Genomic DNA, 41,601 nt, shown 5'->3' with positions numbered 1-41,601 from the left:
TCCGTTCAATTTCAATGATGCCGTTCTGAATGGAAGCGTCCATCTTAGGACCAAACTCTGTGTTCTGGCGGGCTTTCCCGCGTTTGATTGGCCGCACATAAGGCTGTGACAGACTAACGATGCGATTTTTAACTCGATGAGTCTTATTTTGATACATGAAATTCTGTTGCTCAAACAGTTGTTGAATCGTTGCCAGCTTAACCAATTGACGTTCCGACAGCTGACCGCCTTGTTCACGGAGCTCGTGGACGTAACGTAAATCACGTCGCACATACTGCAGCTGCGCTTTAACCTGGTATCGAGTTTCTTTAGCTGAACGTCGCGGCTTCTTGGTGAAACAAACATAAACTTTGTGGGCTTCTCGCTTGTAGGTTCGGGGAATCTGAGTGTTTAACTGGTGAGCCAACTCAGTAATGAACTTTTCAAGCGTTGTGCGTCCTGATTGAGTAGTGAATAATCTTGTGGAAAGCGAATGTTTACTGGCACAACCGTCGCATCCACGATGATTGTTTGATCATCAGTCGAAGAATGTTTCAGCTCTTGTTTGGCCCAGTCGCCAATGATCGTTCGCAACTCAGGGCTAATGGGTGCAATTCGCTTGCGAAAGACTGTCATGGCAGAAGGACTGAAAGGTAACTCAATTTGATATTTGGGAAGCCCAATGAAGTACTGATAAGCTGGTGTATCGCGAATCGCATTAACCAGTTCAACATCTGATAGGTTAGTTGCTTGTTTGATTAATTGAGCACCGAAAAACAGCCGAAAAGGTTTCCTAGCTCGACCAACTTTTGACGGGAAAACGGTGGTATAAACGGCTTCCAGCTTAGGCCAGGGCAACTGATTGGCCAACTGAACCCACTTATTTGGGGGACTCAAAGCAACACCTAACTCTTGTCCAAAAGAATCAATTGAAAGTTAAACTGCTTTAATCCGATAAACCATTTTTTGCACCCCGTTTTCTAAAAAATGCATGGGAAACGACGAATTAGCGCCATATCACATGCATTTATTATACAACAAATATGATCTATCAACTATTAAATTAGTTATTGCAGAATTATTCAGTATCCACTAGTTAGTTCAATGCTGTTTGGTTTGTTTTTTGGAGCGGGAAATTTAATTTTTCCATTGCATCTGGGACAGCTAGCCGGCAGTCATTGGTTGTTAGCAGCATTAGGCTTTTTAATCACTGCGGTTTTATTGCCATTATTTTCAGTTTTAGCAATTTCAGTGACTCGTTCCGAAGGAGTTTACGATATTGGTAAGCCTTTAGGAGCAGCCTTTGCCTTAGTTTTTATGGTTTTGATTCATGCAACGATTGGGCCGCTTTTTGGGACTCCGCGTACAGCAACTGTTTCATTTACAGTTGGAGTAGCACCGTTTTTGCCGAAACAATTTGATCAAATCGGCCTGTTTGTTTTTTCGTTACTATTCTTTGGCCTGGCATTTATTTTGTCATATAAAGAAAATAATATTGTCAAAAATGTTGGTAAAGTATTAAATCCGTTATTTTTGCTTCTATTATTTGTTGTTTTTCTAGTTGCGTTCACTAATCCATTAGGAAGTACCACAACGGCATCAGTCACCAAAGCATACTTGAGTGATCCATTTACTAATGGCTTTTTGCAAGGCTATAATACGATGGATGCATTAGCTGGCTTGGCATTTGGAGTAACAGTTGTCACAGCTGTTAAACAATTAGGAAAGAAAAAGCCAAGGTCGATTGCGCTAACTACTGCTCGTGCAGGTATCTTGACGATGGCAGCGATTGGTCTAATCTATCTGCTATTAATTTTAGTAGGTGCCATGTCACTTGGAAAATTTAAAGTTTCAGCAGATGGCGGGGTAGCTTTTACCCAAATTGTTAATTACTATGCTGGACGTATTGGACAAGCATTTTTAGCAACTTTATTGACTTTAAATTGCTTGACCACCGCGGTTGGTTTGGTTGCAGCTTTTGCGCAAGACTTTCATAAGCATTTTCCCAAAGTCAGTTATCATGTTTGGTTGGCTTTTAGCTGCTTGGCGTCTTTTTTAACTGCTAATTTTGGCTTAGATCAAATTATTACTTGGTCGGTTCCGCTGCTAATGTTCTTATATCCATTAGCAATGGCATTAATTGTGCTGTCGATTACTTCACCATGGTTCAAACGTGACTCACGGGTTTACTTGACAACGGTTGTTTTAACAGTCGTGCCAGCTTTCTTTGATATGGTAGTCTCATTCCCAGCAGTTGTTAGTCAAAGTTCTTTTGGTTTAGTCGTTGCCAATTTTCAACAAAAGTTTCTGCCATTAGCTAATGTTGGTTTAGATTGGTTAGTCCCAGCAGTTGTTGGCTTTGCTTTAGGACTGGTTTGGCATTTTGCTCAAGGACAGGCTGCCGTTGGTGTGGTTGGAAAATCGCAGGTAAAATAGAATAATTTATTCTTTAAAATCACTTGCATGAATTTAATTTTGGAAAACTTTAATCTTGGCTAACAAGCCGGGATTTTTTATGCTCAAATTAAAGGGTTGAATTTAAGCAAAATGCTAATTGACGAGCAGAGAGCAACGATAGTATGATTGCAGGTAAAAGATGATGATTAAATAGCTTTTAGGAGGCAGTTTGATGACAGCAAATAAATTTCGAATTGAAGCTGATACATTAGGTGAAGTACGAATCCCGGCTCAGGCATTGTGGGGGCCTCAAACTGAGCGGAGCCGTCATAATTTTCCAACGGGTAAAACAATGCCACTCTCCATGATTAGAGCCTTGCTACAGATTAAAAAAGCAGCTGCCCAAGTCAATTGCCAACTTGAAAATTTGGAGCAAGCCAAAGCAACGTTGATCATTCAAGCAGTTGATCAGTTATTAAATTTACCTGCTGAAAAGCTACAACAGGATTTCCCTTTACATGTTTATCAGACGGGTTCAGGGACTCAGACAAATATGAATGTCAATGAAGTTGTTGCCCATCAAGCTGCCCAGCTTGACTCGCAAATTACTATTTTACCAAATGATGATGTTAATCGCGGTCAAAGCTCGAATGATGTTTTTCCGACTGCTATGAACATTACGGCAGCTTTAGCGACTCAAAAGTTAACAACTGAACTAAAGCATTTAATTGTTGAGCTGAAAGTCAAACAAACTAAGTATTGGCAAGTAGTCAAAATCGGCCGCACGCATTTGCAAGATGCAACACCATTAACTTTCGGTCAGGAAGTCAGTGGCTGGATCAGCATGTTGGAACATGATTTAAATTATTTGCACCAATTAACTCCAACTTTACTGGAATTAGCAATTGGCGGGACAGCAGTTGGCACTGGTTTGAATGCAGTGCCGGGCTTTGCGGTTGGAGTTGCTGAAAAATTAAGCCAAATTTATCAATTAAATTTTACAGCTGAGACTAATAAATTTTACGGCTTAGCGGCCCACTCGGGGTTAAATGTTGTTCATGGCAGTTTGAAGACGTTGGCAGCTGATTTAATGAAAATTGCGAATGATGTGCGTTTCTTAGCCAGTGGTCCCCGGGCTGGCTATGGTGAATTAAATATTCCGGCGAACGAACCAGGGTCATCGATCATGCCAGGCAAAGTTAATCCAACACAGGCGGAAGCCTTGACCATGGCGGCTGTTCGTGTGATCGGCAATGATGTCGTGGTGAGTCTGGCTGCTTCACAGGGGAATTTTGAAATGAATGTTTATAAACCAGTTTTGATCGATGCCTTCTTAGAGTCAGCCGAATTACTAACTGGCACGATCAAAGGCTTTGCTGATAAACTAATCCATGGTTTGACAGTTAATGCTCAACGGATGGAAGAATTGGTTGATAATTCATTGATGACAGTCACTGCCTTATCCCCGCATATCGGTTACCATGCCAGTGCTCAAATCGCCCAATTGGCTGATCGAAAGCAGTTAACTTTGCGCCAGGCAGCTTTAAAGTCCGGCAAAGTTACCGCTGAACAATTTGATCAATGGGTCGATCCGTTAACAATGACCAATATTCAGGAAAAGGGGACTTTATAATGGATAAAAAATATGTTTTTCAGCCAACGGATTTAACTGAGTTAAAAACTAGTTATGATTTGATTGTTGTTGGTTCTGGTGGAATGGGACTGACAGCTGCATTGCAGGCCAGTGAACTTGGCTTGCAGGTAGCAGTTTTTGAAAAAATGACCAAATTAGGCGGCAATACCAATCGCGCATCATCAGGCATGAATGCGGCTGAAACTAGCGTCCAGTTGAAACATGGAATCATTGATAGTTACCAGGAATTTTACCGAGATACTTTTCTAGGCGGTGGTCAAAGAAATGATCCGCAGCTGTTGAATTATTTCACTTCTCATGCAGCTTTAGCCGTTGATTGGCTAGCCGATCATGGAATTATTTTAGATGATGTAACAATCACTGGTGGCATGAAAATCAAGCGAACACATCGCCCAAGCAGTACAGCACCAATTGGGGGGTTCTTGATTACTAACCTCTTAAAGCAAATTGAAAAACACCAAGTCCCAGTCTTTGCCGGTGTTCAGGTGGAACATTTATTGCAAGATCAAACGGCTAGCATTTCTGGGGTGAGCCTTAAGCTGCCAACTGGGACAAGTCGGAAACTAGCTGCGTCAACGGTCATTCTTGCAACTGGCGGTTTTGGAGCCAATCGAGAATTGATTAAGCAAGTTCGGCCAGACCTATCAGGCTATCAAACAACTAATCAAGCAGGAGCAACAGGTGATGGTTTAAAATTAGCCCAGGAAGTTGGAGCAGCTTTTGTTGATTTAGACCAGATTCAAGTGCATCCAACGGTTCAACAAGATACAGAGCATGCTTATTTGATTGGTGAGGCTGTTCGTGGTGAAGGAGCAATTTTAGTTGACCAGCAAGGACAGCGTTTTGTTAATGAATTGGATACGCGGAAAAATGTGACGGCAGCAATTAACCGATTACCTGAAAAAGCTGCTTATCTGATATTTGATGGTGGAATCCGCCAGCACGCTAAAGCAATTGATTTTTATGACTATATTGGTTTAGTGATCCATGGCCAAAATTTGTCCGAGTTAGCTGATAAAATTAAAGTTCCGGAGGCTAATTTGACGGCCACGCTGACTGACTGGAATCAAGCTGTTAATCAGCAGGCAGATCCTCAATTTGCCCGTGCAACTGGAATGGACCGGGGCATTACTCAGGCACCGTATTTTGCAATCCACATTGCACCGGCAGTTCATTATACGATGGGTGGAGTTAAAATTAATTATCGAACCCAAGTACTTGATCAAGAGGGTCAGCCGATCAAGGGATTGTTTGCTGGTGGTGAAGTCGCTGGCGGTCTGCATGGCAATAACCGGATTGGCGGTAATTCGATTGCTGAAACGGTCGTTTTCGGCCGCCAAGCAGGACAACAGGCATTTAAGTATTTGCAAAAAGCTAAAAACTAGGAAAGATTTTTATTATTTCGAAAAATGCTCTAAAGTTTTAGCAGACAAGCAATGATTTTTTGCTTGTTTTTTTTTGTACTTTTTGCATTGAATTTATAGCAAGGAAAAACGTTTTGTGTACAATTAAGTAGAGAGTGTGCTGAAAATTTTAGTACTGATCGATTTATTGTTTATCATTTAAAGCTGGATGGTATAGTTAGGGATTCTTTGGGGACCTAAATTGGGCAATGAGAAGCAAGCTAAATGAAGGTTTTTAAGACCAGCATGAATTTTTATCTGCCAGCGAACATGTTATGATAAAATTATAAATTAATAGAAAGAAGTTTAAACTTTGTCATTAACTGAATCAACCTTTATTTTGCCTAAGGAGGCTCAACTGACTCAAAAGCAGCAACAAATCACGCAGCAGATTCTGCAATTTGCCAGTCAGCATCTAAACGCCAAAACCGCGGCTGTTTTTGTTTTAAGCGGAGATGCTGGTGCGGGGAAAAGCGTTGTTTTGAGTACAGTATTCAATGAATTGCAGAAAAGAACACAAAGTCGAGACTCAGTTTTTTATCAAACCGACAATCATTTATTGGTCAATCATAATGAAATGTTGAAAATTTATTGGGAAATAGCCGGTCAGACTGACTATTTGAAAAAGAAAAGTTTTGAAAAGCCGACCCCTTTTATTAATCGAATGAATAAACGACAAAAGCAGGCAGATATTGTCTTTGTTGATGAAGCGCAGTTATTGTTAAGTCAAGCTGATCCGTTTAATCATTTCAAAGCGGCTAATCAGTTAGATGAAATCATGAGACTGACACATGTTTTAGTAATAGTTGCTGATTTCAACCAGGTGGTTAAACTCAAAAGTTACTGGTCTAAGTCATTATTGCAGCAGCATTTAGCTGGTCATCCAGTTGAACAAGCCGATTTGAATCAGCAATTAAGAATCCAGGATGATAAATTGGCCGCTTGGATTAATTCTTTGATTGAGGGTAAATTAAGACCATTGCCGGCAGCTGCAGATTATGAATTAAGAATTTTCGCTGATGGTCAGCCATTGTTTGCCTGGGTCAAAGCGCATGATCAAGTCAGTGGCTTATCAAGAATCTTGGCGACCACGGATTTTCCATTTCGCGTCTTTAGCCGTGAACCATGGTATGTCACAGCCGGATCACTCAAGCTGCCATGGGATCGCTTCAATTATCAAGATCGTCCGTGGGCTAGTCAGCCGGAGACGATCAATGAAGTTGGTTCAATTTATACGATTCAAGGCTTTGATTTGAATTACGCGGGGGTAATTTTGGGACCGAGTGTCACTTATGAGCCTAAAACAGATCAAGTAATTTTTCATCCTGAAAAGTTCGAAGACCAAACGGCACTGCAAAAACGTCATCAAGCCGATCTGCCGGATGAAAAAGCAGCGCAAATTAAAATCTTGAAAAATGTTGTCAATATTTTATTGAAACGCGGCCGTTATGGCTTAGGAATTTACGCAGTTGATCCAGCATTACGGCAAAAACTTTTAATGTTAGCTAAAAAGTAAGTAAAAAGAGGGTAACATAAAGATGGATAAAATTTTTCACAGGGGTTTATTGCAATCAAAGATGCCACGCAAAATAATTTGCAGCACGTTGATTTGAAAATTCCTAAATACCAAACCACGGTTTTTACTGGGTTATCTGGTGCCGGTAAGTCTTCGTTAGTTTTTGATACTTTGGCAGCAACTTCGCGGCGAGAATTAAATGAAACTTTTCCGAGTTTTACTCAACAATATTTACCAAAGTTTGGCCAGCCACATGTTGAAAAAATTGAACATTTACCGGTAGCGATTGTTGTTGAGCAAAAGCCAATCGGTAAAAACGCTCGCTCAACCTTAGCGACTTATACGGGAATTTATTCTTTGTTAAGATTGTTATTTTCACGCATTGGGCAGCCGTGGATTGGCTATTCTGACAGCTTTTCCTTTAATTTGCCACAAGGAATGTGTCCCAAATGTCAAGGACTGGGTTATGTTGATCAATTAGCTGAAGACCGACTGATCGACCGCAAAAAATCGTTAAATGAAGGAGCAATTACCTTTGTCAGCTTTGGTCCGGGAACATGGCGTTGGAAGCGCTATGCTAAAACGGGTTTGTTTGATCCAGATAAAAAAATTCAGGATTATTCACCACGCGAGTATGAATTATTAATGCATGCTCCACAGCAAAAATTGAAAAATCCGCCGCAGTGGTGGGGAAAAACTCAGCTTTATGAGGGCTTGGTTCCGCGAATTATGCGTTCAATCGTTCATAGTGCTGAGGGCAAGCATCATCAAGCTGCAATCCAGGCGGTTGTTCAAAGAAAGCTTTGTCCACTGTGTCATGGGACAAAACTTCAGGCTAAAGTTTTGACTAATAAGATTAATGGCTTGAATATCGCCCAAGTCAGCAGCTTAGATTTAATTAAAATTGCTGAGTTTTTGAAAAAAATCACTAATCCTTTAGCTGCTTCAGTGATTCGCGAATTATTGACTAAAATTCAAGCACTGATTGATATTGGCTTAGGCTACTTGTCACTTGACCGCAGTACTGATACTTTATCTGGCGGAGAAACGCAGCGAATTAAAATTGCAAAGTACTTAACAAGTTCGTTGTCAGATTTGGTTTATATTTTAGATGAGCCAAGCGTAGGGCTTCATCCTCATGATATTCAATTAATCAAAAAAGCCTTGATTCGCTTGAAAAATCAAGGCAATACAATTATTTTGGTTGATCATAATCCAGCTATCATTTCAATGGCTGATTGGATCATTGAAATTGGTCCGCAAGCAGGCAAATCAGGCGGTCAAGTAACTTTTGCTGGAACTTATCAGCAGTTATTGCAATCAGCGACGATTACCGGTCAGATGCTGCGGCAACCGCTACAGTTTAAGCAAGTTCGGCAACCAGTTGGCTGGCTGGCAGTAAAAAAAGCTCAACAGCATAATTTAAAGAATGTTAATGTTAAGCTGCCCACTGGAGTTTTAACCGTTATTTCCGGTCCAGCTGGTTCAGGCAAAAGTACTTTAGTTACGGCAATTAAGCAACAAATAACCGCAGATTATGTTGATTTAACTCAAGAGACAGCTGGTATCAATATTCGGTCAACTCCGGCGACTTATCTGCAGATTTTGGATCCAATCCGCAAGTTATTTGCTAAAACTAATCAGGCTTCAACTCAGCTTTTCAGTTATAATGGTCGCGGTGCTTGTCCACGCTGCAAAGGTAAGGGAGTTACTATCACCAATATGGCTTTTATGGATCCGGTAGTACAAACTTGTGAGCTTTGTCAGGGAAAACGTTACTGCCAGGAAACTTTAACTTATCATTATCACGAAAAAGACATTGATCAAGTCTTATCATTGCCAGTTAAGTCCGCTTTGGAATTTTTTTCCGATCAGCCAAAAATCAGTCAAAAATTACAATTGCTAATGCAAGTCGGATTAGGCTATTTAACTTTGAATCAGTCAATGACAACTTTGTCCGGCGGAGAATTGCAACGGATCCGCTTAGCTTTAGAATTAAATCATCAAGGAGAATTCTACTTTCTTGATGAGCCAACAACTGGATTGCATTTAGCTGATACTGATCAATTGCTGAAGTTGTTCAATCAGCTTGTTGATCAAGGAAATACCTTGATTTTAATCGAACATAATCTGCGCGTGATTGCCCAAGCAGATTATTTGATTGATTTAGGGCCTGATGCTGGCCAATACGGTGGTCAAATCTGTTTTGCCGGGATTCCAGCAGCTTCCCTCAAGCAACCGCAATCGCGCACGGGGATGGCTTTAAAACAAGTTTTAGCAGCTCAAAGCTGAAATTTATTTGAATTCGCCACTAGAAATTTGATTTAAAAGATCATAGGAAGGAATAAAGAATAATTGTCCGCTAATAATCGTTGAGAAACTCAACAGAAAATCTGACGTAGCCAGCATTTGTTCCAACATCTTTTTGGTAACCTTCCAATGGCGGGCATATCCAATGAAATAGGTACCAGTTTTTCCGGCTGCTGGATCAGAAAAAGGCACATTCATTCGAACAATTTTTTGCTCTTGCCCATTGATTTCAATTTTAGAGCTGATATTATGAGCATTGTGATATTTATCTTGTTCATCAAGTTCATAATCGCTGAACTTTTTTCGACCAATTCCTTTTTCCTGCTGTTCAGTTTTTAAATGATCCCAAAATTCCATGTTATGCAGCCATTTTTGGGCAAAAGCATAGGAACCGTTTGCAAAAACTGGATCTTCATCGCCAATCAAAGCATATTCGGCTGCATCTTTAGCTTCAGGAGCTTCGGTACCATCGATGAAACCGATGATTGCTCGGCCTTCAAAATAGCGGAAGCCCTTAGTTTCATCGACAACAGTGGTAATCTCCTTGAGAAAATGGCGAAATTGGCTTTGAGCTTCGTAGACAATGGCTTCGTTGTCAGCCCGAATATGGAAAAACAAATCACCATCAGTGGCCGGCATCGTAAAGCGATCGCTGGTAAGGGTCTGATAAGTTTCAAGTTCTTTGGGCCAAGCAGCATTTGGAAACAGGTAAGTCCAAGCTTGAAAACTGAAGCCAAAGGTGACTTTTAAACTAGATTGTTGATTTAAATCAGCCGATCTGATTCGCAATGAGCGGATGATGGCTTGATAACGATCGGCAAATTCCCGAATTTTTTGGCGTTCTTTTTCTGGATCTTGGCGCTTGAGTTTCAAAACCGTAAACTGAACTTGCTGACCGACGTCTTTCCAAACATCTTGAGCTTGGTTAATTTTAAGTACCATTAAAATTCCTCCTAGTTTGAGATAGAATCTTTATTACTTTTTAATTTTTTTAAATAACTCCAATTAAAATTTAACACAGCTGGTCATCGTGATTCAAGTCACAAGCTGTTTAATTTTGAAAACTGCGAAAAATTAGGGAGGAAAAAATGACTAAACAAATTACAGGACAAAATTTTCGTTTTACCTTATTGACGGATCGCTTGTTAAGAATTGAATATCAAGTCGACGGTCAGTTTACAGATGAAGTGACGCAAACGGTGATTAACCGCGATTTTGCCCAGCCTGAATGGCAGGTAATGACTAATCAAGCCGGCTTTGCCTTACAAATTGAAACGGCGGCCTTTCATCTGTATTATCGGGGTGGGGAGTTCAATGGGGTCAATTTATTTATTGATACAAAATATAATTATCAGACACATTTTAGTCGCTGGCATTTTGGCGACTCTGATCCCGAAAATCTTGGTGGCACTGTTCGGACTCTTGACAATGCTGATGGAGCGGTACCAGTTGGTCAAGGAATTTTATCCAAAAACGGGTTGGCGGTTTTAGATGACTCAGCTAGTTTATTGCAGCATAATGGCCAGTTAACTGCTCGAAAAGCTTGGGAAACCGATCAGTACTTATTTATTTATGGTCATGATTATTTGGCAGCACTGAATGACTACTTTCAGCTGACGGGCTTTCCGCCATTGATTCCGCGCTATGCACTTGGCAATTGGTGGAGTCGTTATTATTCGTATACACAAGTTGAATATTTAAAGCTTATGGACAAGTTTCGTGAAAAACAGATTCCTCTGTCGGTCGCAGTCTTGGATATGAATTGGCATACGACTAAAATCCCTGTTAAGTATGGTAGTGGCTGGACGGGTTTTACCTGGGACAAACAGCTGTTTTCTAATCCTGAAAAAATGATTTCCCAGTTACATGCGCAAGGTAAGCATGTGACTTTGAATTTGCATCCGGCTGCCGGCATTCGACCTTCAGAAGCCAAATACCCGCAAGTTGCGAGAGAAAATGACATTGATCCAAAGACTCACCAAACGATCCCTTTTAATTTGACCGATCCAAAATTTGTTCATTCTTATTTTGAAACCGTTTTACATCCGCTCGAACAGCAGGGAGTGGATTTTTGGTGGATCGATTGGCAGCAAGGAACCGCCTTAACTAAAGACCAGCCTGACCCGCTGTGGCTTTTGAATGATCTGCATTATCATGATCAGCTCCAGCGTAAAAGTACGGATGCGTTAATTTTATCACGCTATGCTGGGCCTGGTAGTCACCGCTATCCAATTGGCTTTTCAGGTGATACAGTGGCAAGTTGGAAATCTCTAGACTTTCAACCATATTTTACAGCAACTGCCAGCAATATCGGCTATACCTGGTGGAGTCATGATATTGGTGGTCATATGCGTGGTCAATATGACCCAGAATTATCATTAAGGTGGCTTCAACTTGGGGTCTTTAGCCCAATTTTACGTCTGCATAGTACTGACAATCCATTCATGAGCAAAGAGCCATGGAATTATGAATTAACGATTCAACAAGCAATGATCAAGTTCTTGCAACTGCGTGCCAAACTATTGCCATACTTAGAGTCGGCCAATCTTGTCACTCATCAACAGGGGATTCCTTTAATTCAACCGCTTTATTATCAAGAACCAGAACAGGAACTCGCTTATCATTTCAAAAATGAATACTTTTTTGGTTCAGAAATGTTGATTGTACCGATTACCCAGCCAGGCAGTCAGATAACGGGGCTAGGGACGACGAAAGCTTACTTGCCAGCAGGAACTTGGACAGATTGGCTTACAGGTCAAAGGTATCAAGGACCAGGGATCGTTACCTTGAACCGCCAGCTGGATCAATATCCGATTTTAATCAAGAATGCCGGAATTATTGTTACTCAGCCTGATTTTCTAAAAGCAGCTGATCAGTTGCCCGTAAATTTGGTAGTTGAATTATTCCCCGGGGAAACTAATCATTATGTTTTAGCCGAACATCAACAGCAAAAAATTGCACAAACAATTTTTGATTGGAATCAGCAAAGCGGTGATTTGACGATTCAGCTCAGGGATCCACAGCGAATTACCCCTTTGTATCGCTGTTTAGAAATCAAATTAGTTAATTTAAGGGCCGCTCAAACGACGTTCATTTTGAGAAACATTCAGCCTGGCAAAACTTATTGTCTCCATTTTGGTCCTTGTCAGTTGCAGGAACCTGATTGGCAAAAAAGAATGTTTGAGATCCTTCAACATTCTAAGATTAGTTTTGATTTAAAGGAAGTTTTATGGCAAATGATCCAAACCTTGCCACCCAAAAACTTATTAGCAACTTTGACCAGTATCGCACCAGCCGATTTACTAGCAGCTTTAAGCGAAATTTTGTTAGCAAAATAAGTAAAAGCGAGTAACTAAAGTATAACTGACCAAATCAACTTTGGCAGGTCTACTTTAAAGTTACTCGCTTTTGTTGTAGCTTGTTTTTACCGGCAATCAATTGCCAAAAATTAGATAAATTGTAAAATCCCCATCAAAACTGGGACAACGATAATAAAAGCGACAGTGCTGATTGTGACGATATTGGTAGCATAGTTGACATCACCATGAGCTTCATTTGCTAAGATCGGCAAGACTGCCAGCATTGGTGTCGCTGATTGGACAACCAAAGTTTGACTCATTAAGGTTGGCAACTCAATCCCGCTGGCTGCTCCAAGTTTAATCAAAATAATCAAAACAACCGGTGATAGGACAAATCTTCCTAAAAGGGCAAGGGTTGAATCGCGATCCAGTTTCATATTGTTTAAACCGGCATCAGCTAAGACGATCCCAATATAAATTAAAGACAACGGCGTAACTAGCGCGCCAACGTAACTGAGAGTTTCACCAGCAAAGTTGGGTACTGGTAATTTCAATAACATCCAAACAATTGCTACAAGAAAGCCAACCAGCGGCATTGGTAGAATTTTCTTCCAATTGATTTGATGAGTTTGATGAGTTTTCAAATTAGTTGGATCATCGTTGGAAATTAAAAAGACACCAAAAGCCCAGGTTGAAACAGTGTTTACGATGTAATAAATCAAAAAATATGTTGTAGCTCGATCACCAAACAATGCTTGATTTAATGGCATGCCAATAAAAATTGTATTAGCATTGACCACCCCATTCATAAAGATCCCCCGGCGACCAGGACGAATCTTTAAAACTTTGACTGTCAACCAGGCAATTAAATAGCCGATCACGACGCCTAAAATTGGAAAAACAATGCCAGTTGATAAACCGAGTAATTTCTCCCGGGTTAAATTATTCATTACGGCCATAAAAATTGATGCTGGTAAAGCAATCTTAGTAATCAGCGACGAAATATTTTTACCAAAACTATCAGAAAACCATTTTTTCTTGCGTAAAACATAGCCGAGTGCCATGATTAAAACAATCACGGTCACACTTGAAACCGAAGTTAAAAAGACATGCATCTTAATTTTTCTCCTTTAGTTAGTTATCGTTAAAAAGTTATTAATATTTTGCTTCCCATTTTGCTTGGGCAACGGCAGCTTTAGCATCAGTCAGTTTTTCTTTGCTCAAGCCTTGGTCGATAACGCTTTGTGCAACGACTTCTGCAATCGTTTGTGAGAACTCCTGTAGCTTGGCAACTGGAGGCAAAACAGCAGCTCCGGGCTGATCTGGATCGACAATCCCGCCTAAAGCATGGCTGGCTGCCGACAAGGTTTCACCGTTGATGACTTTCGCCGCCGCGGCAATAGCTCCAAAACCAACTCCAGGATAAACGAGAGCATTATTGGCCTGACCAATTTGGTAAGTAACACCTTGATATTCGACATCGCCAGCTGGGATCCCAGTGGCAACTAAAGCTCGGCCGTTAGTCCATTTGATCAAGTCAGCAGCCTTAGCTTCGGCAAGTCGGGTTGGATTTGAAAGTGGGAAGATAACCGGTCGTTTAGTATGAGCAGCCATTTCCTTAACGATGGCTTCGGTAAAGGTGCCAGGCTGGGTCGATGTGCCAATCATAACTGTTGGGTGGATGGCCTTAACAACTGCAGCTAAGTTAGTTAGTTCATTGGAATTAGCAAATTCATCTCGTGAACGGACGAAGAGCTTTTGACCGGGTGTCAAATCTGGTGTGTCTTCAAATAGCAGCCCTTGTTTATCAACTAGATAAAAATGCTTGCGGGCCTCAGCGGCACTTAAACCTTGTCGCATTAATTTATCCATTAGTTGCTGGGTGATTCCAACGCCTGCAGTCCCAGCACCAAAGGTCAAGAATCTTTGCTCGGTAATCTTTTCTTTTGAAATGTTCAACGCCCCTAAGACGCCAGCTAAAACGACAATTCCAGTACCTTGAATATCATCGTTAAAAGTTAAGATCTGATCTTGATATTTTTCTAAAATTTTGGCAGCATTGGAACGGCCAAAGTCTTCAAAGTGCAGTAAGCTTTCTGGAAAGAGTTTTTGAACAGCAGCAATGAATTTGTCAATCAATTTGTCATAACGTTCACCGTAAATCCGTTGATGACGATTTCCTAAATAAAGCGGATTATTTAATAATTTTTGATTATTAGTGCCAGCATCAATGGAAACTGGTAAAACTTGGGCTGGATCGATTCCTGCTGCTGCGGTGTAGACCATCAGTTTTCCGACAGCAATGTCAACTCCATTCACGCCCCAGTCGCCCATACCAAGAATTCCCTCAGCATCGGTTACTACGACTAAGCGAATATTCCTGCCGCTGGCAGCATTGTTTAAAGCATTTTCAATTTGCTCAGGATCATCAATTGAGATAAAAGCAGCTTCTTGCGGTTGTAAAAAAAGTTCATTATATTGCTCAATTGATTCAGCTACGACCGGATCATAAACGATTGGCATAAACTCAACAATATGCTGACCCATCAAATAATAAAATAAAGTCCGATTGGTATTAAACAAATTCATTAAAAAAATCCGTTTTTCGAGTAATTTATCTTTACTTTGAAATTGGGCATAAGCCTGCGTTGCCTGTTCAGCAAGTGTTTGAATTCGACTAGGCAGAGCACCGATTAAATTCAACTGTTTTCTTTCTTCATAGGTAAAAGCGGTTCCCTTATTCAAAAAAGGGTTCTTCAAAATTTCTTGTGCTGATTTCATAATTTGCCAACCTCCTGAGTATTTGCAATTAAGTTATGTTAGGTATAACATTGATTAAAAATTATAGTCAAAGACTAGCAACACTATAAATTTTATTTATATGGGCAAAGTAAATTATCAGGAGGCTATTTGATGAACATCAAGGATTTAAAGTATTTTCATCAGCTAGTTAAAAACAAAAATTTCTCACAAACAGCTGATTATTTCGGTGTCAGTCAACCAGCAATTACGTTAGCGATTAAAAGGGTTGAAATCCAATTTGGTAGTAAACTGTTTATTCGTGATCGCTCACATCATGAATTGCAGGTCACGACTGGCGGTTACCAGTTGGATCAACATATTGAACAAATTTTAAATGAATTGATGCTGGCTCAAAAAGAGCTTGAACGTGCAGATGGTGAAAAAATTTTGTTTGGTTTACCGCCGATCATTGGCACTTATTACTTCCCAGCATTAACGCCACAGCTGTTGCATCAAGGTTTGATGGACACATTAGAAACTTTTGAAACTGGTTCGCAAGATATGTTGCAGCTGCTGCAAAAAGGCGAACTGGATTCAGCTTTGATTGGCTCACTAACTTCAATTGCTAACCATCAAATTAAGGCAATTCTTTTAAAATCAGCAGCATTTAAGATCATTGTCAGTTCAAAAAATCCCTTAGCAGATCAAAAACAAATTTTTTTTAAACAATTAAAGGATCAATCATTTATTACGCTAAATGAGGGCTTTGTTCATGCCAATGCTTTTAAGTTGATGTGTGAACGGAATGATTTTAAACCGAAAATTATTTATCAAACTGATGATGTTCATATTTTAAAAGCTCTCGTTAAAGAAAATGTTGGGATTGCTTTTTTAACTGATTTAGCTGTTCCTGAAACAGAAGGCTTGACCAAAATTGACTTGTTGGATGCTCAGCAACCAAGCTTTTTAGTGTCAGTTGCGTATCGTGCGAATTATCTTTTGAATCCGAAACAAAGAAAATTAATGAAGGTTTTATTAGCAGATTTACCAACAAAATTCCTATAGCCAAGAATGGATAATTGTGACTTTACAATCTAGAGTGATCAGGTTAAGATAAAGTGTAAATTTAGAATAATTTAGGAGTTTAATGATGCGTATTAATTTGAAAAATCCAGCAACTAATCAGTTTAAACAGTGTAAAATCGGCTTTTCTTAGACCGTTTTTTTCTTTGGCTTTTTTCCGGCGCTATTTCGTGGAGATTGGAAATGGACAGTCATTATCTTGTTGATTGATCTTTTAACTGGAGCCTGGTCGTATGGAATTTTATCCGGGGTGACCAATATTGTTTTTGCTTTTGTTTATAATAAACTTTATGTAAATGATTTGTTAACAGCAGGTTATCAGCCAGCTGACAGTGCTTCGAAGGATGCGCTGTTAGCCAAGGAATTTACAGTCCAAGGTTAGAATATTAATTGGACCGTTTTTAATTTAGCAGCCGGTTTGCTGGCTGCTATTCTTTTGGATTGAAAAAAAGATGTAATTAGCTTGAATTAAAAAAATTGAAAGATTACCTGTTAAGACAATGGTATGGGGAATAAAGAAGTTTTAGAGAAATGTACTTGGAGGAACGAGATTGAAGATGTTAAAGTTTCAAAGCTTTGTTCTAGTGTTAACATCGTTTATCTTAGGATTTAGCGAATTTATCATTGTTGGAATTTTAAATAATATTGCAACCGATTTTCATATCTCAGTTGCGACAGTTGGTTTGTTAGTTACAATTTTTGCCATTATTTATGCCATTGCTACACCACTGGTTAGTATGTCAGTTGGGCATCATCGCTTATATTGGAGCTATTTGGTGTTAATGTTAATTTTTGCTGCCAGTAATTTATTGACAGCACTGGCGAATAATTACTTTCTCTTAATCGCTGGTCGAATTTTGACAGCGGTTGTGTCAGGCACTTTAGTTTCTGTTTCAATTACGTTTGTTTCGTTTTTGGCTCCTTTGACTAAACGAGCTGGCATCGTAGCTTGGATTTTTTCCGGGTTTAGTATCGCTTCAGTTTTTGGTGTTCCAATGGGGACTTGGTTAAGCAATTATACTAGCTGGCGCTACGTTTTTATAATTATTAGTATTTTAGCAGTAATTACTTTGTTGTTGGCAATGTTTTGTTTACCTTATGATTTGCGCCAGCAGCATGTTAATAGTTTCTTTAAGCAGTTGAGCATTTTTCTTGATCATCAGATTCAACTTGGTATTTTATTACCTTTATTGAATTTAGCCGGAATTTATGTTTTTTACACTTATTTGCGGCCAATTTTTTCACAAGGAATGGGTTTTAACAATAATGCGCTGACCTTCTTGTTGTTTGTCTATGGCTTTATGTCCCTAGTTGGTAATTTATATAGTGGTCGGATTGCAGCAAATCATGGATTGAAAACCATGCCGATTGTATTTTTAGTACAATTTATGCTATTGGGAAGTTTGTCATTTGCCATTTCAAATCGCATCTTAGGTTTAACAGTGGTGATGCTGTTAGGTGTTTCTATGTATTTACTTAATTCGCCCAGTGCGATGTTTTATTTGAAGGTGGCGGAGGAAAAATATCCGCAGTCTTTGGTGTTGGCTTCTTCATTCAATTCGATTTTTGCTAATTTTGGGATTGCACTTGGTTCGGGAATTGGCAGTCTATTGTATGTTAAAACCGGTTTAGCTGGTATTGGTCCAGGTGGTGCGATTTTTGCATTCTTGGCGATGTTGGTCAATTTTTGGTTGAATCAATTGCGAAAACGGCAAAAACTTCAGAAAAAAACTGCTGGTTGATTAAACCAACAGTTGGAATCAATTTTGTGGGGAAAGGCCATTAATAATATAAGTTATCAAACGGTCAATTTCTTCGTTTTCATTCCACAGGTTTTGTGGAAAAAGAACATAGTGATCAAGTGCGTAGCCAAACAAAGTCGAAAATAAGAAACGAAATATTTCTCGATTAGGCCAGTCAATAATTTGCTGGCGGGATTTCAGTGAATTTAATTGATTATTAAATCCATTAATAAATTGTTTTGGCAAACCATTAAGGACATCTTGACGTAGCTGACTGCTATACAAGATCTCATTCAAGAAAATTTTTAGTACAATCAGATTATCCTTAATAAATTTAATGCGATTCATAATAATTGTGCGAACAAAGCTATCCAAATTAAGGTAATTGCGATTTAAAGTTTCGGCAGAAAATTGCAGTAACTTATCTGGTAATATCAATTTGACTAATGGATCCAAGATGAACTTCAGTAGTTACCGTTTGTTTTTAAAACGTCGAAAGATGCTTCCTTCAGAAACACCTGCATAGGCAGCAATTTCGCTGGTACTGGTGTTGGCATAACCTTTTTTGGCAAAAAGTTCAATCGCAGCTGAGAGAATCATAAGCTGTTTGGTAGTTAGATTTTTTGTTTCTGGGACGTTAGCGTAGAGATCTAAAATTAGATTCTGCAAAAAATAAACCTCCTCATTAAAATTCAACTTGTATTTAAAAAGTAGTAGCACGTCTAAAAATATGCTACTACTTTTTAAATTATTAGAAAAGCACTAAAAATGGCCAAGTATTATTATTAAATGCATATTATTTATTTGTCTAATTTGCGGTAACCGAAGTAAAACTGCAATAAAGCAACTATGATATTAACATAGTTTATTACATTAAACCAAGTAGCAATTCCACCGACCCGGACGCTGCTGTTATAAGCCCAGAATCCCCAAATAAGGGCTACAACATTAATCCATGCAAAAGTCTTTTGTAATTTCTGATCGCTTAACTTGAACCACATCCAAATAACGTTAATAACAAACCAAATCGCTAAAACCCAAAAACTAAATGTAAACATAATTAACAGCTTCCTTTCTATACCAAAGCAGACATCATATAGTGAGTGGTCACTATCTTTTAACACCGTTATTTTAATTCCTTTTTGCAATTAAATCAAGAATATAATATTTAAAACAAACTAAATTTTTGCAGACCAAGTATGGTATGCTATTAATTAAGTTTATTCAGTGAAGAAAATAATTACGATCAAGTCGGTGAAGAAGGAGCAATCTGTTGGTTATTGGCTACATAGTAATTGATGGAGAAGTTTTTTTATTTGCTTTATTTACGAAGTTTGCGATGCATTCAGTCAACATTGACGAGCACGCAAATATTAATGAAATGGCTGTCGTTTCGAACTTCACTAACTTGTTTATTTAGTTTTGTTAAGGGGAATTGATATTTTTGCGGCAACTAAGAATCTTAAAAATCTTACTTTTAGCAAACTGTTTATTGGCTGCCGGCCTGCTGACTGGGTGCAGTTTGGTGAGCAAGCAAAAAACTAAGCAAGGTCAAAACCAGCGGACGATCAGGGTAGTTACATCGTTAAACTTTTATGGCGAAGCGGCGCAAGCTGTTTTAGGCAAGTATGGTCAAGTAACAGCGATTGTGGATAATGCCAGCATTGATCCACATGATTTCCAGCCGACCACTGACACTGCTAAAAAGGTTGCCCAAGCAGATGTGATTATTTTTAATGGCTTGAATTATGATACTTGGATGAGTAAATTGGCTGTTAATAATCAGCGGGCTAAACAGATCGACGTGGCCAGTATCGTTAAGCTGCCCGGTAAGGCGAATCCGCATCTTTGGTATCGAACGCAAACGATGCCGTTTTTGGTAAAGTCACTCGTCAAAACCTATAGTCAGCTGGAGCCGCAACATCAAAAATATTTTGAACACCAGGCAACTGTATATTTGCAAAAGCTGTCCGTTATTCAAAAAAAGATTCAGCAGCTTAAAGCCAAGCGGCAAAAGCAAACAGTTGCGGTCAGTGAACCGGTTTTTAATTACACGTTAAATGAGTTAGGTTATCAAATTGATGATGCCGGTTTGGCTAAGGCAGTTGAAAATGGCACTGATCCAACGCCTGCGCAAATCAAAAAAATTCAGCTTGCTTTAAAAGAACACCGATTAGCCTTTTTGGTGCAAAATATCCAAGCCTCGGATCAAACCGTTCTGAATTTGGCCAAGGAGGCTCAAAAAAATCGAGTACCAATTTTAAAGGTCACGGAAACTATGCCGAACAAGCTAAACTATCGGCAATGGATGCTAGGTCAGCTTAAACAGCTAGAAAAAATTCAACAGCAAGAAAATAAATAGCGATTAACGAGTCCTGCCTAAAATTTGGCTGGACTTTTTTTAATCATTATTTGAGGGGAATTTTGGCTGGATATGCGTAACCCAAAATAAAAAAATAGAGCATTAATGAACAAAATCGCCTTTTGCCAAAGATAAAAGGTCGATGATAAAGCAATGTTTTGTTGCTGCAAGGTTAGAATGACAATTCGATTGACAGTAAAAACAACTGTTAGCCAAGCCCAAGCATGAGAAATTAAGTTTCGGCAATAGCAATTAAACTAATCATAATCATGATTGTTAGTCCAAGACTAATCATGAATGGCAAAGTCACGTTTAATTGCAGAAACTTCAAGTTGCCTAATAAGTAAAATGAACTTCCTAAAGTAGCAAATAAAAGACCAAGCAAAACGATATTGATCCAATGGGAACTTTTTGGTTGATAAAACTGATTTTTGATCAACTTGAAAATGATTACGACGAACAGGTTGAAAAAAAACGCCAAGAGCAAATATTGCAGCAAGTTTAAGGTAATTGTTCCCTTCACAGGATTTTCCCTGAAAAACTGAATGATCCAAGTTATGCCAGCAACTAAAAAGTAGAGTTTAAAGCGCTCAAACCATTTGATCGGCGGCAACGTTATTAGAATCTCATCGGCCATTTGTTTAGGTTGCTTGCCAAACAAGTTGACGGCGCTGATCTCTTGCTGGTTTGCATCAATCAAATCTTGCAGCATACCGAATAAAATTTGATTGAGACGCGTTTCGTCATAGTTAAGACCAGCAAAAGATAAACAGCCTCGCAATTCATCAAAGTACTGATAATCGGCTGAGTTTAATTGCTTTTCTAACCGATTGAGTCGCTCGCGATACCATTTGGCGGAATATCTTGGCTGTTTCACTTGGTGAATCTCCTTAGAATTTCAGTAGTTTGTTTTGAAAAGTCGAACCAGTGTTTCTTAAAATCAGTTAACTGCTCGAAACCTGTTGGCGTAAGGTGAAAATATTTACGGTCGGGTCCATCTGGTGAAGGAGCAATATAACTAGTCAAAGCACCATTTTTTTCCAATTTGGCTAAGAGCGGATATAAGGTTCCGCCATTAATTGATTTCAAGTCGCTTTGATGCAGTTGTTGGATCAATTGATAGCCATAGAAGTCCTGTTCAGAAATGATTGCTAGGACACAGCCTTCAAGGGCACCCTTTAATAATGGAGCTTGTTTCATCAGTTGTCATCTCGCTCCACTAAATTGGATTACAACCTAGACGATAAACTTTCCCAGCTAAGTTGTAAAGCATAATAGCTAAGCTTGATTTTGAATTGTAAATTTAACGATACATTTGTTTTACATAAAGAATACGTAAATGAGATTGAGTCCTTACATTAGCTGCATATACTGAGAGGTGTTTTAGGGAAGAGGAGTGATTGAATGTCAATTGAATTACAAAAAATTACGAAAAGCTATGATACCAACTTAGTTTTGGAAGATGTCTCAGTTCGCATCGCAACTGGTGAGTTCTTTGCGATTGTCGGACCATCAGGCTGTGGTAAAAGTACTTTATTGCGAATGATCGCCGGTTTAATTCCAATTTCAGCCGGGATTTTGAAAATTGATGAACAAGTTGTTAATCAATTGCCGCCACAGGATCGTAAATTGACCATGGTTTTTCAAAATTATGCCTTATTTCCATTTTTGAATGTTGCAGAAAATGTAGCTTTTGGATTAAAAGCTCGCCGACTCGCTAAAGATGAAGTTGCTCAGCGCGTCAAGCAAGCCTTAGAACTGGTTAATCTTAGTGATTTCGCTGAACGAAAGCCGCGGGAACTTTCTGGAGGTCAGCGGCAAAGGGTCGCTTTAGCTAGAGCGATTGCTAGTGATGCAAAAATCTGTCTGATGGATGAACCACTGTCTAACTTGGATGCGCAGCTGCGTGGTAAAATGCGTTCAGAAATTCGTGAACTCCAGCAGCAATTGGGCTTGACGTTGATTTATGTTACTCATGATCAAGTTGAAGCGATGACAATGGCAGATCGGATTATGGTTTTGCACGATCAGCATGTCCAACAAATCGGCAGTCCGGCTCAAATCTATCAGCAGCCGCAAAATACTTTTGTGGCTAACTTTTTTGGCACTCCGCAGATCAATCTCTTAACGGTTCAGCATGCAGTTTCCGACCAGTTAGCACTTGATTCATTTTTAAAGTTTGAATTGCCAACTAAATTAACTGCTGGAACTTATCAAGTTGGAATACGTCCTGGAGATTTGCTAGTGGATTTCAATCAATCGCAAACTAATGCAGCAGTTCGCAATCTTGAGTATTTAGGGAACCAGTCAGTGATTCATGCCAAATTAGATCATGGTGAGGAAATTCGAATCACGGTTGCTAATCATCTAGCAGTTGGAATTAATCAACGTTTGCTGGTAACGGCCAAACCAAACTTTATTGTTTTTGATCAACAACAGCGGGCAGTTTTATTTGTACGAGGGGGTAAACAAGATGGAACAGATCAAATCCAACAATTCCAACAAGCTTAAACAGATTTCACCTGCAAGCAAGTTTTTGGCTAAAAGCTACGATGTCAATGCGCGTGACAAGTATTACGCCCTCTGGTTCTTAGGGCCATCACTGTTAGTACTAGCAATTTTTGTCTTTTATCCAATGCTTAAGACTTTATATCTAAGCTTTTTCTTAACAAATAATTTAGGCCAACCAACCGTTTTCGTCGGTTGGCAAAATTATTTAAGTTTATTGACTTCGAGTTCTTATCTGGCCAGTTTGCAAGCAACCTTGATTTATGTTTTCGCAGTTTCACTATTGACCTTGGGCTTGGGATTATTATTAGCTCAGACAGCTTCTTTTCAAGTCAAAGGCAGTGCCTTTTTCCGAACCGTTTTTTCTGGAACAATGGGGGTTTCGGTTTCGGTAGCGGCAATCTTTTGGCTATTTATGTTTAATCCTTCCGTCGGGCTTTTGGATCAGCTGGCAACGATTTTGCATTTGCCGGTGATCAATTGGCTAACCCAACCTGGTTGGGCGATGACAGCAGTGGTGATTTCAACTGTTTGGATGAATCTGGGTTTTACTTTTCTGATCTTCTTTGGAACTTTACAGTCGGTTCCAATAACTTTTTATGAAGCAGCGCAGATTGAAGGCCTTAGCAAAACTCGGCAATTCTTTAAAGTCACCTTGCCATTGATTTCACCAACTATTTTCTTTGTCTCGATCATTACTTTAATTGAAGCATTTAAAAGCTTTGGCTTAATTGATCTGATGACCGCCGGAGGGCCAAACAATGCCACTAACTTATTGGTATATCGAATTTATCAAGATGCTTTTTTAAGTGGAAACTATGGCTTAGCCAGTACTGAATCAGTAATCTTGGCAGTAATTATTGCCTTCTTTACTTTTTTGCAATTTAAGATTTTAGAAAAGCGGGTGACCTATAAATGATGGAAAATCAAGTTGCCAAGCAAAATCATTTTTGGCAGTATCTGATTTTGATCTTACTAACAATTTTTATTTTGATTCCGTTTGTCCTCGGTTTTTGGACCAGCTTTTTACCAACGGCGGAAATTTCAAAGGGTGCCTTGTGGAGCAGCCATCTTTCATTTGATAATTATCGGGCAGCAATTACACAAACACCGATCCTGAGATATTTATTTAATAGCCTGGTGATTTCAGTTTTGACGATGCTGGCTCAGTTGGTGTTTTGTTCAATGAGTGCTTATGCTTTTGTATTCTTAAAATTTAAAGGCCGAGATTTATTATTTTATGTCGTTTTAGCTACAATGATGCTGCCGTTTGAAGCTGAAGTAATTCCCAATTTTGCGACCGTCCGCAGTCTGAACTTATTAAACCATTACGCGGTCATGGTCGTTCCCTTTTTAACTTCGGCATTTGGGATTTTTATGCTGCGGCAGGCATTTTTGCAGCTTCCAGAAGAATTGAAAGAAGCAGCTGATGTTGAAGGACTCTCACATTGGCAATTTTATGGCCGGGTAGTCTTGCCTTATGCCAAAATCAGTTTATTGACGTTGGCAGCATATAGCTTTTTAGCAAGCTGGAATCAATACTTGTGGCCGATGCTGACGACTTTTAGTGATGACTTTCGGCCAGTTCAGGATGGATTGCGGCAGCTGCAATCACAGGAATCTTTCAACAATTGGGGAATGATTCAGGCGAGCGCAGCAATCGTAGTTATCCCCACGCTGATTGTTTTATTTTTTGGCCAGCATTATTTTAAATCTGGTTTGAATGAAGGAGCCGTTAAATGATGAAAAAAAAATCATTGATTCAACAAAAGTTATTGAAAATAATGGCTGCTTTGTTAGTAATTTGGGGCTTAAATCTAATATTTCCCAACGTAGCGTTAGCTCAATCCAATCGAACTAAGATTGTTTTTTGGAACGAGATGACTGGCCCAGCTCAAACCCAGTTGAATGAGTTTGTTAAGGAATTTAATCAGTCACAAAGTAAATATCAAGTAGTTTCACAATTTGAGGGAAATTATAACGAAGCGGTGCAAAAGATTTTAAATACGCATGGGACGGATGCTTCACCGGCAGTTTTTCAATCGATGGATATTTCAACTAGTCAAATTTATCATAGCGGCTACACCACACCAGTCCAAAAATTTATTGATGAGGATAACTATGATATCAGTAAAATTTTCTCTGTCGCCCGAGCTTTTTATTCCCAAAATGGTAAATTATTATCAATGCCATTTAATACGTCACAACCAGTTTTGTATTATAATGCGACTTTACTGAAAAAGTATCATATTACGCCACCGCCGACTGATCCGAGCTATAGCAATATCACGCGAGTGGCAACACAATTGTATCAGCGTTCGCATAAAGAAGTTAAAGGAATCAGTGTTGAAATATATGGCTGGTTGTTTGAACAATTTTTGGCGAATGCCGGTGAATCAATGGCTAATAATGATGATGGACATTCCGGGACACCAACAAAAGTTAATTTTGACTCAAAAGGTGCAGTAACAACGATGGAATGGATACAGAAACTGATCAAAAGTGGAGCATTTATGAATTTCGGTTCAGGCTCAAATGCTTCTGCTAACGAAATGGCTGCTTTTTTAGCTGGCAAGTTAGGGATGTTTTTGCAGTCATCAGCTGATATCAGCCAATTAACAGCCGGAACGAAAGACAAATTAGGAATCACTTATTATCCTCATCCTGATGGGCAAAAAGCAAATGGGGTGGCAATCGGTGGGGCCTCACTGTGGATTTCTAATGATAAATCAGCAACGGTTCAACGTGGATCATGGGAATTTATCAAGTTTTTGATGGAAGCCAAAAACCAAGCTAAATGGCAGGTTGCTACTGGGTATTTAGCTTTGAATCAAGATTCTCAAAAGGAGAAGGTTTTACAAAAGCTATATGCGAAAACGCCAGCCGCCAAAGTGCCAGGCGAACAATTAAGGAAGACAACAGCTAATAAGACAAATTCTGGGGTCTTCTTGCAAGGCTTGATCCAAGAACGAACCCTAGTTCAAACGGCAATGGATCAAATTTATAATGGATCGAATATTAAAAAATCACTTCAAGAAGCTGAAAATTCCATGAATAGCTATATCAAATCAAATAATTTAGCAAATGGAGTTAAATAAGCTAGCCTGAGACTTATCAGCAAAAAACATTGTTATTTTTATAGTTAAAACGATCTCGAAAAGATTGATATTTGCATCGATCAAACGGGATCTTTTTTTGTGACTTGAATTGTCAAATTAAAGCAATATCAATGATAATCAAGTATACTTAAAGTGAATAGAAAAATAAAAAAAGGAAGGATTTACCAAGATGAAAAGAGATGACTATCCACTGCTCGCTCAAAGCCGCTGCTTTTGGCCCATAAATATTTTTACGCGCTGCTGCTATTTTGTGGCGTGACGCTTTGGTGCTTGGGTAAGACGTTTTATCAATGGCTGTTTTTTAAATACCGTTTTGAACAAGAACAATTGGTAATCAAAACGGGGGCTCTTCATCAAAAAACAGTTGCTCGTGCCTTATAATCGGATCCAGGCAATTCAGCGCCGAGCATGGTTTTTGTTTAAGCCCTTCGGCATCATCGGCTTGATTGTTGAAACTGCCGGCACCACCGCTGAAAATGTTAAATTATTAGCAGTTAAAAAAATAGTTTATGATCATCTAGCAAGGCTGCGGCAAGCAGAAAACAGTCAGGCTCAGTCAACTGACCAACCGTCATACCAACCGCAATTTAAAGTCGCAACTCGCGATATTTGGCGCTTTTCGTTGACTGATCAAAGCGCTTTTATGATGCTGTTGGCTTTGGTGGCTTTTTTCGATTCATTTAAAGGCTGGCTACCTAAAAATTGGCTGGCTAGTCGATTGGAAGCTGTAATTTTAAGTGGCTTCGTCAGTCTGCTGCTTGGTGGTCTGTGTTTAGGAGGATTGGTTATTTTAGCGGCCTTATTAAAAAATTACGCCTGCTACTATCATTTTACAGTTCGGCGTCAAAATGATGATCTATTAGTAGAACGGGGATTATTTACTCGCAACACGTTAACGATTCCGCTTCGGCGAATTCAAGCCATTCAAATTAAACAAAACTTCTTGCGGGCTTGGTTAAAATTAACTAGTGTTGAGTTGATTTTAGCAGCTGGGATGATTGGCGGACAGCTGCTTTATTTAAAAAAAGTTAGCCGGTTTAGTTTGAAAACATTGATTGTTCCTCAAAATAAAGTTCAATGTCAGCAGGTTAGAACAACTTGGTGGCTGATGACACGGCGACTAGGACATATTGGCTGGCAGATCAAAAAGGGAATGGAGATGGATGAGATTCAGTTGAAGTATCTCAGTTTAGCAGCTTGCCGCTCTTTAAAAAATATTTACGGTAAGCAGAGCTAAGCAGAATATTTGAGGCAACTTATCAGCAATGATAAAATTAATTCATAGTTATTAATAAGGAGGAAATTATCAATGAGTAAAATTGCTGCAATTGTGACCGATTTGGTTGAAGATGTTGAGTATACTTCTCCCATTGCTGCTTTAAAGGAAGCTGGCCATCAAGTGGTTACGATTAGTTTTGCTGGTAAAAAAGTTGTGACTGGTAAGCATGGGACTAAAATTAAGATTGATCAAGCAATCAACGATGTTAAGCCAGCTGACTTTGACGCTATTTTGATACCAGGTGGTTTTTCTCCTGACCAATTACGGGCAGACGAAAAATTTGTTGATTTTGTCAAAGAATTTTTATTAGCAGACAAACCAACTTTTGCTATTTGTCATGGACCACAGCTCTTTATTCAAACTGGCTTGGTTAAAGGCCGGACGATGACAGCCTTTAAGACGGTTAAACCAGATTTATATTACGCAGGGGCAAAAGTTAAAGATCAGCCGGTGGTAATTGATGATCAGTTGATTACGAGCCGAACGCCAGCTGATTTGCCGAAATTTAATCAAGCAATTCTGGCAGCTTTATAATTTAGTGCAGTTGTCATAGATTAGTAATTTAAAGTAAAAAAACCAGGCTGAGAAAATCGATTTTCTCAGCCTGACTTAATATTTAGAAGTAAAGTCTATTCGGTTAATGCTTTTTGAGCTAAAGCAAAATCCCCAATTGTTGCGGAACCATTATTCGCAACGATTGGCATAACAATATATTGTTTTAAATCACCAACTGAAACGTAGTCATTTAACAGCTGCTTGAATTGGAGCCGAACTTTCTCTAGAAATGTTTCACTGGCAACCCCACCACCAATTACGATTTTTTCAGGACGAAAAGCTAAAGTGGTTTGAATGGCTGCTTGAGCAACATAATAAGCAATAATGTCCCAGACGTGGTTGCTCAAGGGAACATCTTGACCAGCGATCCCTAAGCGCGCTTTAAAAGTTGGACCGGATGCCAAGCCTTCTAGGCAATCGCCATGAAAAGGGCAAATTCCGGAAAAGTCCCGGTCATCTGGATGACGCTTAAGATAGACATGGCCTAATTCAGGATGGCCGATACTGCCAATAAACTTGCCATCATTAACGATCCCAGCTCCTATCCCAGTCCCAATCGTATAATAAACTAGCGAATTTAACGGTTGCTGTTGCTGTTGATAAGCGAACCATTCACCATAAGCTGAGCCGTTAACATCAGTTGTCCAGTAAATTGGCAGATTAAGTGATTTTTTAATATAACCAACAAAATCGGTGTTTGACCAGCCGGGTTTAGGCGTATTGGTTACATAACCATAATTATTCGAATTTTTGCGAATTTCAATTGGACCAAATGAAGCAATTCCAATCGCTTTCAAATCAGGAAACTGTTGAAAAAAATTAATTGCTTGATCTAAGGTCGCTTGGGGTTGGGTCGTTGGAAAAGTTGTTGATTCCTTAATTTGATAATTTTCATTACCAACAGCACAAACAAATTTGGTGCCGCCAGCTTCAATACTGCCAAAAAGCATAAAAATCCTCCTTAATTATTCTGCCAGGTTGAATGTTGATTGACTGCGCAGTAATTTAATTGGTAAAATATATTGCATTTGTTCCAACGGCTGCTCAGGATATTCAATTCGTTTGAGTAGCAAATTGACTAATAAAGCTGCAATATCATGAATCGGTTGTACGATTGTTGAAAGCTCAGGGTGATATTCTTGTATAAAAGCTGTTCCATCAAACCCAATGACTTTTAATTCAGCTGGGATCTTGATCTTTAATTGGCGAGCAGCTTGTAAGACCAAAATAGCGGTCAAATCATCAGTACAAACAATCCCATCGGCATGATGCTGAGTCAATAATTTTTTGATTGACAAAGATTTCAGATTGGGTGATTCACTGAAATTAACGCTATGAATATGAGCGGTCAATTTCAGTTCATTGATAGCTTTTTGATAACCTTGTAGGCGTAAATCAGTTGGGTTGCCAATTTGGTGCGGATTGCCGAGAAAATAGATATGGCGCGAACCGGCTTGATATAATTCTTGAGTTGCTAAAAAGGTTCCTTTAAGATTGTCACTGCTGACGATGGGAATCTTATCGGACAAGCTTCGGTCAAAAGAAATGATCGGCAAACCAACCTTATTGTATTCTTCAATGCCAAGATTATGAGCACCAGCGATGATCCCGTCAACTTGATTAGCAATCAGCATGCGTAAGTAATCGCGTTCTTTTTCTTTATTATCCGCACTATTGCAAAGAATAATTTTAAAACCGCGATTAAACAACTTATTTTCAATTTGTTCAACTAATTCAGCAAAAAAAGGGTTAGTAATTGAAGGAAAAATTACTCCAATCAACTGAGTCTTTTTGCCATGTAAAGAACGAGCCAATGAATTTGGCTGATAATTTAAATCTTTCATTGCCCGAAAGACTTTTTCCTTCGTTGTTTTGCTTAAATAACCGTAATTATTGATCACCCGTGAAACAGTTGTTGCCGAAACACCTGCCTTAGCTGCAACATCGGTTAACTTTGGCCGCATGGTAAAGTCCCCTTTAAAAACAAGATTTGGCTAAATCCCACCATGAACCATTATAATTGATTTGTCGCTTTCCAGCTAGTGAAATTTTGTTTGCCAAAGAACTGGAAAAGACTCGCAAACTAAAAACAGCTTCTCCTTGGTTGACGAAAATTTCGCAAACTGAATGATCGACAAAAATATCAAGCTGCAACGGTTGATTGTCATTCAGAGCAACCCGACGAGTTTGACCGTAATCTTTGGCAAATGGTTGACTAGTTTGAGAACGGTCAATCAGTAATTTGGCAGCTTGACCAGTTGCAAATTCGATCTTTAAGCCTTCAGCTTTTTGGGGATCGCGGAAAAGCCACAAAGTTCCTTGTTGATCAGCGGGAATTTTTAGCTTAAGTTCATACTGATTGGTCGTTTTAGCTGCTAAAATTTTTTCAACTTGACCAGTCGTTTGTCCGGTCAATTGATGTTCTTGCTGGCGTAATTTTTGAAGATCGGCAACAGGCTGTTGATATAGTTTATGATTTTTGATGGTGAGCCGCTTGACGACACTAAGGCAGTGAGCCCAGTTTTCAGTATCGGTCGGATATTCAATTTCGGGCAGACCTAACCAACTGATTAAATAGGCTTGTCCATCAGGAGCATTAAAAGCTTGGCTGGCGTATATGTCAAAGCCCTGATCGAGCAAAGCCAAGCTGTTTTGACTGTTAAAGGTAGCTGAAGCTAAATCAACATGACTGCCAATTAGATAAGTGTTCGGATAAATGTTTTGATAAGGTAAAATCTCGTGCTCCAAACCTTGTGGACAAAAAATCAGTACTGGTTGTTGATCAACAGTTACCAAATTAGGACATTCAATCATATACCCTAAATCATCATCAGAAAAATTTAAATATCCAAGGTCTTTCCAGTCAGTTAAATTGTCAGAAGCAAAAAGATTAATTCTACCAGCTAAAGTTTTTTTATCTTGGGACCCAATTAAGACATAATATTTACCATTCTTTTCGATCAGTTGTGGATCACGAAAATGATCAGTTGTCTGTTGCGGCTGGTTGATCAAAGGAGATGCTAATTTGGTGATGTGGTTATTTTGATCCAGCCAAGCGCCATTTTGGTAAGGATGTCGTTGCCAGTTTTGATCGCGGACATTGCCGGTGTACATTAAAAATAGTCGGTTACCAATTTGGAGAGCTGATCCAGAATAAACACCTTGAGCATCATATTTTGAATCCGGCAGCAAAGCAGGGCCAAGCTTTTTCCAATTGACCAGATCAGCAGAGATTAGATGAACCCAAGATTTGAGTCCATGAACCGGTCCAAACGGGAATGCCTGGTAGAAGACATGCCATTTGCCGTTAAAATAGCTAAACCCATTCGGATCATTTAAAAGACCAGAACTGGGAGCTATATGAAATTGAGGATAGTAAGCAGAATCAGCTGCTTGCTTTTCGATTTTTTTTAAGTATTCAGTTGGCCAAGCCTGATAAGGCTTATAGCGCAGTTGTCGTGTCCATTGCATAATTAAGCTCCTTTGAAAACGTTATCTTACTTGCTTATTTTAATTTAAAAACGGATTTATGTCAATCGTACACCATTTTAAAATCGCCTTTTGTAAGGAAAAAAGACTTTTTTATATTTTTTTGTGATAAACGATTGACATATGCTAAAAATCAGGTATGATTGAAATGTAAAATAAAACGTTTTCAAAAAGGAGTTGTTTAGTATGGATCACAAAAAAGTGGCAACCGATGTTATTAAAGCGCTTCATCAAGATAACATTATTGCAGCTGCTCATTGTGCTACGCGTCTTCGGTTGGTGTTGAAGGATGATTCGAAGATCGACCAACAAGCTTTGGACGATAATCCAGGAGTTAAAGGAACTTTCAAAACTAATGGTCAATATCAGGTTATCATTGGACCAGGTGATGTTAACAATGTTTACGATGAATTAATTAAACAGACTGGTTTAAGTGAGGCCTCAACGGAGGAACTTAAAAAGGTAGCAGACAAGGGCAAGAAATTCAACCCAATCATGGCATTTATTAAGCTATTATCAGATATTTTTGTTCCAATTATTCCAGCTTTGGTTGCTGGTGGTTTATTGATGGCCTTGAACAACTTTTTAACTTCAGAAGGTCTGTTTGGCCCGAAAGCATTGGTAGCAACTTATCCGGCAATTAAGGGCTTTTCCGATATGATTCAAGTTATGTCGGCGGCACCGTTTATTTTTATGCCAATTCTTGTTGGTATGTCAGCAGCAAGTCGTTTTGGTGCCAACCGATTCTTGGGTGCAGCTGTTGGAATGATTATGACCACCCCAGGTTTGGTTGAAGGTAAATATTGGAATATCTTAGGAATGCATGTTTCACAAGCTAATTATCAATATCAAGTTATTCCTGTTTTAGCAGCAGTTTATATTTTATCAGTTTTAGAAAAATGGCTGCATAAAAAATTACCAGCAGCAGTTGATTTTACCTTTACGCCACTGATTTCATTAATGGTAACTGGTTTCTTGACTTTCATTATCGTGGGACCAGTCATGCGTGGTTTATCAGATGCAATTACTGCAGGAATTGTTTGGTTATATGATACGTTAGGATTTGTTGGAACTGGTATTTTTGGTTTGGTCTATTCGCCGATTGTTTTGACCGGTTTACATCAAGCTTTTCCAGCCATCGAAACACAATTGATTGCTGCTTTTACCCAAAATCATACTGGATATGGTGATTTTATTTTTGTAGTAGCTTCAATGGCTAATGTTGCTCAAGGTGCTGCTTGTTTTGCGATCTTTACCTTGACTAAAAACAAGAAGATGAAAGGCTTAGCTTCTTCAGCTACCGTCTCAGCTTGTTTAGGAATTACCGAACCGGCTTTATTCGGGGTTAACTTGAAGTATCGTTTTCCATTCTTCTGTGCACTTGTTGGTTCTGGAATTGCGTCTGCACTGGCTGGATTAACCCATGTAATTGCCGTTTCACTAGGCTCAGCTGCCTTTTTAGGCTTCTTATCAATTGATGCAAAATCAATTCCAATGTATATATTGTGTGAATTAATTAGTTTTGCGGTTGCCTTTACTTTAACCTTCCTTTATGGTAAGAAGAACAAACAGTTAGTTGATCCAGTTGCAATTACGAGTGCGACTGAACAGACACAGGTTGAGAAAAAAGCTGCTGATTTGATTAATCAAGAAGCAGGTTTAAAAGATGAAATTGTTTATGCTCCAGTTGCTGGCCAAGCAGAATCTTTGAGTGCAGTTAACGACAAAGTATTCTCAACTAAAATGATGGGTGATGGAGCAGCAATTGTTCCTAGTCAAGGTGAAATCTTTGCTCCCGTTAATGGTGAAATCACCGTCGCTTATGAAACCAAGCATGCTTACGGAATAAAATCAGATAGTGGTGCAGAAGTTTTGATGCATATCGGGATCGATACGGTTGAACTCAAAGGCAAATATTTTGAATCTGAAGTTACGCAAGGGCAACATGTTGACAAAGGGCAAAAATTGGGCAGCTTTGATATTGAAAAAATTAAGCAAGCTGGCTATGATCCGACCGTGATGGTGGTAATTACTAATACCGCCAACTATGCGGGGGTTGATCGCATTGAAACTGATCAAGTTAAATCTGGTGATCGCTTAGTCTCAGTAACTGCTCGCTAAAACAATTAAAAAAGGAGAACCATCGCTAACAATTTAGTTGTGGTTCTTTTTTTATGCAAATTAATTGATTTTTAGATATTTCGCAATGCAGGTGATCATCTCTTGGTTTTGCTGATTCAATAAGGGCGGTAAATTTGAAAAATCAAAATATTTGAGGCTTAAAGTTTCATCAGTTGGCGAAGTAATCAAATGACCGCCAACTGGCTTAACAAGATATAGTCGGCTAATTACCTGAGCTTGGTCACCATTGGGATAAGTCGTAAATCCTTGGTCAAAAGTTTTGATCAAAGCTAAAGGTTTGACTTGCAAACCGCTATCTTCAAGTAATTCTCGCTGCAAGGTCTCTAAAAAGGTTTCACCATATTCCATATAGCCACCAGGTAAACTCCAATTTTTCGTGTCAGTCCGCTCTTGTAATAAAATTTGCTGGTTCTTGACAACTGCTCCGCCAACAGCATTTAAAATGATGGGCAGATGACCGACTTTACTGCGGATAGTTTGAATGTAATTACTCATAAAAGGTTCACCTTTCTTTTAAAATTAAAGAATCCTTTAATTAGTTTAGCATGTAAAATAAATAATACGACAGCGAAAAGTTTCTAAAATCAAGTTATTTTTTAAGTTCTAAAGTTTTAGGAGTCGAAACTAGAAAGAATTTGCAAGCTAAAAACGATAGGCTTAGTTATTATTCTGCGCGTTTTTCATCTTCTTTTTGTTAATGACAAGAATCCAAGCTGCTTAAATATTCAATTTTGAAACCTAGCCTGGCTCGCGTTAGTTATTTTGCGGTTACTAATTTTTCATAAAGTAATTAATAGCTTTTTTTACATAACCATCTGTCCTTTAATGTTTTCTAAAAATAAGTTAAACCGTTTCAATAAGTTATAAAACAATGAAATTAAATTAAAGCCGACATGACACGGAAACTTACGGTATTATAAAAAATAAATCACATGATTTTTTAATTTTCAAGAAGGGGATGGAAGTTATGGAGAATGGGAAAAAGAAGAAAATATTGATAGCTTTAATTGTGATCGTTATACTTATAGCAGGTGTTATTTTTTGGAAAAGAAAAAATCAGCAAAAAACAGCTTCAACTCCAGCCCAAACGATCAATCTTTCAGCGTCATCGGAGATTTCGTCCCTTGATATTTCAAAAATTGATGATCGAAATTCTTTTAATCAGGTCGATAATGTAGATGAAGGATTATTCAGATATGATAAAAATGGTGTGCCGCATAAAGCTTTAGCAACGAAAGTCAAAATTTCCAAAGATCAGACGGTGTATACAATCGATATCCGGCATGATGCTAAATGGAGTAATGGTGATCCAGTTACAGCGGAAGATTTTGTTTATTCTTGGCAACGAGCGGTTGATCCCAAAACGGCCAGTCCATATACTTATTTATTTAGCGATATCAAAAATGCTGATGAGATCAATCAAGGGAAAAAGGCTGTATCCCAGTTGGGAGTTAAAGCCAGCGGAAAATATCAGTTGAAGATCCAACTCAATAAACCGCAATCTTATTTTAAAATGGTTTTAGCCAGAGAGACTCTTTATCCGCTTGATAAAAAGGTAGTTAAAAAATATGGGAAAGCGTATGGAACCTCGTCAAAGAAGACGGTTTACAATGGTCCATTTATCAATACTGGCTGGACAGGAACCAATGACAGTTGGAAACTGAAGAAGAATCCTTATTATTGGGATAAAAAAGTTGTTAAATTACAGACAATCAATTTCCAAGTTATTAAACAGCCTTCAACCGCGTACAACTTATATCAAACTGGTAAACTTGACTTAATGCCAGTTGTTGGCGAGCAGGCTAAACAACTGGAAAATAATCAGGACTTAGTTAAGCGGCCCTTAGCAGCTACTGAGTATTTACAATATAATATGAGTAAAGTTAAGGCATTAGGCAATAAAAATATTCGTTTGGGAATTTCCTTAGCGATCAATCGCTCGCAGTTGGTTAAGACAATTTTGAAAAATGGTTCAACTCCAGCAGATGGTCTTGTTCCAGCGGGCATGTCAAAGAATCCTAAGACTGGTGAAGATTTTGCCAAGGAAGCAGCTGTGAAGAATACAGCAAACTATGATCCTAAATTAGCTAAGCAGTTATTTGCTAAAGGACTCAAGGAAGAAGGTTTGAAGAATTTACAAGTAACCTTGCTAGCTGCCAATGATGATACAACTAAACAAATAGCTGAATATTTGCAAAGTGTTTTAAGCAAGAATCTTCCGCAGTTAAAATTAAGTGTCAGCACGATACCATTTACGGTGATGATTTCAGATGTTGATAACAAAAAATATGATCTTAATTTGATTAGTTGGTCGGCTGACTTCGCTGATCCAATTACCTTTTTGCAGTTATTTACTTCAAATAGCTCTGAAAATTCCAGCGGTTGGTCAAATGCTGAATATGATCAGGCAATTAATGATTCGAATAATAAAGACGCTAATAATCAACAAGCCCGTTGGAATGATCTAGTTAAAGCAGCAAAAGTTTTAGCTAGTGATCAAGGAATTACGACGCTATACAAATCAAACAGTGAAGATTTGGTGAAACCGCATCTTAAAGGAGTTGTTTTTAATGGGATCAATGGGCATTACAGTTATCGAACGGCCTATGTCAAATAGATGCTAATTTATTAGGAGATGTTTTAATGGATAAGCAAGAACATTTAAAAATGATTGAACAATTGTCAAATGCTAATGGACCATCAGGGTTTGAGCACGAAGTTGTCGAAGTCGTTAAAAAATATTTGCCGACAAAGACAACCGCGATGAGCGATGCAATGTGCAATACGATTATTCGTTATCAAAATAAAGCTCAGGGCAATCAGCCAACGCTACTGCTAGACGCGCACTTGGATGCCGTTGGTTTTATTGTTCAAGCAGTCAAGCCAAATGGAACAATCAAATTTGTACCACTTGGTGGATGGGTACCAGCAAATGTAACAGCTGAGAAGGTCCGCATCAAAAACCGAGCTGGCCAATGGATTACCGGAGTGGTTGCCACTAAGCCACCGCATTTTATGACCGCTGAAGAACGGCAACAGCCAATTACATTTGAAAATTTAGTAATTGATGTTGGCTCAATATCAGCTGTTGAAACCACAGAAAAATTGCAGATCGATACTGGATGTCCAATTGTGCCTGATGTCCAGTGGCAGTACTTTGCTGATCGTGATCTAATGCTCGGTAAGGCTTTTGATAATCGGATCGGTACGGCGGCGGTGTTAGCCGTGATTGATGAATTAAAGGACGAACAATTAGCAGTTGATTTAGTGGGAGCTTTAGCTGCTCAAGAAGAAGTTGGCTGCCGCGGGGTCAAAGTTACAGTACGGCAAATTAAGCCGCAAATTGCAATCTGTGTTGAGGGGTGTCCAGCTGATGATACTTTTACGCCAGCTTGGTTGAGTCAAACTGGTTTTAAGCGTGGGCCAATGCTGCGTGATATGGATACGAGCTTTATTGCGACACCAAAGTTTCAAGCATTTGCGGTTCAACAAGCTGAGTCACTGGGAATTCCATTTACGCGGGCAGTGCGGACCGGTGGTGGAATTGACGGTAGCGAACTTTTATATTATCAAGGGATTCCAACAATTTGTGTCGGAATTCCGGTCCGTTATGAGCATACGCATTATGGGATGGTTGCCTACCAAGACTTTATCAAGACTGTTAAGTTGCTCAAACAAATTATTTTAAAACTTGATGCAGCAACCATTGCAGAATTTTAGGGGGATAATGATGCGAAAACCAGTGATTGGAATTACGGCCGGGAATTTAAAAATTCATGACGCCAAACGAACATTTGTCAATCAAAATGATATTCAGGCGATTATAAATGCTGGAGGAATCCCCGTACTTATACCGCCGCAAGTCAAAGACGAACTCGATCGGTATCTTAAAATTTGTGATGGTTTCTATTTTCCGGGAGGTCCGGATGTTTCGCCGCTCTGTTTTAAGGAAGAGCCAAATCCGGGATTGAGTTTTGTTGAAACAGCGCGTGATCGCCTAGAAATCGACTTGATAAAAAAAGCTGCGGCTGCGGGAAAAACTTTACTGGGTGTTTGTCGTGGGATGCAAGTAATTAATATTGCTTTGGGCGGCAATGTCTATCAAGATCTCACCAAGCAGTTTACTGAACCGCAAAAGCTTTTACAGCATGCGCAAAAGGGTGATATTAATGAAGCCTCCCATCATGTTAAGATTGTAGCTGGGACTCATTTGGCAAAGATGTTTGCTGAGTCGACGTTGACAGTTAATAGCCATCATCATCAAGCTGTTAGACGAGTTGCTGCCGGCTTACGTGTTGCAGCACGAGCAGACGATGGTGTGATTGAGGCAATTGAATCTGAAAATTCACTGCAGATTTTAGCCGTTCAGTGGCACCCAGAGTTTTTAGTAGAAACAGTCCCAGCTATGCAGTTAATTTTTGATGATTTTATTCAGCGAATTTTGGTTAAATTGAGTTGACAAATTAGTTAATTAGGATTTTAATGAAAATTAAGTTAATAATTTCGTGAGAAGAGTAAGCAGTTTTTAACTTTTAAAGAGAGCATCAGCTGGTGAAAAGATGCAAGCATGAGACTGCTGAAGATGAACTCGGTTGTTTTCTGATTGGTGCAAGCTGATCAGACGGTAGGAACCGTTATCTTCCCGGGCAATTAAGGCCGTTGAGACTTATTATTGAAGTAATAAGTAAATTGCGAGTGGTACAGCGAAAAATTCGCCCCGCACTGTGGATTAGTCAATCCATGGTGGGGGGCTTTTTAATTTTCAAGAAAGAAGGAAGATAATGATGCGAGTAAGTGCCAATGCGGAGAAAAAGTTTTTGCAACAGGTTTTTAAAAAAAATGGTTTTACAGAAGAAAATGGAGCTTTGTTAGCTGATACTCTAGTTGATGCAGATCTGCGGGGAATTTCCTCACATGGAATTCAACGTTTGGCTTGGTATGAACGGATGATTGCTGATGGGACGATTAAACCGACAAATCAAGTGAAAGTTTTAAAAGAAAGTCTGACGAGTCTCTTAATTGATGCTAATGGAAACATGGGCCAACTTGCATCAGCCTTTGCTATGAAGAATTTGATTAAAAAAGCCAAAGCGAATCAAGTCGCAATGGCAGTTATCCGTAATTCCAACCATTTTGGAACAGCGGGTTATTATTCTCGCTTAGCAGCCAAGGCCGGTTTGATCGGTATTTCGACAACTAATACGCGGCCACTGGTGGTGCCGACGAATGCGATTGAAGCATTTTTAGGCTCAAATGCCTTTGCGTTTACTTTTCCAGCTGAACCACATCCGTTTGTTTTTGATGGAGCAACTTCAAGTGTTTCTAGTGGCAAAATTGCTGTTTTGGCCAAAAATCAGCGACCGATCCCGGGTGAGTGGGCAGTTGATCGAAATCGACAGGTGATCCATGATTCAGCGCAAGCATTTAAGATCTTGTCGGAAGCAGCCTTTACCGAACACCAGTCGGGTGGTGGAGTTTTAACTTTAGGTGGCAATCAAGAAACTAATTCTAATTATAAGGGCTTCGGTAATTCATTAGTAATTGAGTTATTGACTGGAATTTTAGCGCAAGGGTCAATTTCAGCTGATACCAGCAAAGGTAAACATGATTTCAGTCAATTCTTCATGGTAATTGATCCAGCCTTTTTTGGTGATGTAGAAGTTCTAAAAGCCAAAGCAACCAGGATGTTTAATAGAATCAGAAAACTTGCTCATCTTCCTGGAACCAAAATCATGATTCCTGGCGATCGTGAGTATCGAAACTATGATCAAAACTTGAAGCAAGGGGTCGTGATCGATCCTAGGACGCAGGAAGAAATGGCGGAAATAGCCAAGAAGTTTCAGCTTGAATTACCGGAAGTTTTATAATCGTCAAATAAGCCACTGCTTGAGTTTGAAAACTTGAAGTTCAAACAAACTGGTGTTTAATAAGCGTTTAATTTTGACGGACGATGTTTTTGATTTGACGATCAAGTTCGTCGATTAATTTGGGAGCGTTTTGTTTAAAATCGGCAGTAAAAGAAGTGGTTAAAGGCTTTATTTGGCCGACGATGTGATGATTAATATCAAGAATCTTAATCAGAAGATCTTCTTTTGCCCAGTTAGCCTCCCAATAGGGCCCTTCGAGTTCATCTGCTAACATTAAACGGACATTCTCAAGTACGGCTTGCAAGATGATTTGATCCTGTGAAATTTGTTTACCTTGACTTTGTTCCCAAAACAATTTAATGGTTGCTTCCTGCAAGTTGACGGGGATCAAGTTTTGTAAATTATCCATGACTGCAATTTGCTCCTAGTAAATATTATCAAAGCTTAACTTACACTGGTCTGATGGAATGGTCAAGCAGATTTATTTTAAACTGAAAATTGAATTTTAAGTCCGTAAGTGGTCTAATATAAAATTGAACAAAATAATAAATTTTTGCTTCAGTTGTGAATTTTAATTGATTTTTAAGATTCTTTACCTTTATGATAGTGGTAAAGAAAAAAAGCGAGGTTTGAAAAATGAGTAAAAAATTAAAGGTCGGTGTGCTTGGCGCAACTGGAATGGTCGGCCAGCGTTTTGTAACTTTATTAGCAGGTCATCCTTGGTTTGAGGTGGTAGTGGTGGCTGCTAGTCCGCGAAGTGCCGGGAAAACTTATCAACAAGCAGTTGCTGGTCGTTGGAAAATGGCTGATCCAATCCCAGCCGCGGTTAAAGATTTGACGGTTTTAGACGTTAGTCAGATCGACGAAATTGCGAGCCAAGTTGACTTTGTCTTTTCGGCTGTTAATATGTCAAAAGCTGCCATCAAAAAAATCGAAGAAGAGTACGCTAAAACAGAAACTCCAGTTGTTTCTAATAACAGTGCTCATCGTTGGACACCTGATGTTCCAATGATTATACCGGAGATCAATCCCAATCATAGTGAAGTTATTAAATTTCAACGGCAACGTTTAGGAACTCAGCGTGGTTTCATTGCCGTCAAGCCGAATTGCTCGATTCAAAGCTATGCGCCAGCTTTATCAGCTTGGATGAAGTTTGAACCAACACAGGTTGTTGCGACAACTTATCAGGCGATTTCTGGTGCGGGTAAGAATTTTGATGATGCACCAGAAATCTTAAACAATGTTATTCCGTATATCGCTGGTGAAGAGGAAAAATCAGAAAAGGAACCATTGAAAATTTGGGGAAAAGTCGACCAACAAAAAGGTGAGATTATTCCTGTTGCGGCACCAGTAATTACCAGTCAGTGTTTGCGGGTCCCCGTTTTGTACGGTCATACAGCGGCAGCTTTTGTCAATTTCAAACAGCAGCCAACTAAAGAAGAATTGATCGCTGCTTTGGAAAGTTACGCTGGTGTACCGCAAGAACTAGGTTTGCCAAGTGCTCCAAAACACTTTATTCAGTATCTGACTGAAGATGATCGACCGCAAGTGCAATTGGATGTCAATTTTGAAAATGGGATGGGAATTTCAATTGGTCGCTTGCGCCCGGATAAGATTTTTGATTGGAAGTTCGTTGGCCTATCACATAATACGGCTCGTGGAGCTGCTGGTGGGGCAATTTTATGTGCAGAGTTATTGAAAGCTCAAGGTTATATTACAGCTAAACAATGTTATTAGAAGAAAAAAACAGGTTCCTAAATTAGATGAAAATTTAATTTAGGAACCTATTTTGCTAATGCGGTGAAGCAAGGATATTTTAATTTTTAGGGTCTCCGTCAAACTATATTGGTGGAACCATGAAGTCCTCTGAATGGGGGGCTTCTTTATTTTACAATTAAAAGAATTCTGGCATAAAAATGATCCATATTTTTGAATCCGTAACAGATCCGTTTAAGTGCTTTGATTTTACGATTGATTCCTTCGATAGGTCCATTGGAAAGTGATGATTCACAGCTGTTTGAAACATATTTTAGATTTTTCTTTAGGGTTGTAATTGAAGTATCCATTGGAGATTGTTGTTTTTGGTAATTAGTTAGCACTTGTCTGAGATTTTTTGAATCTTGTTTTTTAATTGCCTCTTGGATTTGATGAGCTG

At 39.1% G+C, this 41,601-nt stretch carries 37 protein-coding genes and 2 pseudogenes; 24 read left to right on the top strand and 15 right to left on the bottom strand.

Annotation, left to right across the window (positions count from 1 at the left end):
• A pseudogene (locus ON15_RS12090) lies at positions 1–909 on the bottom strand (IS5 family transposase); the annotation flags it as partial.
• Positions 910–1,083: 174 nt separating this feature from the next.
• Here ON15_RS12090 and brnQ point away from each other — a divergent pair.
• The 5 genes from brnQ to ON15_RS10820 all read left to right on the top strand — a co-directional run bounded on the left by brnQ (position 1,084) and on the right by ON15_RS10820 (position 9,241).
• On the top strand, positions 1,084–2,415 hold the full coding sequence (brnQ, locus tag ON15_RS10840; RefSeq protein WP_010581509.1) for a branched-chain amino acid transport system II carrier protein: 1,332 nt from the start codon (positions 1,084–1,086) through the stop codon (positions 2,413–2,415).
• A 193-nt stretch (positions 2,416–2,608) separates the two neighbouring features.
• The gene (locus ON15_RS10835; protein WP_010581508.1) at positions 2,609–4,009 is read left to right on the top strand and encodes a class II fumarate hydratase; all 1,401 of its coding nucleotides are present in this window, start codon (positions 2,609–2,611) and stop codon (positions 4,007–4,009) included.
• On the top strand, positions 4,009–5,415 hold the full coding sequence (locus ON15_RS10830; protein WP_010581507.1) for a flavocytochrome c: 1,407 nt from the start codon (positions 4,009–4,011) through the stop codon (positions 5,413–5,415). Before ON15_RS10835 ends, ON15_RS10830 begins: the two co-directional genes overlap by 1 nt.
• Before the next feature lie 331 nt (positions 5,416–5,746).
• Positions 5,747–6,949: a DUF2075 domain-containing protein gene (locus tag ON15_RS10825; RefSeq protein WP_010581506.1), complete on the top strand. Its 1,203-nt coding sequence runs from the start codon at positions 5,747–5,749 to the stop codon at positions 6,947–6,949.
• Between the two features lie 93 nt (positions 6,950–7,042).
• Complete coding sequence (locus tag ON15_RS10820; protein ID WP_010581505.1) at positions 7,043–9,241, top strand: ATP-binding cassette domain-containing protein; 2,199 nt, start codon at positions 7,043–7,045, stop codon at positions 9,239–9,241.
• A gap of 3 nt (positions 9,242–9,244) precedes the next feature.
• Here the strand turns inward: ON15_RS10820 and ON15_RS10815 are convergent, their stop codons facing one another.
• Entirely contained in the window at positions 9,245–10,201 is a 957-nt protein-coding gene (locus ON15_RS10815) for a Dyp-type peroxidase (protein WP_010581504.1), read from the bottom strand.
• Between the two features lie 146 nt (positions 10,202–10,347).
• Here ON15_RS10815 and ON15_RS10810 point away from each other — a divergent pair, with 146 nt between their 5' ends.
• The gene (locus tag ON15_RS10810) at positions 10,348–12,597 is read left to right on the top strand and encodes a glycoside hydrolase family 31 protein (RefSeq protein WP_010581503.1); all 2,250 of its coding nucleotides are present in this window, start codon (positions 10,348–10,350) and stop codon (positions 12,595–12,597) included.
• Between the two features lie 110 nt (positions 12,598–12,707).
• Here the strand turns inward: ON15_RS10810 and ON15_RS10805 are convergent, their stop codons facing one another.
• Positions 12,708–13,673: an AEC family transporter gene (locus ON15_RS10805; protein WP_010581502.1), complete on the bottom strand. Its 966-nt coding sequence runs from the start codon at positions 13,671–13,673 to the stop codon at positions 12,708–12,710.
• Positions 13,674–13,713: 40 nt separating this feature from the next.
• Positions 13,714–15,339, bottom strand: coding sequence for a malolactic enzyme (locus ON15_RS10800; protein ID WP_010581501.1), 1,626 nt, complete (start codon positions 15,337–15,339; stop codon positions 13,714–13,716).
• A gap of 132 nt (positions 15,340–15,471) precedes the next feature.
• Here ON15_RS10800 and ON15_RS10795 point away from each other — a divergent pair, with 132 nt between their 5' ends.
• The 3 genes from ON15_RS10795 (at position 15,472) to ON15_RS10785 (ending at position 18,125) form a co-directional block, all read left to right on the top strand.
• Positions 15,472–16,365: a LysR family transcriptional regulator gene (locus ON15_RS10795; RefSeq protein ID WP_010581500.1), complete on the top strand. Its 894-nt coding sequence runs from the start codon at positions 15,472–15,474 to the stop codon at positions 16,363–16,365.
• Positions 16,366–16,582: 217 nt separating this feature from the next.
• Positions 16,583–16,765: a hypothetical protein gene (locus ON15_RS12245; protein WP_010581499.1), complete on the top strand. Its 183-nt coding sequence runs from the start codon at positions 16,583–16,585 to the stop codon at positions 16,763–16,765.
• Positions 16,766–16,940: 175 nt separating this feature from the next.
• Positions 16,941–18,125, top strand: a complete 1,185-nt coding sequence (locus tag ON15_RS10785) for an MFS transporter (protein WP_010581498.1) — start codon at positions 16,941–16,943, stop codon at positions 18,123–18,125.
• An 18-nt stretch (positions 18,126–18,143) separates the two neighbouring features.
• On the opposite strand, the gene ON15_RS10780 is transcribed toward ON15_RS10785, so the two are convergent.
• The 3 genes from ON15_RS10780 to ON15_RS10770 form a co-directional block, all read right to left on the bottom strand.
• Complete coding sequence (locus ON15_RS10780; protein ID WP_010581497.1) at positions 18,144–18,581, bottom strand: hypothetical protein; 438 nt, start codon at positions 18,579–18,581, stop codon at positions 18,144–18,146.
• A 15-nt stretch (positions 18,582–18,596) separates the two neighbouring features.
• Complete coding sequence (locus ON15_RS10775; protein WP_010581496.1) at positions 18,597–18,794, bottom strand: helix-turn-helix domain-containing protein; 198 nt, start codon at positions 18,792–18,794, stop codon at positions 18,597–18,599.
• Positions 18,795–18,925: 131 nt separating this feature from the next.
• Entirely contained in the window at positions 18,926–19,183 is a 258-nt protein-coding gene (locus tag ON15_RS10770) for a hypothetical protein (RefSeq protein WP_010581495.1), read from the bottom strand.
• Positions 19,184–19,398: 215 nt separating this feature from the next.
• On the opposite strand from ON15_RS10770, the gene ON15_RS11855 reads away from it, so the two are divergent.
• The gene (locus ON15_RS11855; RefSeq protein ID WP_156397534.1) at positions 19,399–19,545 is read left to right on the top strand and encodes a hypothetical protein; all 147 of its coding nucleotides are present in this window, start codon (positions 19,399–19,401) and stop codon (positions 19,543–19,545) included.
• A gap of 105 nt (positions 19,546–19,650) precedes the next feature.
• Positions 19,651–20,487: a metal ABC transporter solute-binding protein, Zn/Mn family gene (locus ON15_RS10765; RefSeq protein WP_235720460.1), complete on the top strand. Its 837-nt coding sequence runs from the start codon at positions 19,651–19,653 to the stop codon at positions 20,485–20,487.
• A gap of 232 nt (positions 20,488–20,719) precedes the next feature.
• Here ON15_RS10765 and ON15_RS10760 read toward each other — a convergent pair whose 3' ends face one another.
• Both ON15_RS10760 and ON15_RS10755 read right to left on the bottom strand, forming a co-directional pair.
• Positions 20,720–21,364 carry a DUF1129 domain-containing protein gene (locus ON15_RS10760; RefSeq protein ID WP_010581493.1) on the bottom strand — a complete coding sequence of 215 codons (645 nt, stop codon included), beginning with the start codon at positions 21,362–21,364 and terminating at the stop codon, positions 20,720–20,722.
• Positions 21,361–21,687, bottom strand: a complete 327-nt coding sequence (locus ON15_RS10755) for a PadR family transcriptional regulator (protein WP_010581492.1) — start codon at positions 21,685–21,687, stop codon at positions 21,361–21,363. The genes ON15_RS10760 and ON15_RS10755 overlap by 4 nt, the downstream gene beginning before the upstream one ends.
• A 204-nt stretch (positions 21,688–21,891) precedes the next feature.
• On the opposite strand from ON15_RS10755, the gene ON15_RS10750 reads away from it, so the two are divergent.
• The 7 genes and pseudogenes from ON15_RS10750 (at position 21,892) to ON15_RS10725 (ending at position 27,927) form a co-directional block, all read left to right on the top strand.
• Positions 21,892–22,998: an ABC transporter ATP-binding protein gene (locus ON15_RS10750; RefSeq protein ID WP_010581491.1), complete on the top strand. Its 1,107-nt coding sequence runs from the start codon at positions 21,892–21,894 to the stop codon at positions 22,996–22,998.
• The gene (locus ON15_RS10745; protein ID WP_010581490.1) at positions 22,961–23,914 is read left to right on the top strand and encodes a carbohydrate ABC transporter permease; all 954 of its coding nucleotides are present in this window, start codon (positions 22,961–22,963) and stop codon (positions 23,912–23,914) included. Before ON15_RS10750 ends, ON15_RS10745 begins: the two co-directional genes overlap by 38 nt.
• Complete coding sequence (locus ON15_RS10740) at positions 23,914–24,738, top strand: carbohydrate ABC transporter permease (protein WP_026049595.1); 825 nt, start codon at positions 23,914–23,916, stop codon at positions 24,736–24,738. The genes ON15_RS10745 and ON15_RS10740 overlap by 1 nt, the downstream gene beginning before the upstream one ends.
• The gene (locus tag ON15_RS10735) at positions 24,735–26,093 is read left to right on the top strand and encodes an ABC transporter substrate-binding protein (protein ID WP_026049594.1); all 1,359 of its coding nucleotides are present in this window, start codon (positions 24,735–24,737) and stop codon (positions 26,091–26,093) included. Before ON15_RS10740 ends, ON15_RS10735 begins: the two co-directional genes overlap by 4 nt.
• A gap of 370 nt (positions 26,094–26,463) precedes the next feature.
• Positions 26,464–26,601, top strand: a pseudogene (locus ON15_RS12240) (PH domain-containing protein); the annotation flags it as partial.
• A 156-nt stretch (positions 26,602–26,757) separates the two neighbouring features.
• Positions 26,758–27,351 carry a PH domain-containing protein gene (locus ON15_RS10730; protein ID WP_328285381.1) on the top strand — a complete coding sequence of 198 codons (594 nt, stop codon included), beginning with the start codon at positions 26,758–26,760 and terminating at the stop codon, positions 27,349–27,351.
• Positions 27,352–27,423: 72 nt separating this feature from the next.
• Positions 27,424–27,927 (top strand): type 1 glutamine amidotransferase domain-containing protein, encoded by a 504-nt coding sequence (locus ON15_RS10725; protein WP_010581486.1) that lies wholly within the window; start codon positions 27,424–27,426, stop codon positions 27,925–27,927.
• Positions 27,928–28,022: 95 nt separating this feature from the next.
• Here ON15_RS10725 and scrK read toward each other — a convergent pair whose 3' ends face one another.
• The 3 genes from scrK to ON15_RS10710 are packed head-to-tail and all read right to left on the bottom strand — an operon-like array spanning position 28,023 to position 31,419.
• On the bottom strand, positions 28,023–28,898 hold the full coding sequence (scrK, locus tag ON15_RS10720; protein ID WP_010581485.1) for a fructokinase ScrK: 876 nt from the start codon (positions 28,896–28,898) through the stop codon (positions 28,023–28,025).
• Between the two features lie 15 nt (positions 28,899–28,913).
• Entirely contained in the window at positions 28,914–29,912 is a 999-nt protein-coding gene (locus ON15_RS10715; RefSeq protein WP_010581484.1) for a LacI family DNA-binding transcriptional regulator, read from the bottom strand.
• 13 nt (positions 29,913–29,925) lie between these two features.
• Complete coding sequence (locus tag ON15_RS10710; RefSeq protein ID WP_010581483.1) at positions 29,926–31,419, bottom strand: sucrose-6-phosphate hydrolase; 1,494 nt, start codon at positions 31,417–31,419, stop codon at positions 29,926–29,928.
• A 204-nt stretch (positions 31,420–31,623) separates the two neighbouring features.
• Between ON15_RS10710 and ON15_RS10705 the strand changes: the two genes are divergently transcribed.
• A complete protein-coding gene (locus ON15_RS10705; protein WP_010581482.1) occupies positions 31,624–33,558 on the top strand; it encodes a sucrose-specific PTS transporter subunit IIBC in 1,935 nt (644 codons plus the stop codon).
• Between the two features lie 60 nt (positions 33,559–33,618).
• Here the strand turns inward: ON15_RS10705 and ON15_RS10700 are convergent, their stop codons facing one another.
• A complete protein-coding gene (locus ON15_RS10700) occupies positions 33,619–34,074 on the bottom strand; it encodes an NUDIX hydrolase (protein WP_010581481.1) in 456 nt (151 codons plus the stop codon).
• 472 nt (positions 34,075–34,546) lie between these two features.
• Here ON15_RS10700 and ON15_RS10695 point away from each other — a divergent pair, with 472 nt between their 5' ends.
• The 4 genes from ON15_RS10695 (at position 34,547) to ON15_RS10680 (ending at position 39,446) form a co-directional block, all read left to right on the top strand.
• The gene (locus tag ON15_RS10695; protein WP_010581480.1) at positions 34,547–36,196 is read left to right on the top strand and encodes a peptide ABC transporter substrate-binding protein; all 1,650 of its coding nucleotides are present in this window, start codon (positions 34,547–34,549) and stop codon (positions 36,194–36,196) included.
• 26 nt (positions 36,197–36,222) lie between these two features.
• Positions 36,223–37,299, top strand: a complete 1,077-nt coding sequence (locus tag ON15_RS10690) for a M42 family metallopeptidase (RefSeq protein ID WP_010581479.1) — start codon at positions 36,223–36,225, stop codon at positions 37,297–37,299.
• Positions 37,300–37,309: 10 nt separating this feature from the next.
• Complete coding sequence (locus tag ON15_RS10685; protein WP_010581478.1) at positions 37,310–38,038, top strand: gamma-glutamyl-gamma-aminobutyrate hydrolase family protein; 729 nt, start codon at positions 37,310–37,312, stop codon at positions 38,036–38,038.
• A 325-nt stretch (positions 38,039–38,363) separates the two neighbouring features.
• Positions 38,364–39,446, top strand: a complete 1,083-nt coding sequence (locus ON15_RS10680) for an Ldh family oxidoreductase (RefSeq protein ID WP_010581477.1) — start codon at positions 38,364–38,366, stop codon at positions 39,444–39,446.
• A 67-nt stretch (positions 39,447–39,513) separates the two neighbouring features.
• Here the strand turns inward: ON15_RS10680 and ON15_RS10675 are convergent, their stop codons facing one another.
• Positions 39,514–39,855, bottom strand: coding sequence for a hypothetical protein (locus ON15_RS10675; protein ID WP_010581476.1), 342 nt, complete (start codon positions 39,853–39,855; stop codon positions 39,514–39,516).
• A gap of 227 nt (positions 39,856–40,082) precedes the next feature.
• Between ON15_RS10675 and asd the strand changes: the two genes are divergently transcribed.
• A complete protein-coding gene (gene asd / locus ON15_RS10670) occupies positions 40,083–41,183 on the top strand; it encodes an aspartate-semialdehyde dehydrogenase (RefSeq protein ID WP_010581475.1) in 1,101 nt (366 codons plus the stop codon).
• A gap of 146 nt (positions 41,184–41,329) precedes the next feature.
• Here the strand turns inward: asd and ON15_RS10665 are convergent.
• Positions 41,330–41,601, bottom strand: a 272-nt coding sequence (locus tag ON15_RS10665) for a transposase (protein WP_010581474.1), incomplete at its 5' end; no start/stop codon positions are given.

This window comes from Liquorilactobacillus vini DSM 20605, assembly GCF_000255495.1.
In the GTDB taxonomy this organism is placed as follows: domain Bacteria; phylum Bacillota; class Bacilli; order Lactobacillales; family Lactobacillaceae; genus Liquorilactobacillus; species Liquorilactobacillus vini.
Note: the sequence above shows the minus strand (reverse complement) of the source record. Positions and strands in the feature narration are given on the sequence as shown.

What these genes read in the sequence shown, in the direction of transcription:
- ON15_RS10785 (WP_010581498.1), top strand. Translation starts at nt 16,941, where the DNA reads ATGTTAAAGTTTCAAAGCTTTGTTCTAGTGTTAACATCGTTTATCTTA.
- ON15_RS10745 (WP_010581490.1), top strand. Translation starts at nt 22,961, where the DNA reads ATGGAACAGATCAAATCCAACAATTCCAACAAGCTTAAACAGATTTCA.
- ON15_RS10710 (WP_010581483.1), bottom strand. Translation starts at nt 31,419, where the DNA reads ATGCAATGGACACGACAACTGCGCTATAAGCCTTATCAGGCTTGGCCA.
- brnQ (WP_010581509.1), top strand. Translation starts at nt 1,084, where the DNA reads ATGCTGTTTGGTTTGTTTTTTGGAGCGGGAAATTTAATTTTTCCATTG.
- ON15_RS10695 (WP_010581480.1), top strand. Translation starts at nt 34,547, where the DNA reads ATGGAGAATGGGAAAAAGAAGAAAATATTGATAGCTTTAATTGTGATC.
- ON15_RS10830 (WP_010581507.1), top strand. Translation starts at nt 4,009, where the DNA reads ATGGATAAAAAATATGTTTTTCAGCCAACGGATTTAACTGAGTTAAAA.
- ON15_RS10805 (WP_010581502.1), bottom strand. Translation starts at nt 13,673, where the DNA reads ATGCATGTCTTTTTAACTTCGGTTTCAAGTGTGACCGTGATTGTTTTA.
- ON15_RS10735 (WP_026049594.1), top strand. Translation starts at nt 24,735, where the DNA reads ATGATGAAAAAAAAATCATTGATTCAACAAAAGTTATTGAAAATAATG.
- ON15_RS10810 (WP_010581503.1), top strand. Translation starts at nt 10,348, where the DNA reads ATGACTAAACAAATTACAGGACAAAATTTTCGTTTTACCTTATTGACG.
- ON15_RS10705 (WP_010581482.1), top strand. Translation starts at nt 31,624, where the DNA reads ATGGATCACAAAAAAGTGGCAACCGATGTTATTAAAGCGCTTCATCAA.
- ON15_RS10755 (WP_010581492.1), bottom strand. Translation starts at nt 21,687, where the DNA reads ATGAAACAAGCTCCATTATTAAAGGGTGCCCTTGAAGGCTGTGTCCTA.
- ON15_RS10675 (WP_010581476.1), bottom strand. Translation starts at nt 39,855, where the DNA reads ATGGATAATTTACAAAACTTGATCCCCGTCAACTTGCAGGAAGCAACC.
- ON15_RS10685 (WP_010581478.1), top strand. Translation starts at nt 37,310, where the DNA reads ATGCGAAAACCAGTGATTGGAATTACGGCCGGGAATTTAAAAATTCAT.
- ON15_RS10815 (WP_010581504.1), bottom strand. Translation starts at nt 10,201, where the DNA reads ATGGTACTTAAAATTAACCAAGCTCAAGATGTTTGGAAAGACGTCGGT.
- ON15_RS10795 (WP_010581500.1), top strand. Translation starts at nt 15,472, where the DNA reads ATGAACATCAAGGATTTAAAGTATTTTCATCAGCTAGTTAAAAACAAA.
- ON15_RS10740 (WP_026049595.1), top strand. Translation starts at nt 23,914, where the DNA reads ATGGAAAATCAAGTTGCCAAGCAAAATCATTTTTGGCAGTATCTGATT.
- ON15_RS10770 (WP_010581495.1), bottom strand. Translation starts at nt 19,183, where the DNA reads ATGTTTACATTTAGTTTTTGGGTTTTAGCGATTTGGTTTGTTATTAAC.
- ON15_RS10725 (WP_010581486.1), top strand. Translation starts at nt 27,424, where the DNA reads ATGAGTAAAATTGCTGCAATTGTGACCGATTTGGTTGAAGATGTTGAG.
- ON15_RS10700 (WP_010581481.1), bottom strand. Translation starts at nt 34,074, where the DNA reads ATGAGTAATTACATTCAAACTATCCGCAGTAAAGTCGGTCATCTGCCC.
- ON15_RS10715 (WP_010581484.1), bottom strand. Translation starts at nt 29,912, where the DNA reads ATGCGGCCAAAGTTAACCGATGTTGCAGCTAAGGCAGGTGTTTCGGCA.
- ON15_RS10680 (WP_010581477.1), top strand. Translation starts at nt 38,364, where the DNA reads ATGCGAGTAAGTGCCAATGCGGAGAAAAAGTTTTTGCAACAGGTTTTT.
- ON15_RS10730 (WP_328285381.1), top strand. Translation starts at nt 26,758, where the DNA reads ATGATGCTGTTGGCTTTGGTGGCTTTTTTCGATTCATTTAAAGGCTGG.
- ON15_RS10750 (WP_010581491.1), top strand. Translation starts at nt 21,892, where the DNA reads ATGTCAATTGAATTACAAAAAATTACGAAAAGCTATGATACCAACTTA.
- ON15_RS10800 (WP_010581501.1), bottom strand. Translation starts at nt 15,339, where the DNA reads ATGAAATCAGCACAAGAAATTTTGAAGAACCCTTTTTTGAATAAGGGA.
- ON15_RS10835 (WP_010581508.1), top strand. Translation starts at nt 2,609, where the DNA reads ATGACAGCAAATAAATTTCGAATTGAAGCTGATACATTAGGTGAAGTA.
- ON15_RS10690 (WP_010581479.1), top strand. Translation starts at nt 36,223, where the DNA reads ATGGATAAGCAAGAACATTTAAAAATGATTGAACAATTGTCAAATGCT.
- scrK (WP_010581485.1), bottom strand. Translation starts at nt 28,898, where the DNA reads ATGCTTTTTGGCAGTATTGAAGCTGGCGGCACCAAATTTGTTTGTGCT.
- asd (WP_010581475.1), top strand. Translation starts at nt 40,083, where the DNA reads ATGAGTAAAAAATTAAAGGTCGGTGTGCTTGGCGCAACTGGAATGGTC.